Annotated in this window: 50 protein-coding genes, 4 tRNA genes and 2 pseudogenes; 35 read left to right on the forward strand and 21 right to left on the reverse strand. The window is 62.7% G+C overall.

Translation table 11 applies throughout. From position 1 onward, the window contains the following. Positions 1–151 precede the first annotated feature (151 nt). Both ACOGXC_RS01165 and ACOGXC_RS01170 read left to right on the forward strand, forming a co-directional pair. The gene (locus ACOGXC_RS01165; protein WP_419918907.1) at positions 152–1108 is read left to right on the forward strand and encodes an ABC transporter permease; all 957 of its coding nucleotides are present in this window, start codon (positions 152–154) and stop codon (positions 1106–1108) included. Between the two features lie 146 nt (positions 1109–1254). Then, a complete protein-coding gene (locus tag ACOGXC_RS01170) occupies positions 1255–2433 on the forward strand; it encodes an MFS transporter (protein WP_419918908.1) in 1179 nt (392 codons plus the stop codon). Positions 2434–2497: 64 nt separating this feature from the next. On the opposite strand, the gene ACOGXC_RS01175 is transcribed toward ACOGXC_RS01170, so the two are convergent. Both ACOGXC_RS01175 and ACOGXC_RS01180 read right to left on the reverse strand, forming a co-directional pair. Further along, positions 2498–4624 (reverse strand): molybdopterin-containing oxidoreductase family protein, encoded by a 2127-nt coding sequence (locus ACOGXC_RS01175; RefSeq protein ID WP_419918909.1) that lies wholly within the window; start codon positions 4622–4624, stop codon positions 2498–2500. Then, complete coding sequence (locus ACOGXC_RS01180; RefSeq protein ID WP_419918910.1) at positions 4605–5435, reverse strand: SDR family NAD(P)-dependent oxidoreductase; 831 nt, start codon at positions 5433–5435, stop codon at positions 4605–4607. Before ACOGXC_RS01180 ends, ACOGXC_RS01175 begins: the two co-directional genes overlap by 20 nt. Positions 5436–5612: 177 nt before the next feature. Here ACOGXC_RS01180 and ACOGXC_RS01185 point away from each other — a divergent pair, with 177 nt between their 5' ends. Next, entirely contained in the window at positions 5613–6890 is a 1278-nt protein-coding gene (locus ACOGXC_RS01185) for an ATP-binding protein (protein ID WP_419918911.1), read from the forward strand. Between the two features lie 22 nt (positions 6891–6912). Here the strand turns inward: ACOGXC_RS01185 and ACOGXC_RS01190 are convergent, their stop codons facing one another. Further along, on the reverse strand, positions 6913–8163 hold the full coding sequence (locus ACOGXC_RS01190; RefSeq protein ID WP_419918912.1) for a DUF222 domain-containing protein: 1251 nt from the start codon (positions 8161–8163) through the stop codon (positions 6913–6915). 360 nt (positions 8164–8523) lie between these two features. Here ACOGXC_RS01190 and ACOGXC_RS01195 point away from each other — a divergent pair, with 360 nt between their 5' ends. The 6 genes and pseudogenes from ACOGXC_RS01195 to ACOGXC_RS01220 all read left to right on the forward strand — a co-directional run bounded on the left by ACOGXC_RS01195 (position 8524) and on the right by ACOGXC_RS01220 (position 13146). Beyond that, positions 8524–9087 carry a hypothetical protein gene (locus ACOGXC_RS01195; RefSeq protein WP_419918913.1) on the forward strand — a complete coding sequence of 188 codons (564 nt, stop codon included), beginning with the start codon at positions 8524–8526 and terminating at the stop codon, positions 9085–9087. Positions 9088–9176: 89 nt separating this feature from the next. Beyond that, a pseudogene (locus ACOGXC_RS01200) lies at positions 9177–9392 on the forward strand (transposase); the annotation flags it as partial. 18 nt (positions 9393–9410) lie between these two features. Next, positions 9411–10160 (forward strand): IS1595 family transposase, encoded by a 750-nt coding sequence (locus ACOGXC_RS01205; RefSeq protein WP_419919999.1) that lies wholly within the window; start codon positions 9411–9413, stop codon positions 10158–10160. A gap of 430 nt (positions 10161–10590) precedes the next feature. Further along, the gene (locus ACOGXC_RS01210) at positions 10591–12093 is read left to right on the forward strand and encodes a fibronectin type III domain-containing protein (protein WP_419918914.1); all 1503 of its coding nucleotides are present in this window, start codon (positions 10591–10593) and stop codon (positions 12091–12093) included. A 69-nt stretch (positions 12094–12162) separates the two neighbouring features. After that, a pseudogene (locus ACOGXC_RS01215) lies at positions 12163–12378 on the forward strand (transposase); the annotation flags it as partial. A gap of 18 nt (positions 12379–12396) precedes the next feature. Continuing rightward, entirely contained in the window at positions 12397–13146 is a 750-nt protein-coding gene (locus tag ACOGXC_RS01220; protein ID WP_419919999.1) for an IS1595 family transposase, read from the forward strand. 403 nt (positions 13147–13549) lie between these two features. Here the strand turns inward: ACOGXC_RS01220 and ACOGXC_RS01225 are convergent, their stop codons facing one another. Together ACOGXC_RS01225 and ACOGXC_RS01230 are read right to left on the reverse strand one after the other, a co-directional pair. After that, positions 13550–14179: a hypothetical protein gene (locus tag ACOGXC_RS01225; RefSeq protein ID WP_419918915.1), complete on the reverse strand. Its 630-nt coding sequence runs from the start codon at positions 14177–14179 to the stop codon at positions 13550–13552. Next, the gene (locus ACOGXC_RS01230) at positions 14167–15267 is read right to left on the reverse strand and encodes a phospholipase A2 (protein WP_419918916.1); all 1101 of its coding nucleotides are present in this window, start codon (positions 15265–15267) and stop codon (positions 14167–14169) included. The genes ACOGXC_RS01225 and ACOGXC_RS01230 overlap by 13 nt, the downstream gene beginning before the upstream one ends. A 155-nt stretch (positions 15268–15422) precedes the next feature. On the opposite strand from ACOGXC_RS01230, the gene ACOGXC_RS01235 reads away from it, so the two are divergent. From ACOGXC_RS01235 to ACOGXC_RS01260, 6 genes are all read left to right on the forward strand, one after another. Continuing rightward, a complete protein-coding gene (locus ACOGXC_RS01235) occupies positions 15423–15614 on the forward strand; it encodes a hypothetical protein (protein WP_419918917.1) in 192 nt (63 codons plus the stop codon). Between the two features lie 31 nt (positions 15615–15645). After that, positions 15646–18711 (forward strand): Eco57I restriction-modification methylase domain-containing protein, encoded by a 3066-nt coding sequence (locus ACOGXC_RS01240; protein WP_419918918.1) that lies wholly within the window; start codon positions 15646–15648, stop codon positions 18709–18711. A 149-nt stretch (positions 18712–18860) separates the two neighbouring features. Further along, positions 18861–20180 carry a hypothetical protein gene (locus tag ACOGXC_RS01245; RefSeq protein WP_419918919.1) on the forward strand — a complete coding sequence of 440 codons (1320 nt, stop codon included), beginning with the start codon at positions 18861–18863 and terminating at the stop codon, positions 20178–20180. Then, complete coding sequence (locus ACOGXC_RS01250) at positions 20177–20890, forward strand: hypothetical protein (RefSeq protein ID WP_419918920.1); 714 nt, start codon at positions 20177–20179, stop codon at positions 20888–20890. Before ACOGXC_RS01245 ends, ACOGXC_RS01250 begins: the two co-directional genes overlap by 4 nt. Positions 20891–20931: 41 nt before the next feature. Beyond that, positions 20932–24342 (forward strand): helicase-related protein, encoded by a 3411-nt coding sequence (locus ACOGXC_RS01255; RefSeq protein ID WP_419918921.1) that lies wholly within the window; start codon positions 20932–20934, stop codon positions 24340–24342. A gap of 99 nt (positions 24343–24441) precedes the next feature. Continuing rightward, positions 24442–24993 (forward strand): Panacea domain-containing protein, encoded by a 552-nt coding sequence (locus ACOGXC_RS01260; RefSeq protein WP_419918922.1) that lies wholly within the window; start codon positions 24442–24444, stop codon positions 24991–24993. A gap of 56 nt (positions 24994–25049) precedes the next feature. Here ACOGXC_RS01260 and ACOGXC_RS01265 read toward each other — a convergent pair whose 3' ends face one another. The 4 genes from ACOGXC_RS01265 to ACOGXC_RS01280 form a co-directional block, all read right to left on the reverse strand. Then, complete coding sequence (locus ACOGXC_RS01265; protein ID WP_419918923.1) at positions 25050–26045, reverse strand: nucleotidyltransferase domain-containing protein; 996 nt, start codon at positions 26043–26045, stop codon at positions 25050–25052. 179 nt (positions 26046–26224) lie between these two features. Next, positions 26225–26300: transfer RNA gene (locus ACOGXC_RS01270), tRNA-Phe, on the reverse strand. Between the two features lie 13 nt (positions 26301–26313). Next, positions 26314–26388: transfer RNA gene (locus ACOGXC_RS01275), tRNA-Asp, on the reverse strand. A gap of 81 nt (positions 26389–26469) precedes the next feature. Next, a tRNA-Glu gene (locus ACOGXC_RS01280) sits at positions 26470–26542 on the reverse strand. Positions 26543–26616: 74 nt separating this feature from the next. Here ACOGXC_RS01280 and ACOGXC_RS01285 point away from each other — a divergent pair. Together ACOGXC_RS01285 and ACOGXC_RS01290 are read left to right on the forward strand one after the other, a co-directional pair. Next, complete coding sequence (locus ACOGXC_RS01285; protein WP_419918924.1) at positions 26617–27132, forward strand: NfeD family protein; 516 nt, start codon at positions 26617–26619, stop codon at positions 27130–27132. 10 nt (positions 27133–27142) lie between these two features. Next, complete coding sequence (locus tag ACOGXC_RS01290; RefSeq protein WP_419918925.1) at positions 27143–28081, forward strand: SPFH domain-containing protein; 939 nt, start codon at positions 27143–27145, stop codon at positions 28079–28081. 78 nt (positions 28082–28159) lie between these two features. On the opposite strand, the gene ACOGXC_RS01295 is transcribed toward ACOGXC_RS01290, so the two are convergent. The 3 genes from ACOGXC_RS01295 to ACOGXC_RS01305 all read right to left on the reverse strand — a co-directional run bounded on the left by ACOGXC_RS01295 (position 28160) and on the right by ACOGXC_RS01305 (position 30033). Continuing rightward, a complete protein-coding gene (locus ACOGXC_RS01295) occupies positions 28160–28651 on the reverse strand; it encodes a DUF2017 family protein (RefSeq protein ID WP_419918926.1) in 492 nt (163 codons plus the stop codon). A 75-nt stretch (positions 28652–28726) separates the two neighbouring features. Next, on the reverse strand, positions 28727–29035 hold the full coding sequence (gene clpS / locus ACOGXC_RS01300) for an ATP-dependent Clp protease adapter ClpS (protein WP_419918927.1): 309 nt from the start codon (positions 29033–29035) through the stop codon (positions 28727–28729). Beyond that, complete coding sequence (locus tag ACOGXC_RS01305) at positions 29032–30033, reverse strand: COX15/CtaA family protein (protein WP_419918928.1); 1002 nt, start codon at positions 30031–30033, stop codon at positions 29032–29034. The genes clpS and ACOGXC_RS01305 overlap by 4 nt, the downstream gene beginning before the upstream one ends. Positions 30034–30155: 122 nt before the next feature. Here ACOGXC_RS01305 and ACOGXC_RS01310 point away from each other — a divergent pair, with 122 nt between their 5' ends. The 10 genes from ACOGXC_RS01310 (at position 30156) to serS (ending at position 41317) form a co-directional block, all read left to right on the forward strand. After that, positions 30156–31208: a heme o synthase gene (locus tag ACOGXC_RS01310; RefSeq protein WP_419918929.1), complete on the forward strand. Its 1053-nt coding sequence runs from the start codon at positions 30156–30158 to the stop codon at positions 31206–31208. 205 nt (positions 31209–31413) lie between these two features. Further along, positions 31414–33111: a cbb3-type cytochrome c oxidase subunit I gene (locus ACOGXC_RS01315; protein WP_419918930.1), complete on the forward strand. Its 1698-nt coding sequence runs from the start codon at positions 31414–31416 to the stop codon at positions 33109–33111. After that, positions 33111–33707 carry a cytochrome c oxidase subunit 3 gene (locus ACOGXC_RS01320; protein ID WP_419918931.1) on the forward strand — a complete coding sequence of 199 codons (597 nt, stop codon included), beginning with the start codon at positions 33111–33113 and terminating at the stop codon, positions 33705–33707. Before ACOGXC_RS01315 ends, ACOGXC_RS01320 begins: the two co-directional genes overlap by 1 nt. A 7-nt stretch (positions 33708–33714) precedes the next feature. Then, the gene (locus ACOGXC_RS01325; protein ID WP_419918932.1) at positions 33715–34560 is read left to right on the forward strand and encodes a hypothetical protein; all 846 of its coding nucleotides are present in this window, start codon (positions 33715–33717) and stop codon (positions 34558–34560) included. Between the two features lie 75 nt (positions 34561–34635). Further along, positions 34636–35901, forward strand: coding sequence for a cytochrome c oxidase subunit II (coxB, locus tag ACOGXC_RS01330; RefSeq protein WP_419918933.1), 1266 nt, complete (start codon positions 34636–34638; stop codon positions 35899–35901). A gap of 58 nt (positions 35902–35959) precedes the next feature. Continuing rightward, the gene (gene ctaD, locus ACOGXC_RS01335; protein ID WP_419918934.1) at positions 35960–37975 is read left to right on the forward strand and encodes a cytochrome c oxidase subunit I; all 2016 of its coding nucleotides are present in this window, start codon (positions 35960–35962) and stop codon (positions 37973–37975) included. Positions 37976–37979: 4 nt separating this feature from the next. Then, positions 37980–38648 carry a cytochrome c oxidase subunit 3 gene (locus ACOGXC_RS01340; RefSeq protein WP_419918935.1) on the forward strand — a complete coding sequence of 223 codons (669 nt, stop codon included), beginning with the start codon at positions 37980–37982 and terminating at the stop codon, positions 38646–38648. An 8-nt stretch (positions 38649–38656) separates the two neighbouring features. Next, a complete protein-coding gene (locus ACOGXC_RS01345) occupies positions 38657–39088 on the forward strand; it encodes a cytochrome C oxidase subunit IV family protein (protein WP_419918936.1) in 432 nt (143 codons plus the stop codon). A gap of 16 nt (positions 39089–39104) precedes the next feature. Further along, entirely contained in the window at positions 39105–40001 is an 897-nt protein-coding gene (locus ACOGXC_RS01350; protein ID WP_419918937.1) for a cytochrome c oxidase assembly protein, read from the forward strand. After that, entirely contained in the window at positions 39998–41317 is a 1320-nt protein-coding gene (gene serS, locus ACOGXC_RS01355; RefSeq protein ID WP_419918938.1) for a serine--tRNA ligase, read from the forward strand. The genes ACOGXC_RS01350 and serS overlap by 4 nt, the downstream gene beginning before the upstream one ends. On the opposite strand, the gene ACOGXC_RS01360 is transcribed toward serS, so the two are convergent. From ACOGXC_RS01360 to orn, 5 genes are all read right to left on the reverse strand, one after another. Then, positions 41282–42502, reverse strand: a complete 1221-nt coding sequence (locus tag ACOGXC_RS01360) for a cytochrome c biogenesis CcdA family protein (RefSeq protein WP_419918939.1) — start codon at positions 42500–42502, stop codon at positions 41282–41284. The two genes, serS and ACOGXC_RS01360, sit on opposite strands and share 36 nt — an antisense overlap. A gap of 18 nt (positions 42503–42520) precedes the next feature. After that, positions 42521–43000 carry a TlpA family protein disulfide reductase gene (locus tag ACOGXC_RS01365; RefSeq protein ID WP_419918940.1) on the reverse strand — a complete coding sequence of 160 codons (480 nt, stop codon included), beginning with the start codon at positions 42998–43000 and terminating at the stop codon, positions 42521–42523. Positions 43001–43020: 20 nt separating this feature from the next. Then, the gene (locus ACOGXC_RS01370; protein ID WP_419918941.1) at positions 43021–43359 is read right to left on the reverse strand and encodes a WhiB family transcriptional regulator; all 339 of its coding nucleotides are present in this window, start codon (positions 43357–43359) and stop codon (positions 43021–43023) included. Positions 43360–43728: 369 nt separating this feature from the next. Beyond that, complete coding sequence (locus ACOGXC_RS01375; RefSeq protein ID WP_419918942.1) at positions 43729–44883, reverse strand: MBL fold metallo-hydrolase; 1155 nt, start codon at positions 44881–44883, stop codon at positions 43729–43731. Beyond that, positions 44880–45464, reverse strand: a complete 585-nt coding sequence (gene orn, locus ACOGXC_RS01380) for an oligoribonuclease (protein ID WP_419918943.1) — start codon at positions 45462–45464, stop codon at positions 44880–44882. The genes ACOGXC_RS01375 and orn overlap by 4 nt, the downstream gene beginning before the upstream one ends. A 68-nt stretch (positions 45465–45532) precedes the next feature. On the opposite strand from orn, the gene dut reads away from it, so the two are divergent. Next, positions 45533–45970, forward strand: coding sequence for a dUTP diphosphatase (gene dut / locus ACOGXC_RS01385; RefSeq protein ID WP_419918944.1), 438 nt, complete (start codon positions 45533–45535; stop codon positions 45968–45970). On the opposite strand, the gene ACOGXC_RS01390 is transcribed toward dut, so the two are convergent. After that, on the reverse strand, positions 45932–46411 hold the full coding sequence (locus ACOGXC_RS01390; protein WP_419918945.1) for a hypothetical protein: 480 nt from the start codon (positions 46409–46411) through the stop codon (positions 45932–45934). The genes dut and ACOGXC_RS01390 overlap by 39 nt on opposite strands. A 261-nt stretch (positions 46412–46672) precedes the next feature. Here ACOGXC_RS01390 and ACOGXC_RS01395 point away from each other — a divergent pair, with 261 nt between their 5' ends. The 4 genes from ACOGXC_RS01395 (at position 46673) to amt (ending at position 54139) form a co-directional block, all read left to right on the forward strand. After that, positions 46673–50761 carry a fibronectin type III domain-containing protein gene (locus tag ACOGXC_RS01395; RefSeq protein WP_419918946.1) on the forward strand — a complete coding sequence of 1363 codons (4089 nt, stop codon included), beginning with the start codon at positions 46673–46675 and terminating at the stop codon, positions 50759–50761. Between the two features lie 27 nt (positions 50762–50788). Next, the gene (locus ACOGXC_RS01400; protein ID WP_419918947.1) at positions 50789–51877 is read left to right on the forward strand and encodes a fibronectin type III domain-containing protein; all 1089 of its coding nucleotides are present in this window, start codon (positions 50789–50791) and stop codon (positions 51875–51877) included. Positions 51878–51931: 54 nt separating this feature from the next. After that, positions 51932–52711, forward strand: a complete 780-nt coding sequence (locus ACOGXC_RS01405) for an aspartate dehydrogenase domain-containing protein (protein ID WP_419918948.1) — start codon at positions 51932–51934, stop codon at positions 52709–52711. Positions 52712–52855: 144 nt separating this feature from the next. After that, entirely contained in the window at positions 52856–54139 is a 1284-nt protein-coding gene (amt, locus tag ACOGXC_RS01410; RefSeq protein WP_419918949.1) for an ammonium transporter, read from the forward strand. A gap of 82 nt (positions 54140–54221) precedes the next feature. On the opposite strand, the gene ACOGXC_RS01415 is transcribed toward amt, so the two are convergent. Both ACOGXC_RS01415 and ACOGXC_RS01420 read right to left on the reverse strand, forming a co-directional pair. Beyond that, positions 54222–54974: a hypothetical protein gene (locus ACOGXC_RS01415; RefSeq protein ID WP_419918950.1), complete on the reverse strand. Its 753-nt coding sequence runs from the start codon at positions 54972–54974 to the stop codon at positions 54222–54224. Positions 54975–55083: 109 nt separating this feature from the next. Further along, positions 55084–55156, reverse strand: a tRNA-Lys gene (locus ACOGXC_RS01420). A gap of 42 nt (positions 55157–55198) precedes the next feature. Here ACOGXC_RS01420 and ACOGXC_RS01425 point away from each other — a divergent pair. Next, positions 55199–55405 carry a hypothetical protein gene (locus ACOGXC_RS01425; protein ID WP_419918951.1) on the forward strand — a complete coding sequence of 69 codons (207 nt, stop codon included), beginning with the start codon at positions 55199–55201 and terminating at the stop codon, positions 55403–55405. Here the strand turns inward: ACOGXC_RS01425 and ACOGXC_RS01430 are convergent. Further along, positions 55378–55974, reverse strand: coding sequence for a histidine phosphatase family protein (locus tag ACOGXC_RS01430; protein WP_419918952.1), 597 nt, complete (start codon positions 55972–55974; stop codon positions 55378–55380). The genes ACOGXC_RS01425 and ACOGXC_RS01430 overlap by 28 nt on opposite strands. Positions 55975–56145: 171 nt before the next feature. Here ACOGXC_RS01430 and ACOGXC_RS01435 point away from each other — a divergent pair, with 171 nt between their 5' ends. Together ACOGXC_RS01435 and ACOGXC_RS01440 are read left to right on the forward strand one after the other, a co-directional pair. After that, positions 56146–56382 carry a MoaD/ThiS family protein gene (locus ACOGXC_RS01435; RefSeq protein ID WP_419918953.1) on the forward strand — a complete coding sequence of 79 codons (237 nt, stop codon included), beginning with the start codon at positions 56146–56148 and terminating at the stop codon, positions 56380–56382. A gap of 9 nt (positions 56383–56391) precedes the next feature. After that, positions 56392–57606, forward strand: coding sequence for a glycosyltransferase (locus ACOGXC_RS01440; RefSeq protein ID WP_419918954.1), 1215 nt, complete (start codon positions 56392–56394; stop codon positions 57604–57606). Positions 57607–57671 lie beyond the last annotated feature (65 nt).

Genomic DNA, 57671 nt, shown 5'->3' on the forward strand with positions numbered 1-57671 from the left:
GGGGGCTGCTCATGTCTGAGGCGGTTCTGATCGGGTTGTTCGTGGCCACGGTGCAGTTCGGCTGGGCCAGGGGGGTTGCTCATGTCTGAGGCGGTTCTGATCGGGTTGTTCGTGGCCACGGTGCAGTTCGGCTGGGCCAGGGGGGTTGCTCATGTCTGAGGCGGTTCTGATCGGGTTGTTCGTGGCCACGGTGCAGTTCGGCACGCTGGTGTTTCTGGCTGCGCTGGGTGAGCTGATCGCCGAGCGGGCCGGGGTGCTGAACCTCGGGGTCGAGGGGATGATGGCGATGGGGGCGGTTAGCGGGTTCATGGTCGGGCTGGAGACCGGCAGCCCCTGGGTGGCGTTCTTTGCCGCCGCCGGGGTCGGTGCTCTGGTGGGGGGACTCCACGCGCTGGTGAGCGTGGTGCTGGGGGCCGATCAGGTGGTGTCGGGCTTGGCTCTGACCATTGGCGGTCTGGGTTTGTCGGCCTACGTGGGTCGCAACGTGGTGGGCGAGCCACCCAAGACCCAGTTCACCGACCTGGGAATCCCCGGGTTGGCCGATATCCGCTGGATTGGCGACATCTTCTTCGACCAGCCGCCGGTGGTGTACCTGGCGATGGTGCTGGGGCCGGCCGTCTGGTTCGTGCTGACCCGCACCCGGCTGGGGTTGGCCCTGCGGTCGGTGGGCGAATCGGCTCCCACCACCGATGCTGCGGGCCACTCGGTGATGGCCCTGCGGGTGGGGGCGGTCATGGTCGGGGGTGGGTTCGCCGGGGCGGCCGGGGCCTTCCTGTCGCTGTACATGGCCCCGGGCTGGAGCGAGAGAATGGTGGCCGGACGGGGTTGGATCGCGGTGGCCCTGGTGATCTTCGGGGCTTGGAGGCCGGGAAGGTTGGCCGCTGGTGCGCTGCTGTTCGGTTTCACGCTGGCGCTTCAGCCTCGGTTGCAGACCTTCGACATAAGCATCCTGGGGGTTGAGGTCAGCCGGATCTCACCGGCGTTGCTGGGTATTCTGCCGTTCGTGCTCACCGTGGTGGTGCTGGTCATCATAAGCTGGCGCGCCCGCCACCGCCCCTCCCCGGCCCCGTCTGCTCTGGGCATCGCCTACCGCCGAGAAGAGCGCTGAGTCGGCCGGCCCCGGCAGGCAGTGGCGCTCTGGTGGTTCGATCCCCCGGAATGGCCCGATCCCCCGGAATGGCCCGATCCCCCGGAATGGCCCGATCCCCCGGAATTGTCGGGTTCCCCGGCTCCGGCGGGCAGTAGGGTGCCACGATGGCAGTGAGCAACCCGTTCGTTTCAGCGCGCCCGTTTCTGCCCTATTTCGTGGTCAGCGGTTCGCTGTCGATGGGTTACGGGTCGGTTTTCACCCTGCTGGCCGAGTTCCGGGAGAGGTTCGGGTTCAGCGAGACCGAACTGGGGTTTATCGCCGGGGTCGGCTTCTTTGCCGGGGTCATCGCCCAAGTGGGCCTGGCTCGCTTCGCCGATAGGGGGCATGCCCGGTTGCTGGTTCACTCCGGGGTTATCGTGGCCATCGTCTCGATGGTCGGCATGGCAGTGGCCGATCAGGCCTGGCAGTTCATGGCGGCCCGCTTCTTCCTCGGGGCCGGCAGCGGGGCGGTGGGTCCGGCCATTCGCCGCATTCTCATCACCCGGGATCCGCCCAACATGGGCAGCAACCTGGGGGCGATGGGAGCCTTCGACGTCAGCGGTTTCGTGCTCGGACCATTGGTGGCCGGGGTGCTTGCCGAGCTAATCGGGTTGCGGGCCCCGTTCCTGTTCCTGGCGGCGCTCTATGTCGCGGTTTACGTGTGGGCGCTGAGACTGGACCTGTCGGCCGATGACATGACCCGGGCCCCGATTTCCGTGCTGCGGATGCTGGCCATCAAACCGTTACTGGCCGGGGTGCTGGCCGGGTTGGCCTTCTACACCACGATCGGGGTGTTCGAGGCCTCGTGGGCGATCCTGCTCGACGACTTGGGGGCGGGCACCCTGCTCATCGCGATCTCGATCAGCCTGTTCGCCATTCCCATGATCCCCCTGGCTCCCCTGGGCGGCAGCTACGCCCACCGTCGGGGTCCGATCCGTGTCATGGCGGTCACGATCATGGGTGCGGTGGCCTGCATGCTGGTGTACGGCTATGTGGAGTTGGTCTGGGTGCTCGTCGCGGTGTCGGCGGTTCACGCCATGTTCGACGCGTTCACCATGCCCGCCGGGCAGCTAACCGTGGCCCTATCGGTACCCGCCGAGCAGGCTGCGGCGGCCCAGGGGCTTTACGGGGCGGTGGGCCTGGTTGTCGCCGGGGTGGCCGCGGTCTTCGCCGGGATAATCTACGACGTTTGGGGTCCTGAGGTTCTGTTCACCAGTTCGTCGGTGGTCATGGTGGTGGCCCTGTCCGGAGCCGTGGCCCTGGGTCGAGAGCTTCCGGGCCAACCCAGCCGTAGCCGTCGCTAGCCCGGGCTGAGGGTGACCGGTAGGCGATTTTACCCTGCGGGCCGATACCGCCTTGGTCTCGTCGCTAGCCCGGGCTGAGGGTGACTGGTAGGCCCGACTGGAGCACCATGCCGGTGAGGGGGTCCACATCGGATCCGGCGGTTGTGAGGGTGCAGACATTGGGGTCGGCCCATCCGTGGGGTATGGACACCGCTCCGGGGGCGATCTCGTCGCTGGTTCTGGCCTTGCCCACCAGCTCGCCGTGGGCGCTGCGCACCCGCACCGGTTGACCGTCGGCGATCCCGTGGTCGGGGTGGATGAGCACCTCGGGCCCCACCCCACCCAGGTCGCGGAGCTGCCCGTTCATGGTTCGCATCTGGCGGCGGGGTACCAGTACCAGGGGTTCGGGGTCGTCGAGGTCGGTCAATTGCGCTACCAGGGGCTCGGGGGCCAGTCGCCAGCGGCGGTTGGGCAAAACCCGGTTCAGTACCCAACCGTGAACCGGGGCGGTGATGTCCACTATCCCCCGGCGGGCCCCCAGCACGGTGGCGGTGTCGCGGCGGCCCCGCCCGGCGATCAGCGCCAGCAGGTCCTCGTCGGTGGTGGTTTCGGGGTCGATCCCCCGGGGCAGCACCCCCACCCCCATGCGCTGGCCCAACTCGGCGAATGCTCGCCACATCAGCTTGCGGTCGGCTCCGGGGGGAACCACCGCCGGGGTGTACTGGGTGGCGACCTGCGGCTGGTAGGCATCCAGCATCCACGGAATGTCGGCCCGCTCCAGTTGGCCGGCGACCGGCAGCAGGTGGGTGGCTGCCCCGGTGGTGTCGGTCTCCACCACATCGGCAATGGCCAGCACATCCAGGCCGGCCAGCGCGGCCCGGGTACGGTCCCGGTCGGGAAAGGCGATCAGCGGGTTGCCGCCCACCACCAGCAGCGCCCGAACGTTGCCGGCCTCGATCTCGCTCACCAGCGCGGCGCATGGGTATTCGCCGAACCGGCGGGGCAGTTCGGGGCGGCTGGCCGGGCCGGGTTCGGGGTGGCCATCGGAGGTCTGCCAGTTTCGGGTGTCGAGCTGCATCAGGTAGCCGGGGTTGAACCACATTCCGCCGGGGCGGTCGTAGGAACCGGTGACGATGGCCAGGGCCCACAGCAACCATTCGGTCACGTTGGCGTGGCGACCCATGGAAACACCGGTACCCGAAAGCACCGCCAGCCGTCCCGCGGTGCGCACCGCATCCAGCAGCTCGATCAGGTCGTCACCGTCCACCCCGGTACCTGCGACGGCTCGCTCCAGGGTGAACGGGGCCACCGCTTCGGCCAGCTCGTCGGTGCCGGTGGCGTGGCTGTCCAGGTAGTCCCGGTCGGCCCCGCTTTGCAGGATCTCTCGCACCAGCCAGCCCAAAATCAGATGGTCGGTACCGGGCCGGGGGGCCAGGTGGCGGTCGGCGATCCGGGCCGTTTCGGTGCGGCGGGGGTCGATCACCCACACCGGACCCCGCTCTTGTTGGGCCCGCAGCCGCCGCACCGGGTCGGCCAACCCGTTGCCATGGCCGTGGGACACCACCGGGTTGGTGCCCACCAGCACGAGCAGCCGGGCGGCTTGCTGGTCCCAAATCGGGGTCAGCCCCGACCAGCCGCCCATGAGTTCGGCCACCAGCGGGCGCATGGGCGTGTCGATGGTGGTGGCGGTGTACTTCTGGCGGGATCCAATGGCGGTGAGGAATCGTTCGGCGGCCCGGCGACCGTTGGTGTCGTAGGCCGAACCGCTGGCCAGGTACATGGCCACCGCGTCGGGCCCGCTCTCGTCGATGATCGCCACCAGGCGGCCGGCCAGGTCGTCCAGGCACCGGTCCCAGCTTGTGTCCCGCCCGTCGAGCCGGGGGTGGTCGAGCCGCTGGGGATGGTGGTGCCACTCGGCCAGGGCCCGGCCCTTCGGGCAGGTGTAGCCCCGGGACAGGGGGTGGGCTTGATCGCCCCGCACCCTGAGCACCCGGTTGCCGTCAACGGTGACGGTGATGCCACACATGGCGGTGCAGATGCGGCAAAAGGAGTGAGTCTCCTCGGGTTGGCCCTCAGGGGGTTTATCTTCAGGCCAGGCCGCGGGCACGGAGTGGCTCTCCTCGGGTTGGTTCTCAGGGGGTTTATCTTCAGGCCAGGCCGCGGGCACGGTGCGGGTCTTTTCGGGTTCGCCCTCAGGCCAGGCCGCGGGCACGGTCGAGACTCCAGGGGGATGAGGGGTCGGGGCCACGGTTGTGGGCGATCTCGGCCATGATGCCCTCCCGCCGGGCCAGGGCCACCATGCTCTCCAGGCGGCCGGTGTAGGTGGTGGGCTGGCTGAGCATCCAAACGATGCCCTCGGCGGCCACCGCGGTGCTGACCCAGGTGGAGTGATCGGCATCGGGGGAGTTCATCATGAAGCCCTCGCTGGCCACCGCGGTGTCAATGCGAAAGCAGTTCACCGCTATCTTGTCGCCGGCCAAGATCGCCGCGCTGGACACCGTCAGGTGCTCCAACGCAATCTTGGACATGCCGTAGGCCATCATCGGGGAGTAGAAGGCCAGCGCAGCAGCCGACGATACGTTGACGATCCTCCCGTTGCGGTCGGCCAGGTGGGGGCGGCAAAGCCGGGTGGCCAGCAGCGGGGCGGTGGTGTTGATGGCGAAGGTCAGCTCGTAGCGTTTGAGTTCCAGGTCGAGGTCGCCGGCGAAGGTAACCGCAGCGTTGTTGACCAGGGCATCAATGCCCCCGAAGTGGGCCATCACGGTGTTGACCATGGCTTCGATCCGGTCGGGTTTGGACAGGTCGCAGGGCACGGCCAAACCCTCGCCCCCGGCGGCGTTGACGGCCCGGGCGGTCTCGTCCACCGTGCCGGGGAGCTTCAACCGGGTGGCATCGGTGGCCCGGGCCACGCAGGCCACCGCGGCTCCCTGCTCGCCCAACCGGATCGCCGTCGCCCGACCCACCCCCCGGCTGGCCCCGGTAACTATCACCACCCGGTTCTTGAACGGTTGTGCTTCTCGCATCCGACCTTCTCTATTTGTCGTGACCACTCTCTATATATATTGCTCTCTATATATATTGCTCTCTATATATGGCATTCAAACTGCCATTTTACTGGCGTGTGAACTGCCAGTAAAATGGCATGTGCTGCTAAGCTGCTTCCAAGGCAGTAGGGGCAGCGATTGGAGATACTACCCAAAGTGTCGGATGAGATTACTCCTGAGGGGTACTTGCCGAGGATTGTGGACGGCGAGATGCGCATGGCTTTGAGGACGATGCCTGCTGTGGTGGTGGAAGGTCCTCGGGCGTGTGGCAAGACCTGGACCGGGAGGCGGTTTGCCGGCAGCGCCGTGTTCTTGGATGAGAGGGCGAGTGCTGCTTTGGCCTCGGGTATGGATCCAGCGTTGATTCTGGACGGGGATGCGCCGCGGCTGCTGGACGAGTGGCAGCTTGCGCCGGGAGTGTGGAATCCCATGCGGCGAGCATGCGATGCCCGGGATCGGAAGGGCCAGTTCATCTTGACCGGTTCTGCCGACCCACCCGACGATGTGACCCGGCATTCCGGGGCTGGGCGGATAATACGGGTTCGTATGCGCCCGATGAGCCTCTACGAGAGTGGGGAGTCCGGTGGTTCCGTCTCGCTTGGGGGGCTGCTGGATGGCCAGGAGTGTGCTGGGGATCACACCGAACTCACGTTGGGTGATGTGTTGGCGCTGGCGGTTCGGGGTGGATGGCCCCAGATGCTGGATGTTGACCTGGCTGTGGCTGCCACCGCGGCTAGTGCCTACCTGGGCGAGATCAGCAGGACGGATGTGTCGAGGGTGGATGGTGTCGACCGTGACCCGGTGCGGGTGGGCCGGTTGCTGGTTTCGTTGGCCCGTAACGTCGCCACCGAGGTAAAACGCACGACGCTGGCAGCCGATACCGCCGCACCGGGTGAACCACCGCTGGAGCGCCGCACCGTAGCTGGATACATGGACGCGCTGTCCCGACTTTTCGTGATCGAGCAGGTGCCGGCCTGGCGGCCTCATTTGGCCTCTCGCGCCCAGGCCCGCAAGGCCCCGAAGCTCAGCTTGGTTGATCCGTCGCTCACCGCGTCGGCTCTGGGCGCCGGGGTGGACTCGCTGCTTGGGGACCTGAGCCTCGCGGGCCGCCTGTTCGAGTCGATGGTGATACGCGATTTGCTGGTTTATGCCCAGGCCAACCAGTTGTCGCTATCTCACTACCGTGACAGCGACAACCTGGAAGTTGACCTGATCGTCGAGCATCGCGACGGAAGGTGGGCGGCGATAGAGGTGAAGCTCGGCGGAAGCAAAGCCATCGACAAGGGTGCTGAGGCTCTGCTCCGGTTGCGGGCCAAGCTCGACCGCGACAAAACCGGTGAGCCGGCCCGGTTGCTCATCGTGACCGCAGGGGGCTATGCCTACGAACGTCCCGACGGGGTGTGCGTAGCCTCGATTACCTCCCTCGGCCCGTAACTTATCGGCTATTCGCATCGGGCTATTCGCGTTGTGATGTGCTGAGGAGGACGTTGCTGTAGGTGGGTTTTGGGGTCCATGGGGTGGGGGGTGGTTGGGGTTGGTGTTTGTGGGTTTGGGTGTGGCAGGTGGGGCAGAGTAGGACGAGGTTGTTGATGCTGGTTCTGCCGCCGTGTTCCCAGGGCTTGATGTGGTGCACATCACAAGCAGTAGCTCTCAGCCCGCAATTGACGCAGTGTTTGTCACGGGCATAGAGAGCAAGTTTTTGAGCTCGGGTGGCGGAGCGTTGCTTACGACCCAAATACAGGGGCACACCCTCGGCGGTGAAGATGGCCGGTATTAGGGCTGCGTCGCAAGCGATGCGGCGCAGTTCGTCTAGGTCGATGGGGGTGTCGTCTATGAGCCCAGCGTTTTTGAGCTGGCCGGTGAGCAGGTCGTAGTCAACCTTCACCAAAAGCGTGGTGGGCTGCACCGCCACGTCACCACCATGATCACCGCAGGTGCCACTGGCGGTTTTGGGGTTCTTGTGGGGGGTCTGGGTGATCAAAGCAGCGAGCGCGTCGGCGGCTCTCTGCTGGTGGGTGCGGTCGCTGCCAGTTTTGGAGTCGTCGCGGAACATGCGATCACACATGCCATCGAGCGCGGTTTTGACCCGCTCACCGGTCACCCGGTCCAACTCGGCGTGCAGCACCACCATGCCGTCATCACCATTGAACACCGCAGCCTTGCGACGGCGGCGCTGCTGATCGTGTTGCGACTCCCCATCGGAGCCGCGCCGATCATCCTCCTGGCGGGCCAAAGTTTTCCTGAACCGGTCCAGGTCTTCGGTTTTGGCTTTGTCAATCAAGTCTTCTTCCTGGGCTGGGTTCAAAGGCACCCGGCCGTGGGACTCCCCCAGCAAGCGGGCATGATCTATCGAGAACCCGCCGGCTTTGACCGCGTCCACGGTGGCGGGTAGTTCTCGCAGCGATCCGGCGGTGCGGGCTTGGCGGTTGGCCAGGTAGCGGCCCATTCCGAACTGGAGGCAAAGAGCCCGCACCTCGCCCTCGCCCAAAAGATCACCGTAACGGTTCAACACCTCGGTCATGTACCCGTCCAGTGTGCAACGGGCTGCGTTGATCTCGAACAGCAAATCGAACAAACCCTTGGAATCCATGCCATCTAAATCAACCATCTCCAACCGCAAAACATCCCCACCATCAGCATCGTTGCTGCCGGCAGTGTTAGCATCAGAATTGCTTTCATGTTCGGAAACACTGGGGTCGAACTTCATACCCTCAATACTATCAGGCAGGGTGACAATACCCACCCAAAATTCAAAATATTCCTGAAAAATATTTTGAAAGACAGATGTATTATTGTTGGGTCAGCAAGCTCCATCAGGGGATAGGTGATGCTTCGGGCTGCCCTCTCGATCCACTTCACAAATTAGCGAAAAGCCAATTTTTGTGGTATAGCTAGAAAGAGGAGGATTCACGGATTCATGTTGAGGAGAGGATTTGGAGTTCCCACCGTCTGGTGGAAGAGGTTTGTGTGTGTCTGTGTGGCCGCATTGTCCTTCGCGGGGCTCACAACGATCGCGCCTTCCTCGGTAGTAGCACAGGATTCGACAGGCTTCAGCGATGAGAGCACGATGCAGGTGCGGATTGTTGCCCGCAAGCTGGCCGGTGGCAGGATCGAGTTCGCTCTCCAACCCGCCCAACCCGGGGGTACATGGGGCAACCGTCTACTACCCCAAACCCGCTATTTCCCTCCCGATGCCCGAATTGACCGTTGGCTGGTCAGCTCCCCGCTGTCCGTAGAAACCGCAACGGTGCGGATCGTTGCTCGCAAGCTGGGCAGCGGCAGGATTGAGTTCGCTCTTCAGCCGGCTGATGCCGATGGTTCGTGGGGTGATCGTCTACTGCCTCGAACCCGCTATTTTCCTCCCGATGCCCGAATTGATCGCTGGCTGGTCAGCTCCCCACTCGAAGTCCAGTCCGCACCGCTGGTAATTCCCATATATCCCTATATAACTCCTATATATTCCGGTCACATCCCTGGACCTGAGTTTTGTGCGGAGTTTTCTTTGGGTGGGGCCCGGTTGTTTGCTGGGGACAGTGACGGTGATGGTGTAGCCGATGTATGCGCGCTGCCTTACACCCGCCGCGAAGCCATAGCCCGCCACAATGCGGTAGTTACTTTAGCGAACCTTTAGGGGCTTATATATGTGACTAGCCAAACTACTGTTGACCTGGGGAATTGGGCCACAGAGAAAGTGTCGCTTGTGTTGGTATAATAGTAAATATGGAGAATAATAAATCCTCGGGTAAAGGGCCGGGACGGTCGGGCAGGAAAGGCATTTCCTTGCCTCAATTTTTTCGACTCTTTCCCGACGATCAAAGTGCAGAAGCTTTTATAGAAGCGGCGCGGTGGCCGAACGGTGTGGCCTGTCCACGATGCCAAAGTGAACGGATCAGTCGTATAAGAACCCGCCAGCCGATGCCCTTTCGGTGTAAGGACTGCCGTAAGCATTTCTCAGTGAAGACCGGCACGGTGATGGCCGACTCAAAGCTCTCCTGCCAGACATGGTTGTTAGCCGTGTATTTGTTCAACACCGGGTTGAAAGGTGTGTCTAGTATGAAGTTGCATCGTGATCTTGGGGTGACGCAGAAAACGGCGTGGCATTTGGCGCACCGGATTCGTGAGGGGATGAAGGTTGACGATTTCCTGTTTGTCGGCCCGGTGGAGGCCGATGAGACCTATGTGGGCGGGCTGGAGCGCAACAAGCACCAGCACAAACGGATGAAAGCAGCAGGCGGCCCATCGGGGAAGGCTATCGTCGCCGGTGTGAGGGAGCGGACAACGGGTCGGGTTGCTGCCGGTGTGGTGGCTGACACCAAAGCTGCTACCTTGACCGCCGTGGTCACCGACCACACTGAGAGGGAGTCTGTGGTGTTCACCGACGAGGCCCCCGGCTACCTGCCGTTGAACAGGGCCGGGTACAAGCACCACGCCGTTACGCATTCGACAGGTCGCTGGGTTGATGGGATGGCCCACACGAATGGGCTGGAATCCTTTTGGGCGTTGCTCAAGCGCGGCTATCAGGGCACCTACCACCACATATCGCCTGAACATCTCCACCGCTACATCGCTGAGTTCCAGCACAGGCACAACGAGCGTCCCAAGAACACGATTCAGCAAATGGCGGATGCGTTCTCCATGATGGAGGACAAACTACTAACCTATGACCGTCTAACCGCCGAGGGGGTCCAAGCGAATGCAGCCTGACTATCCCACAGAGGAAGAACTAGCGGATACGCTCCGAGCCGTGCTCATCATGCCACCCGACGCTGTGGACACAACCGATTTGGAGGATAGCGTCTAATGCGGAAATTATATACAAAGCTAACCACATCTGTTTTGACCAGGGCTTTTCTCTCTAACCAGTCAAAAAAATCCCAGGCCAGATGTAGTTTGGCTAGTCACATATATAAGCCCCAACCTTTACCCCTATCTGTACCGCCAGCTAGTCAAGGCCGCGTGCGCCACCCAGCCCAATGGTGAGGCTTGTGGGGGTGACAACCTCACGCTGCCAGGTTTCCCACCACTCAACGACGGAGGCCCCTATTACTCCGGGACCATAACCGGCCCCTTTTGGTGCGCTAACCGTTCTCTGGGTGGGCCCACCACCTACCCACTGGATAGTGACGGTGACGGGGTGGCCGATATCTGTTCACTGCCCTACACTCGTCGCGAGGCCATAGCCCGCCAACAAGCTGGCGACACCCTTGCCGCTACATATAGTGACGAGTACAGCACCATCCTCACCCAAGAATGCCGTCGTCTCGGCGAAATAAATTACGGTGATGACCCCTCAGACTTTGCCGCCGACATATGCAACAATGATAACCAAATTACAGAGCCTCCAGAGGCCCCTAAGGGATTGGTTGCAGAGGTTGGTGATGGGCAGGTCACCTTGAGGTGGGATGCTGGTGGTGAGGTGAGTTATCTTATCACTGGTTGGGAATATCGAGTTAAAGTAGCAAACCAAAAATATAGTGAGTGGACTGCAATTGCAGGCGGTGCTGGTGTTTCTAATTACACAGTGGCAGGTCTGCAAAACGGAGTGTCGCACAAGTTCGAGGTGCGAGCAGTCAACCAGGCCGGAGTTGGGCCTGCTGCGGAAACTGAGCCGTTGACACCTTGTGGAGGACAAGCACCATGTGTGGCAAAATATACCGTGCCGGTCTATTTTTGTGCTCCTGCTGGCCGGTACTCGCAATCTAATATGGAGAGCATAGTTGCTGAGCTGGATACTCATGTCCACAGGTTCTACGACCGGGAGTCGTCTGGATTGGTTGATGTCAGACTGACCTTGAATGGTATTGTATCTCCCGACATAAACTGGAATACATTGTTTGATAGTCTTTTTTACAATGAACGATCTGGGCTCTCGAAATGTGAACTTGAAACCATAAATGCTGCTGGTGGTGACACTCAGGTACTTGTTCTTATAAGTATGCAAAATCGTACTTTAGGTGGATGGGCACGCTATAATATCGGGCCAGCGGTGGTGACACTGGATGCTTGGGGCGGTCCTGGACATGGTGGTTTCCATCAAACTGTTGCCCACGAACTGGGGCATTCCCTGTTTGGCTTAGGCCATACTGATGACGAAGAGATAAGGGTAGTTGACTGCTCGGAGGTTGAATGGTCGTTGATGAACTCGTACAGTGACTGCGTAGATAATATCAGTGGACACGATAAGCTAGACTACTATCGGATAACCTGTTTGCAACGTCAGCAGCTCGGTTGGCCATGTACTGCCCCTACTCCTGCTGTTGCTGGCGATATACCTCGATCGTATGGACAATGGAGATCCTATGAATCCACTAACTTTATACAGGAAGGTGTTAGAGCTAAAACTATTCGGCAGGACATTCCCGGCAACCCCGATGATGCAGTTTTGTATGTTGCTTGTGATTACAGTGATACCAAAGCTGAATGGAGGTTATTTCTCTCTATCCGCTGGGGTGGGACAGCTTTTTATGCTCCAGGATACAGCGATGACTTCACCATGAGTATTCGCTTCTCTGATAGGTCGTTGCTTGAAGTAGCAGCTACTGAGTCAGATAATAACTATTTTTCTGCAATCCCATCCTGGAATCCCGATGCTCGCCAAGTCGCCCGGGAAATAATAGGGGCTTATATATGTGACTAGCCAAACTACTGTTGACCTGGGGAATTGGGCCACAGAGAAAGTGTCGCTTGTGTTGGTATAATAGTAAATATGGAGAATAATAAATCCTCGGGTAAAGGGCCGGGACGGTCGGGCAGGAAAGGCATTTCCTTGCCTCAATTTTTTCGACTCTTTCCCGACGATCAAAGTGCAGAAGCTTTTATAGAAGCGGCGCGGTGGCCGAACGGTGTGGCCTGTCCACGATGCCAAAGTGAACGGATCAGTCGTATAAGAACCCGCCAGCCGATGCCCTTTCGGTGTAAGGACTGCCGTAAGCATTTCTCAGTGAAGACCGGCACGGTGATGGCCGACTCAAAGCTCTCCTGCCAGACATGGTTGTTAGCCGTGTATTTGTTCAACACCGGGTTGAAAGGTGTGTCTAGTATGAAGTTGCATCGTGATCTTGGGGTGACGCAGAAAACGGCGTGGCATTTGGCGCACCGGATTCGTGAGGGGATGAAGGTTGACGATTTCCTGTTTGTCGGCCCGGTGGAGGCCGATGAGACCTATGTGGGCGGGCTGGAGCGCAACAAGCACCAGCACAAACGGATGAAAGCAGCAGGCGGCCCATCGGGGAAGGCTATCGTCGCCGGTGTGAGGGAGCGGACAACGGGTCGGGTTGCTGCCGGTGTGGTGGCTGACACCAAAGCTGCTACCTTGACCGCCGTGGTCACCGACCACACTGAGAGGGAGTCTGTGGTGTTCACCGACGAGGCCCCCGGCTACCTGCCGTTGAACAGGGCCGGGTACAAGCACCACGCCGTTACGCATTCGACAGGTCGCTGGGTTGATGGGATGGCCCACACGAATGGGCTGGAATCCTTTTGGGCGTTGCTCAAGCGCGGCTATCAGGGCACCTACCACCACATATCGCCTGAACATCTCCACCGCTACATCGCTGAGTTCCAGCACAGGCACAACGAGCGTCCCAAGAACACGATTCAGCAAATGGCGGATGCGTTCTCCATGATGGAGGACAAACTACTAACCTATGACCGTCTAACCGCCGAGGGGGTCCAAGCGAATGCAGCCTGACTATCCCACAGAGGAAGAACTAGCGGATACGCTCCGAGCCGTGCTCATCATGCCACCCGACGCTGTGGACACAACCGATTTGGAGGATAGCGTCTAATGCGGAAATTATATACAAAGCTAACCACATCTGTTTTGACCAGGGCTTTTCTCTCTAACCAGTCAAAAAAATCCCAGGCCAGATGTAGTTTGGCTAGTCACATATATAAGCCCCAAATAATAAGCAAGGATGGGCAGGATGTGACCTGGTTTGCCCGTGATTCGCAGGGAAGATTGTTCCAGGCAACATTCAATACTACAGGGGCGGCAGTTGCAGTTCAGTCAGTGCTGAACTTTTGTGACTCTCAAGAATAGATCAGATAACACTGTTTCTATTTCCCACAATTGTTCTGCACTTTGCTTATCGTCAAAGGATAATCAAAAACAATACGATGCCAGCAACACGGGAGACTATCCAAAGCGCTGCTACCAGTAATAGCAAGCGCACTTTGTCTGATCGGTTGGGCGAGATACCCCACCTAAAATACATGAGGCAACCAAGGAAGATTTCCTGGGCAATCAAGATCAAACTAAGCAATATAGATATGATGAAAAGTAACGGTAGGCTTGTTTGAGTATAGAATTTGCGAATAGATTTATTCAGTTTCTCCTTTTCTTGTTTGGTGAACTTTAGCCATACTAGATAACATATAGTGGATATTGGAATGCATCCAAATATAAGGTATAGGTAGCCAAGGCTTGCAGTTGAACTTTCTGAATGGGCTATACCTATGCTTAATATAAGAACTGCCAGTAGGTGATATAGCCCAAATATGATCAATAATCTCCTACTCATCTGGATGAGCGATGATATTACCATGGCTGGGGATGCCATTATTACAAGGAATATCATCCTTTGAGGTATGAAACCACCCCAAACACCTGCCCGATGCATTTCAAACTCGCCGGCAACTATGCCAACTACTGTGAAGGCATACAGGACCCAGAGCCTATTTAGTAGTGATACTGGTTTCTTCAGAGACATCAGAAAAGCCATGTGCCTAAACTTCTAGCACCAATGTATAATTTTGATGCCTCAGAGTAACACTTTGGTTTATGAATAGTTGATCTTTTACTACAGTCATATTTCATATCATTATACATTATGTTATCACAGGTTAGCCGATTCATATTTGCATAGTTGAGCCTCTTCGAATGTCCTAGGTCATAGCAGTAATCGTGTCCCTTACAAGCTTGACGAAAATCATATATAACTCCAATTCCCCATATGTTTAAACGGTCAGGTATGGGAAGTGGTTCACCACACCCTCCATCGGCTTTACCAACTCTCCAAAGACTGAAATGCTTGATCCATTTTGGATAATATCCTCGAGCCACTATATCTCTGTATTCAGGGCACCTTTGTCCATTGAGATACTGCTTTGCAGTTCCTAGTTTGGTCACCTGAGATTGTGAGTTGCATCGGAAAGTGTGGTATTCCGGGTCTGCGACAACTGGCCATGCAGTAACATTGCTGGTATCCACTGTAATCCTTATATCTGTTTTGGTAATGGTTTGAGTAATTGGTACCTGTTGCCCATTTGCATCAAGCGCCCAAGGTTCTGCAATCGATCCGATTACTAGATCTTCCTTGTTGACAAAAATTGCACCTCCATTCTCTAGAGTAAGCACTGATATATTCTGATCAAGTTTCAATTTAACAGTGTGCGAAGTTGGTGCATGAACGCTTTCCAGCACTATCATCATCCTGTAACCGCGACCTCCCTCCAGACCTTGTACTAGCCAGCGCGAATTGTCATCAACCCCTAGGCCAACTAGCCCAATGGCACCAACCTCTTCTTGCTTACCTTCCAATACAAATGTGACACCACAACCAGAGTCCAACTTCCCACCAACTATAGCAGGAGCGGTGTTGTCGGATTGGTTCAACAATTCAGTATGCTGCTTCAAGATATTCAGTGCTGGATCGGTGTATGTTACCTGTTCCGAGGTTTGTCCTACAACACCGTCTGGATTTGTGGGCACACTACCCACCAGCTCTGACGGTGTAGTTTCGCTCGTACCACCATCGAACGCTGTTCCCACGCTGCCGCATCTGGATGGCACTGCCGAGTCGGGTTCCACCGGAGCCGCAGAAGCGATCGAACCGGCTGACGGAGCCATCAGGCAAAGGACGACAACCCCGATCGGTGCAACCCTGGCCTGTTTCAACATCCTTAGTACTTTCACGGTACCTCCCTTAGCTCTCGATTTGACCACCATGCCATGGTGGCTGAAGTGTGGCTGACGCTCACCTCAACCTCATTGTAACGGGCAGGTATCGCGAACGAGTCGAAAATCCTTTTCAAAAAGTGACAACTTTTTTGTCACTTTTTGAAAAGACAGGGGTGGTATATGAGGCTGCATGGGGGGTGGGATTGTCGCTGCTTCCCTGCTGGGCCATCCTGTCACTGGTGGGGTTTGGCGGCTAGTGTCGCTGCTGGCTGCTAAGGTGCCGACCTTGTGGATCGCTTCCTGATCGACCGGAATCCCGTCAACTGGGCAGCACCGGAGGGGTTTCCGCCGGCGCTGACCCCGGCGGGTGCGTTCTTCCAGGATGTGTCCAACGGGTTGGAGGTGGTGCTGGTTCGGGCCTCCAGCAAGCCCACCGCCGCCGATATGCGCAGGGGCTGGTTCAAACGCCGGGAAAGGCGGCCCAGCCCGGTGCTGCTGGTGGCGTTCTATCCCGGCGGCGATGGTGAACTGGTGACGTTGTGCGGTCCGGTGGGCGAGCAGCCGGTGGTGCATTACGGCATCGAGGTAACCCAGGCCGAGCGTTTGGCCGATGTTGCGCTGAGCGAACCCAGCCATCATGCCGCCACCCGGTTCTTGCTGGCGGCCCTGCCCGAGCTCGACTCCCCGTTCCCCGGGCTGCGCAACCTGGGTCTGTTGGCCACCCAGGAGTTGAAGGCGGGGGTGCCTCAGCGACCGGACTGGGACGAGGCCCGAAGGAAGGCTCAGCCGTTGCTGGCCCGGCGGGCTCGCCGGCTGGTCGAGGGACTGGGGTTCCAGATCGAGCCCCTGGTCAGCAACGCCTCGAAATTGATCGTGAACGGTCGTGACCGTGCGGTTGCGGTGTTCTGCGAGGATGACGAGCCCTTCGAGGCCCCGTCCCGCCGGTTCGACACATCACCGGTGTCACGAGCCCTGGCTCTGGCCGACCGGGAGAACATCGATTGGGTCATACTCACCCGAGCCTCCGAGATACGCCTCTACAGCTCGAAAACCAGCAAGAGTGTGGGGGGGAAGGGCCGAGCCGAAACCTTTGTCGAGGTGAACCTGACGCTTTTGCCCCGCGACCTGGCCGGATACCTGCAACTGCTGTTCTCCGCCGAGGCCCTGGCCGATGGGGGCACCCTGGACGAGATATTGAACAAGTCGAGGGACTTTGCCGCCGACCTGGCGGTTAGGTTGCAAGAGCGGGTGTATCGCAAGACGGTTCCCGCGCTGGCCAACGCAGTGGCTGCCCGGCTTTCGCCAGGACACCCTGGGGGTGAGCAGGTTTTGGGTGAGGGTGATCTGAGCAATGCTGGTAGGCAGGTGTTGAGCGAGGACGACCTGAATCATGCTTACGAGCAAGTGATGGTGATCCTGTTCCGGTTGCTATTCGTGGCCTATGCCGAGGACAAGGATCTTCTGCCGTACCGCACCAACGATGAATACGCCAAGAACTCCCTGTCGCAGCAGGCTCGCCATCTGGCCGAGCAATCACGCCATGGCCCCATCGGCTACGACCGGCACGAAACCGGCTTGTGGGATCGCGTGAGCAGGCTCTGGCAGGCGGTCAACGAGGGCAACGCCGTTTGGGGGGTGCCCGCCTACAACGGCGGCCTCTTCAGCGCCGACCCCGCGGCCAGCCGGTCGGGGGCGGCCATAAGCAGGCTCACCCTGACCGATGCCGAGTTCGGCCCCGCTCTGGAGGCGGTGCTGGTGGACGAGGGGCCCGAGGGTGTGGGGCCGGTGGATTTTCGCTCGCTGTCGGTGCGGGAGTTCGGCACCATCTACGAGGGTTTGCTGGAGTCGAGGCTGTCGGTGGCCCAGGACGACCTGACCATCAAAACCATCAAGGGCGATGAGCAGTACGTGCCCGCCGCGGGCGACGACGAGGTGGAGGTGGAAGTTGGCTCGGTGTACTTCCACAACTCCTCCGGCGCTCGCAAGGCCACCGGTTCGTACTTCACCAAGCCGTTTGCGGTCGAGCACCTGCTGGATCACGCTCTGGAACCGGCGCTGGATGACCACATTGCCCGGCTGGAGGAGCTGCGACTTCAAAATGATGATGCCGGCGTGGCCGAGGCTTTCTTCGACTTTCGCTGCGCCGACATCGCCATGGGCTCGGCCCACTTCCTGGTGGCGGCGGTGGATCGCATCGAGGCCCGGTTGTCGGCCTGGCTCACCCTCAACCGAGCTCCTGCCATCACCGAGGAGTTGAAGCGGTTGCGCCGAGCTGCGGTCGATGCTCTGGGCGACTTGGCCGACGGGGTGGAGATCGAAACCAGCTCGCTGCTGCGCCGCCAGGTGGCCCGCCACTGCGTGTACGGCATAGACAAGATACCGGTGGCGGTGGAGTTGGCCCGGTTGTCGATCTGGATTCACACCTTCGTTCCCGGTCTGCCCCTGTCTTTCCTCGATCACAACCTGGTACGCGGGGATTGCCTCACCGGAGTGGCCTCGATTGACGATGCCGCCGCCGCGCTGATGCCGAAACAGAAAAAAGCCGGTGAAGCCGGTTACACACCATCGCTGTTCGCCCGGCAATTGGAGCAATTGCTGGAAGGATGCGGCGAGCACCTGGCCAAGCTGGGACGGCTCAACGATGCCAACAAGGCCGAGATCGATGCCGCCCGGCAAGCCAACGAGGCCGCCCGCCAAGCAGCCGCACCGGCCTCCGCGGTGTTCAACGTGGTAACCGCGGTGCGGGCCGGGGCCATCCAAATCCCCAAAGAGTTCGACTTCACCCCCGAGAAGGTGGCCGCGCTGGATGCTACCTCCAAGGTTCAGGCTGAGGTACAAAGGTTCATCCCAGTGCACTATCCAGCCGTCTGGCCCGAAGTATTTGCCCGGGGCGAACGCAGCGGCTTCGACTGCCTCCTGGGCAACCCCCCGTGGGAGAAGGTTGTGGTGGATCGCAAGGTGTGGTGGGGGATGCATTTGCCCGGTGTACGTTCTTTGCCGACGGCTCGCATGCGGATGGAAATTGATACCCTGGAAGCGCGGCGTCCCGATCTGGCCGAGGTGTTTGAGGAAGAGAAGGAGCGAGCCGAAGCGTTTAAGAAACTGCTGCGGGCCACGTTTCCCAAGTTGGGCTCGGGCCAGACCGACCTGTACAAGGCGTTCTCTTGGGCCAACCTCGGACTTTGCCGCTTGGGGGGCCGCATCGGAAACGTGCTGCCCCGCACGGCGGTAGCCGACGCGGGCATGGCTAACTGGCGCAACGAAGTGCTTGGGGTACCAAAGGGTACCAAAGGGTACCAAAGGGTACCAAAGGGTACCAAAGGGTACCAAAGGGTACCAGCAACAATCTCCTAGTCTACCTCTCACTGGCGACCCTTATCAACCACAAGGGCTGGGTGTTCGACGGGGTTCATCACTCCTACACGGTGGCGCTGGTGTCGGTCACTCGGTGCTCTCAGTTGCCACCTGCCTCAACACCAAGCAGTGGGGATTCGATGGGGTGGATGGCCGATACACCTTCGCCCTTGTCACCGCGCGCAGACGGAACCCCAGAAGCGAGCCCTGGAGGTGGCTTTGAGGGCGACCCTGACGAGGCATGCGTAGCCATATATCCCGGCCCGGCCGGCTCGCTGGCTCATTTTTGCGAGTTGGTAGACGGCAAACCTGAGTTGATTCCGGTTTCTGAGTTTGTTAGATGGTCGAGTACTGCGGCGTTTCCCCTAGTGCCCTCTCGCCCGGCATTTCGGGTATGGCGCAAAATAAAGCAAAACCCGCGTTTTGATGGTGCCGATCTTCCGTCAGAACGCGCTGAAGATCTCTCTCTCTCTCTCTCTCTCGAAAGTTCCGGCGGTGGAGACTTCGACCGATCCAGGGAGACTTCAACACAACCATCGACCGGCACCGGTTCCGCGGAGACGATGGAAAATCCGTCCGGTCGCAGAGTTTCATGCCACCCACGACCGGGATCGATTCGTGAACGACGATGGGGTTTCCGCCCGGTCCGCGAGTTCGATGCCACCCGTGACAGGGGCTGGTTCGTGAACGACGATGGTGGGAAAGCTCAGGCTGAAGCTGATTGCCTGACTCTGGTTACGGTTTGGCCGGTGTACAAAGGTGAGTCGTTTGACTTATGGCAACCCGATACCAGTAAGTTCTACGACAGTGCTGATGTCGAGAGCGTTGTAGCCCATCTTCAGACCAAGCGGCTGGCACAATCAAAAACTCGGCGGTCGGCGTTTGCCCAACAAGACGAGGCAACCATCAACGATTCCACCACCCTGCCCTGCCTCCACCCTCGTATTGCTTTCCGTGACGTAACCAACCCGACCAACACGCGCACAATTGTTGTTGCTTTGGTGCCCGGCAATCGGGTGATCGTGCATTCGGCTCCATACTTGCTGCTGGTTGAGGGCACCGTGGTCGACGAGGCTTACGTTTTGGGGGTGCTGTGTTCGATGATCTGCGATTGGCAAGCTCGGCGCACGGTGGAACTGCACATCACGTTTGAGCAGCTCAACGCGCTGTCCATTCCCGATCCAGGGGCTGGGCATCCGGTTCGGGATCGGGTGGCGAACATTGCCGGGCGGCTGGCTGCCACCGACGAGCGCTTTGACCAATGGGCCGCTCAAGTGGGGGTGCCGGTGGGGTCGGTCACCGACGAGGCAACCAAACAAGACCTCCTCGCCGAACTGGACGCTTGCGTGGCCCACCTTTATGGCCTCGACGAAGCCGACTTGGGTGTGATCTACGACACTTTCAGCCGCACCGTTGACTATTCCGACCGCCACGCCGCAGTAATCGACCACTTTAGGAGGATTTTATGACCGACGGACGGGTGAAATGCCTTGACGGGAGCCTGGTGTATGTGCACCAAGATGCCGAGACCGTGGAGGTTGTAGTTAGGGGGTACAAAGTCACCATGACCCTGGAAGCAGCTTCTCAGCTCAGCCAGCTCTTGGTGCCTGATCGGCAAGCGCCAAAGCAACCCGCACCCTCAAAGACCTCAGAGTCAAGACCCCTCAAAAGGGCAGCACCAACAAGGGTAAGCCGGTCGCGTGGCAGTATCGCTGAACTGCTTGCCGAGGGGCTTTTACCACCGCTCAGCATTTTGATGGCATACCATCAAGGCAAAGATTACGAAGCGTTGGTGACCGACGAGGGAAGATTGATAGTGGACGATAAGGAGTTCGATACCCCATCGGCCGCTGCTATGTATGCGTTGGGTCGTCAATCTTGGAACGGCTGGACGTTTTGGCATTTCGACGGGATACCTATATCCAACCTCCGGTGGAGACTGCGGGCCAAACACTTTACGAATGATCAATCTGATATTTCTGATTCATACCGAAATGAAAAGCAGAGTGTCATAAATCGGTGGATGGAGTGGGCTTTGAAGCGAGGTTTCAATCCTGGAAACAGAGATGAAGACACAGTTGAGAGATTCCTCAACGAATGGGAGTACTCCCCGAGCACGCTGAATAGTTACCGCCGGCATCTCAACGAGTGGTTTGACATTTACGACCCGATAACATGAAACCGGCGCAGGCAAGCCGGCCGAACCCCACCTCAAGCGGGGTGGAAAAACCCGAGCTGGCGGTAAACCGGCATGAGCACACGGTGGCTGGGGCGCTCAATGGGTTCATAAACCACGCCACCACCGGGTTCGTGGGTGGGGCGGGGGTGGACATTGCCACCGCTTACTTCAATGTGGGGGGCTACTCGCTGCTGGCCGATGCGCTGGATGGGGCCACCGGGGTGCGGTTGCTGCTGGGGGCCGAACCCACCCAGCCCGAAAACCGCCGGCGGCACCTGCAAGTCGAACCGGTGCAACCGGAGCGGGCCGAAAGAAATCGGCTGCGTGCGGCCCTGGATGGCCACGAGCAGAACCTGCGCATCGAGCGCGACCACTTGGGTTTTACCGTTGAGGCCGATGCATCGGCTCGCAGGCTGGTGGGGTGGTTGCGGTCGGGGCGGGTGGAGGTGCGGCGGCTGGAGGGGCGGTTCCTGCACGGCAAGGCCTTCTTGGTGGGCGACCGCTCCCACGGGGTGGTGGCCGGGTCGTCCAACTTCACCTACGCCGGGCTGGCCACCAACCTCGAGTTGAACCTGGGCAACTACTCGCCCCATGTGGTGGGCCAGGTGCAGGACTGGTTCGACGAGCTATGGGCCGAGGCGGAGGAGTACGACCTGGCCGCCCTGTTCGAGGTCCGCTTCGAGCCCCACGCCCCGCAGCTCATCTACCTGCGGATGCTGTGGGAACTCTACGCCGGCGAGATCCGAGACGAGGCCGAAGCCGAAGGCCACCCCAATGTTCACCTCACCAAGTTCCAGGACGATGGCGTGTGGCGGGCTCGGCGCATACTGGAAGAGCATCACGGGGTGCTCATTGCCGATGAGGTTGGCCTGGGCAAGACGTTCCTGGCCGGAAGGCTGATAGAGGAGGCAGCCCTGGAGCGTCGCCAGCGGGTGCTGGTGATCGCCCCGGCCACGTTGCGGGACGGGCCGTGGCGGGCGTTCAGGACCGAGCACAACCTGCCCATGGAGCTGCGGTCGTATGAGGATATGGCGGGCGACCGGCGGCTGAACCCCGAACACGCCGATGCCTGCAAGCTGGAGGCCGAGATCAACGACTACGCCCTGGTGGTGATCGACGAGGCTCACAACCTGCGCAACCCCGCCACCCAGCGGGCCGAGGCCTTGCGCCGCCTGCTGGCCGATCCGCACCCCAAGAAGCTGGTGATGCTCACCGCCACTCCGGTGAACAACAGCCTGTGGGACCTTTACCACCTGCTGGGCTACTTCCTTCGCAACGATGCGACTTTTGCCGACGCGGGCATCCGCTCGCTGCGCGATCACTTCGCCCAGGCCATGGCCTACAACCCCGACGACCTCACCCCCGAGCACCTGTTCGATGTGCTGGACGCGGTGGTGGTGCGCCGCACACGATCGTTCGTCAAGCGCTACTACTCCAGCGACACGATCCGGGTGGAGGGCAAGGACACGCTGGTGGAGTTTCCCACTCCCAGGGTGAGGAAGGTCACCTACGATATTGACGAGGTGATGCCCGGCTTCTTCGCTCGCTTCGCCCATGCCCTCGACCCCCAGGCCGGCTCGGAGGAGGTTGAATCCGGATCCGGCGATGTCGAGCCTGGCTCGGAGGATGCTGAATCCGAATCCGATGCCGAATCCGAAGATCCCGGCACTCTCACCCTGGCCCGGTACGCGCCGTCGCAGTACCGGATCGACCAGGAGGCCGAAGCCTACGAGACGCAGCTCGCCGGCCTGCTGCGGTCGGGGTTGCTGAAGCGCTTCGAGTCTTCCCCCCACGCTTTTGCGGAAACCTGCGAGCGGATGGCCAGGAGCCACGACGCGTTCCTGACGCTGCTGGAACAGGGTCGGGTGGTCACCGGCGAGGTGCTGGCCGATTGGATTGCCGCCGATTCCGACGAGTTCGACAGCGAGCAGTCCGACACCCACCGGGGCGGCGTGATGGGCCCGACCGAGGATGCCGGCAACTACGACCGGGAGCGCCTGCGAGCCCATGTGGACCGGGATCGGGTTCTGCTGCGGGAGTTTGCCGCCGAGGCTCGCAAGGTCAGCCGAGCGGACGACCCCAACCTGGCCGTGCTGGTGGAGGAGTTGGCCGACATTGCCGCTGAGGCCGAGAGGCAGGGCATCGGAGAAGGCAACACCCGGGATCGGCGCAAGGTGCTGATCTTCAGCTACTTCACCGACACCGTGGAGTGGATCTTCGAGCACCTCGAGCGGGTGGTGGACACCGATGAGCGCTTGGCCGCCTACCGGGGTCGCGTTGCCTGCATCACGGGGGCCTCCCGCACCGCAAGCCACGAGAGGGAGAAGGTGCTGTTCGGGTTCGCCCCCCGCACCACCCAGGCCCCCGGCGATTTCAACGATGATCTCTACGACATTGTGGTTACCACCGATGTTCTGGCCGAGGGGGTGAACCTCCAGCAGGCCCGTCACATCATCAACTACGACCTGCCCTGGAACCCGATGAGGTTGGTGCAACGCCATGGTCGTATCGACCGCATCGGCTCCAGTCACTCCGAGGTGTTCCTTCGTTGCGTGTTTCCCGACAGCCGCCTCGATGATCTGCTGGGGTTGGAGGAGCGGCTGCACCGCAAGATCGCCCAGGCGGCGGCCAGCGTGGGGGTGGGCGAGGTGCTGCCCGATCAAGCCGCCCGGGCCGACATCAACTTTACCGAGACCCGCGAGGAGATCGAGCGCATCCGCAACGAGGATGCCTCCCTGTTCGAGCGGGGCAGCACCAGCCGGGGTGCGCTGTCGGGTGAGGAGTTCCGCCAGGAATTGCGGGCCGCGTTCGAGGATTCCGGCCTGGCCGAACGGATCGAATCCTTGCCGTGGGGTTCGGGGTCGGGCATGGTCGCCGGCGCTCCGGGCTGCCGGCCGGGCTATGTGTTCTGCGCCCGGGTGGGGGATCATCCCAAGCCGCAGTTCCGCTTCGTGCCCACCGGCACCCATGCCGACCAGGACATATTGAGTGAGACGCTGGCCTGCCTGGATGCTGCTCGGCCCCCTGAAGGTTTCGACACGGCCCGCCGGTTTGACGATGCCACCCTGGCCGGAGCGTTCGCAGCCTGGGACGAGGCCCGGGCCGACATCGTAGCGAGGTGGAACCATCTGGCCGACAAGGCCAACCTGGAACCCACGGTTGCGCCCCGCCTGCATCGGGTGGCCGAGGTGCTGCGACAGCATCCACCACCAGGCATCAACCAGGAGGACATCGACAGGGCCATCGACACCATCCGCGCCCCCTACCCCGAACGCACCATCCGCACGCTCCATGCGGCGATCACCACTATCGACGATCCGAAACAGCAGGCGCAGAACATCCTGAGCGTGATCAAAACCCTCGGACTCCAACCCTACGAAGCCCCCCAACCCCTGCCCGAGATCGCCCCCGAGGACGTGAACCTGGTCGCCTGGATGGCCCTAGCCGGCTAAGCCCCCTCCCCTTACTGCCGACGGGTGGCCCTGGTTCGCCCACCGCCCCCGGAAGGGGCGCGGCTGCAACTGTCGCACCCGCGGCCTACCATGGGTGACATGGGTTTCGCCTACAACGCCAACAAGTTTGTCGAGATGGTGCTACATGTCGCTGACCTGCTGAAAGAGGACAGATATGGAGGGGCTACGAAGCTCAACAAGGTGCTGTTCTTTGTGGAGTTCGAGCACCTGCGCCGTCACCACCAGGTCATCTCCGGGTGCGAGTTCCAGAAGCTTCCTCATGGACCAGCACCTCGCCAGTTGAAACCGGTGCGTGATCAACTGATCGAGTCCGGAGAAGCTAAGTTGGTCCAAGAGGAATTTCTTGACAAGACACTAGACAGACTGATACCCCTGCGATCCGCGAACCTCGCATTGTTCAGCAAAGATGAAATGCAGACCATTTCGGAGGTGGTAGACAGTCTCAAAGGTATAACCACGGCTGGGGTAAGCGAACTCTCTCACCAGGAGCCGGGTTGGCAGCTCGCTGAGGAAGGAGAGACCATCCCTTACTCTGCTGCATTTTTTAACTGCCCACAGGTCCGAACTCCGACCACTGATCGACTATTGGATTCGGTGGCTAAACGGTACGGGCTCGTGGCGGATAAGTGACCCTCGAAGTTGTTATTAGCGATCTTGTTGCCACCAAGATCGCATTCCTGTATGGCTCAGAAGGGTTCGCTGGCCATTGCCAAACCGATCCGGTTAGTGCAGAGGCGGGCTTGAGCCAGGCGTCTGGCCCAGTCGGGTCTCATCGGGATGCCCTGTTCGCTGGTTGCTTGTTCGATTATGCCGGTGGCCAGGTCCACTATCCGCTGAGCACACCGGGCAAGATTGCTGGCAATTTCCTCGGTGGGGTGCTGCCATTCCTCAGCTTCGCTGGGGTAGTTGGACAACATGTGGTAATCCACGATGATGTTCTGGGTGGGCAGGGTGATGGGGCGGAGGAGCTCTGCCGCGGCATCTCGGTACCGGGGTTCAACCAGTTTGACCAGATCGTGGAGCTGGTGCGTCTTGTAGTCCCAGCCTCGGTACAGATCTTCGGAGGGGGTGGTGCTGGTGGCGTGGATGATGGACTTCAATCCGTGTTCCACGGCATCGTGAGCCTGACCACACAGTTTCCAGAGCCGCCCTTCGGTGGCTTCGTGCAAGTCGGCCGGGTCTCCCGATGATCGAAGCTGCTTCTCGCGCCCGGTTCCGGTGTACAGGAGCTCAACCACGTCGAGCGAGTTGATCGCATGGTTCAAAGTGTTGACTGCTTCGGCCATGTCCATGTCGGCCAGCCCGATTGCCTTGTTCCAGTCAACGCTCACCGGCGGACGATCCAGCAAGGTTACAGCGCCATCGGCAAAGACCCTCTCGAAAGTGGTCAGCATCCTGGTTGTGCGGTGGCACCATTCCGGCCGGTCGGTGACGAAAACATTGGCCCGCCGACCCGAGACTCTCTCGGCTTTCTGCCGTAGCTCAGCGGCTGTGGACCTACGGGTGGAGTAATCACCCAAGTCGTCGAAGATCGCCACCAGGTCGATGTCGCTCCCCGGGGTTTGCTGGTCACGGGAGACCGAACCGTGCAGCAGCACACATCCCGCCCCGGCATCGGCCAGCACCGCCGCGGCCCGTTGGGCATCCGCCAAACCGGGTAAGGATTGGGAAGCAGCCGCCATAACCGCACTCTACCGGGGGAAGGCTTACCGGCGGGTTGGATTCAAAGCTGGGGTGGGGCGAGAACCGGCGGGTTGGATTCAAAGCTGGGGCGGGGCGAGAACCGGCGGGTTGGATTCAAAGCCGGGGCGGGGGGAGAACCAGCGGCCCGGAGCGGGGTTGGGCAACGCTCCGGGCCGGGTGGTGGTCGGGACCGGCGTCGATCCGGTGACCTTCCGCTTTTCAGGCGGACGCTCTTCCGACTGAGCTACCCGACCGTGTTCTGTTGTGCGGTCCCGACGGGATTTGAACCCGCGACCTCCGGCTTGACAGGCCGGCGTGCACTCCAAACTGCACCACGGGACCATATTGTGCTGCCCCTGGAGGCAGGTTTGCTGCGCTGCCCTGGAGGGCGGTCGCCCACAGGCAAGGGCCTGCAAAGTGTAGCACCCCCAACGGGATTCGAACCCGTGTTACCGCCTTGAAAGGGCGGCGTCCTAGGCCGCTGGACGATGGGGGCTCTCGACCTGCTGAGACCGACACACGATAGCAGCCATTGTCGGTGGTTATCCCATCGAATAACGGCTAGCATCAGTGGCACAGGTACCGAGTAGCCGCAACAGGGGAGGCAAGGGCTTGGAGCACGAGATCTGGCGCTGGCTTTGGACAGGCACGGCGGTGGTGTTCTCGCTGGCCGAGGTCATAACCGCCGGCTTCTACCTGCTCCCCTTCGGTATCGGAGCAGCGGCCGCCGCGGTGCTGGCCTGGGTGGGTGCCCACATCTTGTTGCAGTGGCTGGCGTTCTTGGTTGGCAGCGTGGCCAGCTTTATCTACCTGCGCCGGTTCGTGAGGCAACAGAACGAAGGGGAGCAGCCCCGAGTGGGTGCCAACCGGCTCATCGATGCCTCCGGCAAGATCATCGAGCAGGTGGATGAGCACGCCGAGACCGGTAGGGTTCGGATAGGGGGCGAGGAGTGGTTGGCCTCCGCTTCCGAGGTGATTGAAATCGACACCAGGGTGAGGGTCACCGAAGTCCGCGGCACCCGCCTGGTGGTTGTCCCCTTCCCCCGAGAGCAAGAATCCGGGAACCCGGAAACCAAAGAAAGCTAGGTATTCAGCCATGGAAGCTGTCATAGCCCTGTTCGTGATCCTCGTGGTCGTGGGGATCGTCATTGCCGCGCTGGGTCTTCGCATCATCCGCCCCTACGAGAAGGGGCTGATCGAGATGCTGGGGCGCTACCAGCGCACGGTGGACTCCGGCCTGCGCTGGATCCTCCCGTTCGTCAAGCGCCTCAACAAGGTGGATATGCGGGAGCGGGTCATCGACGTGCCCCCCCAGGAGGTCATCACCAAGGACAACGTGGTGGTCACGGTGGACGCGGTGATCTTCTTCGAGGCCACCGACCCGGTGAAGCTCAAGTACAACGTGGGCAACTTCCAGCTCGCGGTCACCAAGCTGGCCCAGACCAACTTGAGGAATGTGATCGGTGATCTCGACCTGGACGCTGCGCTCACCTCCCGGGAGCTCATCAACGGCAAGCTGCGTGAGATTCTCGATGATGCCACCGACAAGTGGGGCACCCGGGTGGTTCGGGTGGAGATCCAGCGCATCGATCCCCCGCCCGACGTGACCGAAGCCATGCACCGCCAGATGAAGGCCGAGCGGGATCGCCGGGCCGTCGTGACCGAGGCCGAGGGTGACAAGCGGTCGGCCATCCTGCGTTCCGAGGGTCTCAAGGAGAGCCAGATCCTGGAGGCCGAGGGCGAGGCCGAAGCTCTCAAGCGGGTAGCCGATGGTGAGCGCTACCAGCGGGAGACCGTGGCCCTGGGCGAGGCCAATGCCATCGAAAGGGTTTTCGGGGCCATCCACACCGGCGATCCCACCCCCGATCTGATCGCCATCCGTTACCTGGAAGCCCTGAGGTACGTGGCCGATGGCAACGCCACCAAGATCTTTTTGCCCCTCGACACCAGCGGCCTGACCAACGCCATGGCCTCGCTCTCCGAGATCGCCCGAGCCGGCCAGGGCGATCCCGCTTCCCGACCGGCCGAGGAGTAGTCGGGAGCCTCATCCCCCGGCGGTATCGGCCTCTCGCCGCTTCCCGACCGGCGGAGGAGTAGTCGGCGGTCAGGGGGGTTACAGGTCGGAGGCCGATGCCTCCACCAGGTTTTCCAGCAGCCAGCCCAGGTAGTAGTAGGCCGATAGGGCCACCGATTCCGGGGTTTTATCCTCGGGGTCGGGCAACTCTGATGCGTCGTCAAGTTCGTCGGCCTCGCCGACCTCCAGGCGGGTGCCCAGCACCAGCCGGATATCGTTGACCGTTCCTATCCACGCCGCCAACTGCTCCCGGTTGATAACGGTGGCCTCGGCCAGCTCTCCCACGGTGTCCAGCCGGGCCAGTCGCTTCGACACCAGCTCATCGCGCACCAGCGCCCGGTAGTCGGCCTCGGCCTCGGGATCGTCGGGCCGAGCGGTGGGAAATAGCCGGATCAGCGTTTCATGGTCGGGGTTGCCGGCCAGCATGGCCCGCAGTTGGGGGACAACGGTGGTAACCATCGCTCTCTCGTTCTTGGACAGGTTCAGGCGGTAGGTACCGTCCCCGTTGGCCTTCACCGGCCGTCGTGCCATCAGTCGTCCCGCTGTTTTACTGGCCGTGGTGGTGCCATCAGTCGTCCCGCTGTTTTACTGGCCGTGGTGGTGCCATCAGTCGTCCCGTTCCATGGTGGCCCACAGGCCGTGTTCGTGCAGGCGGAAAACGTCCATCTCCGCTCTCTCCCGGGGGCCGTCGGAAACAACCGCCCGACCCTTGTGGTGAACATCCAGCATGAGCTGGGTGGCTTTCTCCTTGCTGTAGCCGAACAGCTTCTGGAACACGAAGGTTACGTAAGACATCAGGTTTATGGGATCGTTCCACACGATCACCTTCCACGGCCGGTCGGGACGCACATCAATATCGCTGGTGGGCCTGAGTACCTCCGAAGGGGCAGTCTCAACCGGTGCCGCGGGTGTCATGCCGGTACTACCCGGGTTGCGTAGCCGCCATCGGTGGCAGCATCGGTGGAAGCATCGGTGGTCGCTCTCATGGTGAGCCAGAAGAACACAGTGGCAATCCACAGTAGAGCAGCGCCGGCAATGTGTGCTCCCACCAGCAAAACCGGTACGCCGGTGAAGTACTGCACGTATCCGATCAACCCCTGGGCCAGGGCCACCCCCAGCACTGCCCGCCCCCAGAACTGGGTCCGTTCGGGGGCTTGCCGTTTGTGCAGCCACCACACCAGTGCGGCCAGAACCACCAGCAGCACCACCACCGAGGTGCCATGAACCCGGGCCACGTCCCGCACCGCCACGTCGATCCGCTCGGCATCCTCGTCACCGCCGTGGGGGCCGGCCCCGGTGACGATGGTTCCGGTCACGATCACCACCGAGGTAACGGCCACGACACCATTGCTCAGCCACCGGCGGTTGCCCAGCCACCGGCGGTTGCTCAGCCACCGGCGGTTGCCCAACCACTGGCGGTTGCTCAGCCACTGGCGGCGGGATCGGGGCGGGTTCGGTGGTGGATTCTCGGCGCAGGCTCGCCAGTACAGCACCGCGGCGTTCCACAGCAGCACCATCGACAGCAGGAAGTGGCCGATCACCAGAACGGGGGGCAACTCGTACAGCACGACCAGGCCGCCCAGCACGATCTGGGCCAGAACCCCGGCCACCAAGCCCCACGACAGCCACACCAGATCCGACCGCCGCGGCACCCGCCAGTGGGAGCCCAGCACGGTGGCGATGACGATGGCCGACACCAGCCCGGTGATGAGCCGGTTGATGAACTCGATCATGGCGTGGACTTCCAGGGGAGCCACGAGCTGGTCGTTGTCGCACGCCGGCCAGTCGGGGCAGCCCAGCCCCGATCCGGTGAGCCGGACTGCGCCCCCGCTCACAATGATTAACGTCAAGAGGGCGAGCGCCCCGATGGCGATCCTGCGGTAGGCAGCGGGATGAACTCGGGGCCGGATCACGTCTCGAATTGTAAAGGTCACCGGTGACAGGCGGTCATCTACCTCGAATTGTAAAGGTCACCGATGGCAGGCGGTCATCTACCTTGGCCTGGTGTCCGTGGAAACCGTACTCTGGGTGGGTCATGGGTCCTGCCCGCCTGCCCACAGGTAGCCGTACACGAACCGCCGCGCCGAACTCCGGTAGCCATACACGAACCGCCGCGCCGAACTCCGGTACAGGGATCGGCCCGGCCCGCTCCTTCCCCCGCTCCCGCCAACGGGTGAGCCCGCCCCGCCCCTCCCCCCGCCAACGGGCCCGCCAGTGGGTAAGCACGGCCCGGGCCTACGTGGCGCTCACCAAGCCCCGCATCATCGAGTTGCTGCTGGTGACCACCGTGCCAACCATGGTGGTGGCCGAACAGGGCATCCCCCCGGTGTGGCTCATGGTCGCCACCATTGCCGGGGGAACGCTGGCCGCGGGTGGGGCCAACGCCATCAACATGTACTTCGACCGCGACATCGACCGGCTGATGGAGCGGACCAAGAACCGACCCCTGGTGACCGGAGCGGTTGCTCCCCGCCGAGCCCTGGTTTTCGCCCTGGTCCTGGAGGGGGCGGCCTTTGCCTGGCTTTGGGGGTTCGTGAACCTGCTCAGCGCGGTGCTGGCCGTCTCGGCCACTGCTTTCTACGTGTTCGTGTACACGCTGTGGCTCAAGCGCACCTCCTCCCGCAACATCATCATTGGGGGAGCGGCGGGAGCCGTGCCGGTTCTGGTGGGTTGGGCCGCGGTCACCAACAGCCTGGATTGGGCACCGCTGGTGCTGTTCGGCCTCATCTTCTACTGGACCCCGCCCCATTTCTGGGCTCTGGCCATCCGCTACCGGGACGATTACCGGGCCGCCGGCGTGCCCATGCTGCCGGCAGTGGCCAGCACCCGCACCACCGCGGTGCGAATCCTCGGCTACACCGTGATCTTGGGGGCGCTGTCGGTGCTGTTCAGCGCGGTGGCCGAGATGGGGTGGGTGTACCTGGCCACCGCAGTGGTTCTGGGTGCCGTTTTCCTGCTTCTGGCCGTGCAGGTGCTGCGCACCCAGAAGGCCGCGGCGGCGATGCGCCTGTTCTCCTACTCCATCACCTACATAACCCTGCTGTTCGGGGCCATGGTGGTGGATCAGGTGGTTCGCACCGGTGTTTGATGCGAGATATGGCCGGGGCGATGTGCGATGGTTGGGTTTGATGCCCAGGTTCGATGCGATGGTTGGGTTTGATGCGAGATATGGCCGGGGCGATGTGCGATGGTTGGGTTTGATGCCCAGGTTCGATGCGATGGTTGGGTTTGATGCGAGATACGGCCGGGGCGATGTATAAGGTTCCGTCCCGAACCTGCCTTCGTGGAGCACGATGACCCTCACCGAGACGAGGCCTGAAACCGAAGCGCCTGAAACCGAAGCGCCTGAAACCGAAGCGGTTGCGGCAGGCGGCGATTCTGGGCTGTTGCCCCAGCCGCCGCCCGCCGGCTGGACCCCGCCCACCGGTTTGGCCGGCATCCTCAGCACCGGAGACCACCGGGTCATCGGTCGGCTCTACGTGGTGTTCTCCCTGCTGCTTTGCGGTTTGGCCCTCACCCTCGGCATCCTGCTCGGCATCGAGCAGGCCGACATCGACGGGGGGTTCGGGGTCTTCGGCGATGCCAACGAGCTGTTCCAGGTTTTCGGCCTCTACCGCACCACGCTGATCCTGTGCGGGCTGGTGCCGCTGTTCTTGGGCCTGGCCACCGTGATCGTGCCCCGCCAGCTCGGTGCCTCCTCGGTGGCCTTCCCCCGGGCCGCGGCCGCCGCCTTCTGGACCTGGCTGGTGGGGGCCGTAACCCACATCGTGGCCACCTTCGCTTACGGCGGCCTGGGCTCGCTCGGGGCCGGTGCGGCCCGCGTCCAGTCGGTGGAACTCACCGTGCTGTCGCTGGGGGTTATCGGTATCGGCCTGCTGGCCGGAGCCGGGGTGGTGTTCACCACCGTGGTCACCCAGCGCCCCGCCGGGATGGATCTCCTGCAAGTGCCCGCCTTCTCGTGGTCGATGCTGGTGGCCACCGGGGTGTGGCTGTTCTCCCTGCCGGTACTGCTGGCCAACCTGGTCATCTCCTGGGTGGATATGCGGGGTACCGGGGCCGAGGGTTTCGGAACCGGAGACGCTCCCTTCCAGCAGGTGGCCTGGGCGTTCGATGCTCCCCAGGTGTACGCCTGGACCATTCCGGCGCTGGGCATCGTGGCTGAGGTGTTCACCGCCGCCCACCGCAGCCGTCCCAGGATGTTCGAACCCATGGCGGTCATAGTGGGGGTCTTCGGCTTCCTGTCCTTCGGGGCCTGGGCCCAGAGCTTCTTCGACAGTCCCGATCCCCGGGCCACCGATGCCCATGTCGTCACCGACGAGGTGCTGTTCACCGCTTTCGGCCTGGGCATCGCCCTGGTGGTGCTGGCCTATGGCGGGTGGCTGGCCTACAACGCCGTTGCCTCCGGGCAGCGCCCCCGGATTTCCCCGCAGTTCGCCCTGGTGACATCGGCGGTGGTGTTGCTGACAGCGGCGGTGGTGGCCGGCGTGCTGCGGGTGGCCGAGCCCGCGTTGGGCGTACTGCGGGAGGCCGACGGGGACATCTGGCGGGGGTTCTTCGATGCCATGGACGACCTGGGGGGCTCCAGCCTGGTTACCGGCATGATGAACTTCGCGGTGCTGGCCGGTCTTCTGGCCGCAGTGGGAGGGCTATACCACTGGGGGCCCCGGATGCTGGACCGGCCCCTGAACGCTCCCCTGGGGTTCCTGTCGGTGGTGCCCCTGGCCGGTGGGGCCATCCTGGTGGGGCTCACCGATGTGCTCAGTGGCTTTTTCGATCAGCCGGCCGAGCCCTACGGGGTGGGCAACCCACCCTACGGCCCCCGATCCTTCGACCGTATCGATGCTCTGGGCTTCGTGGAGTTCCTGAACGTGATCGGGCTCATCGGTTATATCGCCGTTCTGGGCGGTTTGGTGCTGGTGGTGCTGAACCTGGTTCGCAGCCTGGCCGGACCCGAAGTGGGGGTCGCTGCCGACCGGGGGGTGGAGGTCTGATGGCCGACATCGCGGTCGGGACCCCACTCGCTGCTCCGCTGCCCCGCCAGCGCACCCTGCTGGTGGGTACGGTGTTCGCCACCGCGGCCTCGCTCATGTACTTCGCCACCCTGCTGGGGGTGTACCTGAGGGAGCGGGCCGACGCTATGGCCTCCGGTGCCGACTGGATCCCGTCCAGTGCCGACATCCAACTGGCCCCCCCCACGGTGGCGGCGTGGACCATGCTCATGTCGGTGGTCACCATGCAGTGGGCGGTCTATTCCATTGCTCGGGACGACCGTCCCCACGCCATCCTGGCCACCGGGCTGACAACCCTGTTCGGTTTGGCGGTGGTCATCCAGACATCATTCCAGTACACCCAGATGGGTTTGGTGGCCGACGAGTCGGTCGCCGCCGTACTGATCTACACCATTTCGGGGTCGCATCTGGGCATGATCGCCATCGGCCTTTTGTTCATGTTCCTCATGGCCTTCCGGGCGCTGGGGGGCCAGTACAGCAGCCGCCAGACCGATGGTTTCGTGGCTGCCTCCATCTACTGGTACGCCGTAGTATTCGTCCATGTCGTCATCTGGACGGCGATCTTCGTGTTGAAGTAGGCCCGCCGTGCTGACCCCCGGATTTCGACTGTTCTTCGGTTTCTTCTTCGCGGCGGTGGCCGCCGCTGCCGTCTACGGTGTGGCCAGCGGCAGCGCGGGGGAGACCGAGTACTTCGCGGTGCTCAACGTCGAGACCTGGGTTGGGGTGCTCAGCCTGGGCTACAAGGGCGGCATCGGCGACCACGTCGGGTATGCGGTGTTGATGGGCTTCGCGGTGCTGTCCGCACTGGTGGCCCTGTTCCTGGTCGTGTTCCGTGACACCGATGCCGAGTCGGTGGGCGAGTTGATGGACGGCGGGCAGATCCCCCAAACCCAGAACGACCTGGAGGCCAACTACTGGCCGGCGGTGTCCGCTCTCGGGGTGGGGGCCATGATCGTGGGTTTGGTTACCCATCCCACAATCTTCGTCATAGGGCTGGTGATCGTCGGGGCGGCCATCTTCGAGTGGATGCTGGCCGCGTGGGCCGATAGAGCCACCGCCGATCCTGCCATCAACCGCAACCTGCGCAACCGCATCATGCGTCCCATCGAGTATCCCGTCACCGCCGCGCTCGGGGTGGCCGTTCTGGTGCTGGCCCTTTCCCGGGTGCTGCTGACCGTCTCCAAGTTCAGCGCGGTCATTGTGGCCGGTGCGGTGGCCACCGTGATCTTTTTCATCGCAGTGGCGTTTGCGATGGCCCCCCGGATCAGCCGGTCGGTAATCGTCGGCACGGTGGCCCTCATCTGCGTGGGAGTCCTGGTGGCCGGGGTTATCACCGCGGCCATGGGGTCACGCGATTTCCACCCTTTCCACCACGAGTCCCCCGCATCCGAGCACGGGGAGTCCCCGCTCGACCATGGGGAGGCAAAGTGATGGTCCCCACACCATCCAGGGCATCCAGGGGCGGTGTCCGGTGAGCAGCAGGCTCAAGTCGATGGGCGGTGTCCGGTGAGCAGCCGGCTCAAGAAGCTGGTCTGGCTGTCTAGCCTGTTGCTGGTGGCCGGTACTGCGGCCCTGATCGTGATCAGCATCGTGGTTACCGATGACCACCCGCTGTCCACCCTCTCGCCCTCCGGCCGCCAGGGTCGGGACATCGCCCAGCTCATCAATCCCATATTCGTGGTGGCCGGCGTGGTGTTCTTCCTTATCCAGGGGGCGGTGCTGGCGCTGTGGTGGCGTTACCGGGTGTCGGGCTCCGACACCGGTGACGGCGAGCACGGCTACTACGAGGACGAGGAGTTCCCCGAGCAGGTCCACGGCAACAACCGCGTGGAGGTGGCCTGGACCATCGTGCCGACCGTTCTGCTCGCGGTCATCTCGGTGTTCACCCTGGTGGCCCTGTTCGCCCTCGACGATGTGGAGGCCTCGGGAGAGGACATGGTGGTAACGGTGATCGGCCAGCAGTGGTGGTGGGAGTACCAGTACCACTTGGACGGTGACACCACCACCCCGCCCGATTTCGTGACCGCCAACGAGCTGGTCATCCCCGTCGGGGTGGACGTGCCCCTCGACATCAAGTCCCGGGACGTGATCCACTCCTTTTGGATTCCCAAGCTCAACGGCAAGAAGGACGCGGTTCCCGGCCGTTCCCACGACTGGGTTATCCAAGCCGATAAACCGGGCCGCTTCCGGGGCCAGTGCACCGAGTTCTGCGGCCTGTCCCACGGCTACATGAAGATGGTGGCCGTGGCCCTGGTTCCCGATGAGTTCGAGGAGTGGAAGGCCAACCAGATGACCCCGGCCGAGGATCCCCGCCAGAGCACGGTGCCGGGGGTGGCCGCGGGCTGGGAGGTGTTCGGCCAGCAGTGCGCCAACTGCCACGTGATCACCGGGGTCACCTCGCCGGCCAACCGGGGCGGCGAGAGCACCACGCCCGATGGCTGGGACATCTACGGCGAGTTCAACGGTGGTGATGCCGGCACCTACACCGACGAGTTGATCGCCGGGGCCGCTCCCAACCTGACCCACCTGATGACCCGGGGGACGTTCGCCGGGTCGATGTTCGACCTCTACCTGGATGCCGGCGACCACGTTCCCTACCTGGATCTGCCCACCGGAGCCACGCTCAACCGGGGCGAACTGGAGGCCTGGATATACAACGCCCCCGAGCGCAAGCCCGCCGATGCCGAAAACCTCCGGGGCATGCCCGCCCGCACCAGCCTCAGCCCCCAAGACATAGACAATGTCGTTGCCTTCCTGTCCACCCTCGACTGATTGTGATCGTGCCGATGGCTGCCACCCGCAAATCGCATAACGTTGATCGGAAGAACCGGTGACGGTCACCGACCGGAGGGTCACTCCCGGCGGGGAGACCCTCGCGCTGCCGGCGGGTCCCGCGGTTGCCCACCGTCCCCTCGGGGTGTTCTCCCGGCCCCGGGGCAGCGAGGGGTGGCAGAGCTGGCTGTTCACCGTGGACCACAAGCGCATCGGCATCATGTACGGTGCTGCCGCCCTGTTCTTCTTCCTGGTGGGCGGGGCCGAGGCCCTATTCATCCGCTTGCAGTTGGCCACCCCCAACGGCTCGGTCATCGGGGCCGGCACCTACAACGGCGTGTTCACCATGCACGGCGTGACGATGGTGTTCCTGGTGATAATGCCCATGGCTGCGGCCTTCGCCAACTACCTGCTCCCCCTCCAGGTGGGGGCCCGGGACGTGGCCTTCCCCCGCCTCAACGCCTTCAGCTTCTGGTGCTTTCTGGCCGGTGGGGTGCTGCTCACCTCCTCGATCTTCATCGGCGGCTGGTTCCAGAACGCCCCCGATGGTGGCTGGTTCAACTATGCCCCCAACAGCGGACTTCCCTTCTCACCCTCCAAGGGCATCGATTTCTACGCCGTCGGCCTTCAGATAACCGGCATCGCCTCGCTGGTCAGTTCCATCAACCTGATCGTCACCGTGTTGAACATGCGCACGCGGGGCATGAGCTTCTTCCGGATGCCGGTGCTCACCTGGATGCTGCTCATCACCCAGTTCCTGTTGCTGTTCGCCCTGCCGGTGATCACCGTGGCCCTGTTCCTTTTGATGTTCGACCGGTTGTGGGGCGCGAACTTCTTCAACGTGGCCGCGGGGGCCGACCCGCTGCTGTGGCAGCACCTGTTCTGGATATTCGGCCATCCCGAGGTGTACATCCTGATCCTGCCCGCCTTCGGGATCGTGTCGGAGATCATCCCCACCTTCTCCCGCAAACCCATCTTCGGCTACCACTTCATGGTTGCTTCCGGCATCGCCATCGGCTTCATGGGCTGGGGGGTGTGGGCCCACCACATGTTCACCTCGGGGGTCGGCCCGCTGTCGGTGGCTGCGTTCTCGGTGTCCACCATGTTCATAGCCGTACCCACCGGGGTAAAGATCCTCAACTGGCTGGCCACCATGTACCGGGGCCGGATCCGGTTCACCACCCCGATGCTTTACGCCGTCGGCGTGGTATCCATGTTCACCATCGGCGGGTTGTCGGGGGTCACCCACTCCATCGCACCGTCCGACACCCAGCAGACCGACACCTACTACATCGTGGCCCACTTCCACTACGTGATCTTCGGCGGGGCTCTGCTCGGGCTGTTCGGGGGCTTCTACTTCTGGTGGCCCAAGGCGTTCGGCTACAAGCTCAGCGAGGCTTGGGGCAAGGCCAGCTTCTGGGTGATGCTCATAGGCTTCAACTTCACGTTCGGTCCCATGCACATCCTCGGACTCCAGGGTATGTCCCGGCGTATCGCCACCTACCGGGCCGATGAGGGTTTCACCCTGTGGAACGCGGTGGCCACGGTGGGGGCGTTCGTGATCGCCATCGGTGTGGCCATGTTCTTGTGGAACGTGTACGCCAGCACCCGGAACTGGCGGCGAGCCGGCCGGCCCGATGTGGGTCCCGACCCGTGGGACGCCCGGGGCCTGGAATGGATGACCGCCTCGCCGGTGCCCGAGCACAACTTCGACCGGGAGATCACCGTGGAGAGCCAGGACGAGTTCTGGCACCGCAAGTACGGTGTGGATGAGAACCACCGGGTGGTCAGGGTCGCATCCGCGGCCGACATCGCCCACGACGGCAGCAACACCAATGTGCACCTGCCCTCCCCGTCGTACTGGCCGATCGTGCTGAGCGGGGGCATCCTGCTGGTGGGTTACGGCATCATCTACAACCTGTGGCTGGCCGCCGCCGGGCTCGTGCTGCTGGTGGGGGCCATTTACGGCTGGATCCTGGAGCCCGCCGACGATCCCGATGCCGGCGACCACCATGACCACGACGAGGGTGGTGGCAACCACCTCGAACCCGAGGAGGCAGTGACCGTTGGTTGAAACCATGACTGCGGATCCAACGATCACCGGGGTTGACGATCCCGCCGAGGGGCACCGCGACGAGACCGTCGGCCCCCTCACCGAGGAGCACCCCCACGAGGGGCACCACACCAGCACCGGTCTCTCCAACGAGAAGCTGGCCATGTGGGTGTTTCTGGGGTCGGAGTGCCTGCTGTTCGGCGGGTTGCTCTCCACCTACATGTTCAACAAGGGGCGTATCGGCCCCGACGACATCGGCCCCGACGACGTGTTCGACATCCCGTTCACTTCGGTCAGCTCGTTCGTGCTCCTGATGAGTTCGCTGACCATGGTGTTCGCGGTGTCGGCCATCGCCCGGGGGGATATCCGGGGCAATCGCATCTGGTTGGCCACCACCGCCGCGTTGGGAGCCATCTTCGTGGCCGGGCAGGTGTACGAGTTCACCGACTTCTACGAGCATGGCCTCGGCTTCACCACCAACCTGTTCGGATCCTCCTTCTATACGCTGACCGGTTTCCACGGAGCTCACGTAACCATCGGCATCATCATGCTCATGTCGCTTTTGGTGATGTCGTTTCGGGGCAACCTCTCCCAGGATCGGGCCGAGAAGGTGGAGATCATCGGCCTGTACTGGCACTTCGTCGATGTCGTCTGGATCGTGCTCTTCACGGTCGTGTACCTCTTCCCCCAATAGGACCCGCCATGGCCACCGTTATTCCTGAGTCCTCCGGCGACCACGCCACCGTTATTCCTGAGTCCTCCGGCGACCACGCCACCGTTGTTCCTGAGTCCTCCGGCGACCACGCCACCGTTGTTCCCGAATCCTCCGGCGACCATGCATCGGGTGGCGGTCACGCCCATCCCAGCGACTGGCTCTATGTCAAGGTGGCCATCGCCCTGGCGCTTCTCACCGCCTTCGAGGTGTTCACCTACTTCGAGACCGTGCACGGGTGGGGTGACACCGCCATCATCGTGATGCTCGTGGCCATGATGCTGCTCAAGTTCTTCCTGGTGGTGGCCTTCTTCATGCACCTGAAGTTCGATGCCCCCATCTTCTGGAAGCTGTTCGTTTTCGGCCTGATACTGGCCATGGCGGTATACATGGTGATGCTCACCGCGTTCCGCTTCTGGTAGACGGGCGGCAACCCCCGTGGTCCTCGCGGCCAACAGCGATATCTGGCGGTACCAACCCCATGTCGAGGTCTGGATCATCCTGCTGGCCGGGGTGGCCATGGCCGGGTACGCCCATCGGGTCATCGCCCCCAAGGCGGCTCCCCCGGGCCAGGCCCCGTTCACCCGCCGCCATTTCTGGGCCTTCGCCGGGGCGCTGGTGCTGCTGTGGGTGGCCGGGGACTGGCCGATGCACGACATCTCCGAGGAGTACCTTTACTCGGTTCACATGGTCCAGCACCTGATCCTCACCCTGGTGGTGCCCCCGCTGCTGTGGTTGGCGATGCCCGAGTGGCTGGCCCGGCTGATGCTCAGCGGTGACGGCAGCGTCGGAGTGTGGGTGCGGCGGCTGGCCCGGCCGGTGGCGGCCGGGGTCCTGTTCAACTTCATGGTGGCGGTGAGCCACATACCCTGGGTGGTGAACACCTCGGTGGAAAGCGGCGCTTTGCACTACTTCGTGCACCTGCTGCTGCTGGCCTCGGCGCTGGTGATGTGGTTGCCGGTGTGCGGCCCCATCCCCGAACTGCGGATGGGTTCCCCCGGTCGGATGATCTACCTGTTCCTGATGTCGGTGGTACCCACCGTTCCCGGAGCGTTCCTGACCTTCGCCCAGGGCGCGGTCTACAGCGCCTACGACCACCAGGTTAGGCTGTGGGGCATCGGAGTGCAGGCCGACCAGCAGGCCGCCGGTCTCATCATGAAGCTGGTGGGCGGCATGTACCTGTGGACGTGGATCGGGGTTCTGTTCTTCCGCTGGGCCGGTGCCCAGCAAAGGGCCGATATCCGGATGCGCCGGGTGACCCCCGGTCGAGTTGCTGCCTCCCCGGTCGGTTCCCGTGTCTCCAACGGTTCTCGTGTCTCCAACGGCTCCCGATGATTGATCTTCGCCTGGTGCGCAGCGACTTCGGTGCGGTGCGGGATGCGCTGGCCCGCCGGGGGATCGACCTTTCCGAGCTCCACCAGGTGGCTGCCCTCGATGAGCGTCACCGCGATCTCACCACCCGGCGGGATGCTGCTCGCCACCGGGTCAGGGAGCTCTCCCAGCAGGTCGGCCGGCTGAAGCGGGAGGGCCACAGCCGCGAGGCCGATACCGTGGCGGCCGAGAGCCGCGATTGGGGTGAGCAGCAGAAGGATCTGGCGGCCGAGAGCCGCGAGCATGGTGAGCAGCAGAAGGATCTGGCGGCCGAGGCCGACACCGTGGCGGCCGAGATTCACGGCTTGCTGCTGCGCATTCCCAACCTGCCTGCTCAAGATGCGCCCGATGGGGCCGGCGAAACCCACAACCCGATCCTGCGGGTGGAGAACTTCGAGCCCGACTCCTACGGCGAGCACCAGCGGTTGCCCCACTGGGAGTTCGCGGTCGAGGCCGGCTGGTTGGACATGGAGCGGGCGGCCAAGCTGTCGGGTTCGATGTTCGCCATGCTCCGGGGTCCGGGGGCAGCCCTGGCCCGGGCCATGGTCCAGTTCGGGCTCGACCGCAACGCCGACCTCTACGAGGAGGTCCGCCCCCCCACCCTGGTTCACAGCCAGGTCATGGTGAGCACCGGCCAGCTTCCCAAGTTCGCCGACGATGCCTACTTCCTGGAACGGGATGATCTCTGGGTAATCCCCACCGCCGAAGTGCCGCTCACCTCGCTGGCCTCCGGCGAGGTTTTGGATGAGGCCGAGCTGCCCAAGAGGATGATGGCCCACACCTCCTGCTACCGCCGGGAAGCCGGGGCCGCCGGTCGCGACACCCGGGGGTTGTTGCGGGTTCACGAGTTCGACAAGGTGGAGATCCTGGCCTACGCCACCCCCGAGCAGGCTCCAGCGGTACACGCCGAGATTCTGGAGCGGGCCGAGGCCGCGGTGGCCGAGCTCGGTCTCGCTTACCGGATCGTGGACATCTGCACCGGTGATCTGGGCCAGGCCCACCACCGGTCGTGGGACGTGGAGGTTTACGCCCCCGGTGCCGACCAGTGGTTGGAGGTGTCGTCGGTCTCCTGGTACTCCGACTACCAGGCCCGCCGGGCCAACCTGCGCTACCGCCCCGAGGGGGGCAAGGGCACCCGCATCCTGCACACCCTAAACGGCTCGGCCCTGGCCGTCCCCCGGGTATGGGCCGCCCTGGTGGAAACCCATCGCCAACCCGATGGCTCGGTGGCTGTGCCCGAAGTGCTACGTCCCTACCTGGGACGCAGCACCCTCGGATGATGGGGTGGTTGTTGATTCCCGGTCGCGCCGGGGTCGTAAGCGCACCCAGAGCACCAGGGCCACGATCACCGCGGCCAGCACTTCCCAGAACACCGGCCAGCGCCAGGGATCGGTGAACCAATGGCCCACCCGCTCGGGGATGCCGGCGACGGTTCGCAGGATCGGCAGCACCAGCAGGTTGCCCCGGTACTGAATCGCCTCGGAAAGGGCGTATCCCGCGGCCACCACCACCTGAGCGGCGAGGTGCCAGGGTTGGGGAATGCTATGGCGCAGGAATCGGAGCAGGGCGACCAGCAGCAAGATGGCGATGGCCAAACCGAAGCGGGTGCCGCCCACATCCACTATCCAGCTCTCCAGGCGGGTGGATACCAGGGTGGAGGCCTGCGCCAGCGGGTTGTTGGCGTCGATGTCGTCCTGGAGCAGAACCTGCACCTCCCACCAGCCGTAGAACCCCAGAACCACTCCGGCCACCACCAGGAAACCTCCGGAGATGCGGTTGATATGGGGTAGCAGCCGGCGCATATGGGTGGTGATTCCTGATCGCCCCAGCGCCACTGTGATTGTCAAGAGCGTGATAACCAGCCCCATGCCCAGGGCGTAGGCCAAGAATCGCAGGGTGCCCTCCCACCAGCCGTCGGCGCTGAACGAGCCGCTGACGCTGCCGAAGAACACCGGGCTGGCGCATCCCAGCGACACCACGGCGTAGGACACCCCGAACAGGAACATGGAGGTCAACCCGCGGCTGTCGCCTCCCCTGGAGAGGCGGGGGATGGACAACTTGGGTTCGAAACCGGACAGCATGGCGATGCCCAGAACCACCATGAGGCCGCTGACCACCAGCGTGATCCACGGCCCCCGGTCGGCGATGGTGGAGGTGGCGATGAGCGACGAGGTGAGCGCGCCGATGACACCGAAGAAGGCCACGAACCCGGCGGTGAGGGTGAGCCCCACCAGCAATCCTCGCAGGATGTTGCGCCCCGAATCGGTGCTGTGGTCGGCAGTGTGGGTAACCGCAGTAGACCCCGCATTGCCTCGCAGGATGTTGCGCCCCGAATCGGTGCTGCGGGTGGGGTTGCCGATACCCAGGAAGTAGGCCAGGTAGGCCGGCAGCATGGCGAACCCGCAGGGGTTTACCGCGGCAACCAGTCCGGCTCCGAAGGGAACCGCCAGCTCGACCTCGAACATGATCGGAAGGTTACGGCATTAGATGGGTGTCATCAGGTGGGTGTTGATGTGGCGGGTGATCTGATCGGTGGTCAGGCCGCCGGTGTGCTGGTAGGCGATCTCGCCGGCGGTGGTGATGAACAAGGTGGTGGGCATGCCCAGAATCTCGAAGGCGTTACCTATGGCGGCTCCGGGGTCCAAGCCGGTGGCGTAGGTAACCCCGGTGTCAGCCACGATCTCTTGGGCCCGGGTCCGGGTGTCGTTGGCGGCCAGGCCGACGAATGCAACATCGGGGCGCTGCTGGTGAACCGCCTCCAGGGCGGGCATTTCCGCCTTGCAGGGAGCACACCAGGATGCGAAGAAGTTGAGCACGACCGGGCGGTCCAGAAAGGCTCCTACCGTGGCCGTGCCTCCGTCGAGCAATTCGAACTCCATATCGGCGGGGGAGCCATCGTCGCCGGCCCCCGAAGCGCAGGAGCCGGCGACCATGACGATGAGCATGGCCGTGGCTGGTGCCACCAAGCGGTACCACCCGGCCATCAGGCGGAGCGGAGCCGGTCGCGCAGGTGTTCGGGCACCGGCACCTGGAGGAACTCGTCCTCGGGCCGGAGCACCTTGGCCGGCCGGCCCCGCCGCCGCTTGCTGGTCAGCACCTTGCCGTTGCGGAACAGTTGACCACCCCACACTCCCCACGGCTCGCGCCGGGTGATGGCACCCTCCAAGCACTGGGCCATCACCGGGCACCGGGCGCAGATGGCCTTGGCCTGCGAGATGTGCTGGAGTTCGTCGGAGAAGAAAATCTCCCCCAGTGAGGCGTCGTCGGTGCGGCATGCGGCATCGAGCCTCCAGGGTGCGTTCTCGAAAAGCAGCGCCTCCATGGACTTCTCCTTTCGGGGCGGTGGGATTGTTCGTCCCCATCGGTTGGGATGGGGGCGGTCGTAAATTGAAAAAGCCGCCGGATTGTTCCGGCGGCCTGGAGGAAATTTGATCCTTGTAGGTGCTCTACGTGGATCCTCCCCGAGACCTGATGCCGGTAGTCTTGTGACCGAACGTTCCCGGTGTGGGGTTGATGGCCCAGAAATACTGGCTGACACGGGCTATTTCAGGCATTGCTACGCGCGCGTCGCGGCTGGAGCAGCCGGTAGCGAGGAAGCTCTTGCTGAACATGCCCAATACTCAACAGCCTATGAGCCGCGATGTCAACTCATTTCCCGATCTGGTTGTGCCGGTCGGCCTGGTTTGCCCGATCAACTCATTTCCCGATCGGCCTGGTTTGCCCGGTTTGCGCGATCGGTCTGATCTGGTTGTGCCGGTTCGAGCTCGAAGGTCACCAGGCCATCGGGGGTGATGTCCCTGTGGGCCTCGCCGATCACGTTCAGATGCACGAGATGGGCGAAGGTCTCGCTGGCGGCCATGTCACCCCAGGCCCGTTCGCTGAACAGCACTCGCATGTAGTCCTCGACCGTGGCGCGGCCCAGCCGGGAGCCGGCCTGGCGCAGCACATCCAGACGTTCGTGATGGTGCATGCAGATGTCGTCGGCCCTGGCCCCGATATCGGTGAACGGGTGCCCGTGGGCCGGCAGGGCCACGGTGGTGCTCCCCAGGGTATTCATCCGCTGCAAGGAGTCGAAGAACTCGGCCAGCGAGTCCTGGGTGTCGCTGCGCTTGTCGCTGCGGGTGTCGCTGCGCCCGGCAATATGGGGGGTGATGGTGGGCAGCACGTGGTCGCCGGAGAACACCACCCCGTGAGCGGGGTCGTAGAGGCACAGGTGATCGCCGGTGTGGCCCGGAGTATGGAGCGCCACCCACTCCCGCCGGGCCAGGCGGATCATCTGACTGTCAACCACCGTCACGGTGGGGGTGGGGGTCCGGAACCAGCGGGCGTTGAAGTTGCCCATCCTGCGGAATCGCTGGATCTGTTCCCGGCGGGGCGGCGTTCGTCGGGTGCCCCAGGGGGTGGGTCGGCGGAAGGTCTCCTCGATTCGCTCCAGGATCTCCTCCTCCGACGCGCCGTCCTCGGCATCATGGGTTTCCGCGGCCTCCTCGCTATCCCACAGCGGGGCGAAGCTCTCGTGGGTCAAGATATCGGCCCCGGACTCCTCCCTCAGCCGCTCGGCCCCCCCGAAATGGTCGAAGTGGGAGTGGGTGATGATGGCGGTGTGGACATCGCCGATCTTGTAACCGGCCCGGTTCAGCCGGTCGACCAGGGCGTTCCAGGAGTCGGGGCCCGGTAGGCCGGGATCTACCACCGCCACCCCCCGCTCATCCTCCATGATGTAGCAGTTGACATGGCCCAGACCCGGCAGGTCCACCGGCAGCATTGTGCGCAAAACCCCGGGTGCTACCTCGGCGATGTCGGTGGTGGCCTCCTCCTGCTCCTGCTTGCGGGGTTTGCCGGTCATTGGCTGGTTCCTGCCTGTTCCTGCTTTTGAGGTTCGCCCGTTCCCGTTTGGGGGCGTAAAAAGTTGTCGCGGTAGTGGCGCAGCTCGGTCAGGCTCTCGCGGATGTCATCCAGGGCCCGATGGCCCTTGGCTTTTTTGGGGGCTCCCCGGTAAGCCGGCGGGTTCCACCGGCGGGCCAGCTCTTTGACGGTGGAGACATCTATTGAGCGATAGTGCAGGAAGTTCTCCACATCGGGAAGCTGGGCGGCCAGGAAGCGGCGGTCCACGCCGATGGAGTTGCCGCACAGCGGGACGGAGCGGGGTTTAGCTATGTGCATCTTGAAAAAGGCCAGGGTCATCTCACCGGCGGCTTCCAGGCTGAGTGTTGACGTTGTGATCTCCTCCAGTAGACCGCTTTTGGTGTGCATTTCCGCCACCACTGGCTCCATGGATGCCAGAACTTCCGGGGGGGCCGACACCACCAGGTCGGGTCCTTCCGCCACCAGCTCCAGGTTGTCGTCGGTGATCAGGCTGGCGATCTCCACGATCACGTCGCGGGTCGGGTCCAACCCTGTCATCTCCAGGTCGATCCATGCCAGCATCCCGGGTTGACCCTAGAGCCTGGCCGGAGCCGAACCTGAGTCGGCGGGATTTAGCTAACCTCACCGCCGTGTTGGAGATACCCATTGTTCGCAGCAATCCCGATCTGCCTCTTCCCCGCTACGCCAACGAGGGCGATGCCGGTGCCGACCTGGTGGCTTGTGAGGATGTGGAGTTGGCCCCGGGTGGGGGCCGGGGCCTCGTGCCCACCGGAACGTTCATTGCCATTCCCGAGGGCTACGCCGGGTTCGTGCAGCCCCGAAGCGGTCTGGCCCTGCGTCACGGCGTTACCTGCTTGAACACTCCGGGGCTGATCGATTCCGGCTACCGGGGGGAGCTGAGGGTTCTGCTGGTCAACACCGATCCGACCGAGCCGTTCACCGTCCGCCGCGGCGAGCGGATCGCCCAGCTCGTGCTGCAAAAAGTGGAGCAGGCCAGCTTTGTCGAGGTGGAGGAACTGCCCCCGTCGTCACGAGGTTCGGGCGGGTTCGGTTCCACCGGCCGTTGAGGTTGTGGTTTTTGCGGGTGCAGGCGTTGAGGTTGTGGTTTTTGCGGTTGCGACTGTTGAGGTTGGTTGCGGGATGCAACCTGTGGTTTTCTGAAGCCAGAGGCGATGCCGGTCCGGGTCCAACTTCCATGAGTCCACCCGTAATCCGACCGTGGCCTCGAACCAGTCGATCCTGCCGGGGCGGATCGGGAAGTTGGGTTCAGGGTTGATCCGGGCCTGGATGGTCATGATCCCGGCCTTGCCCCGATAGCTGAGGGTAATCGAGTCGCCGCTCCGCTCCGGATCCAGCAGCAGCACCATCGTTGCCTCCATGACCAGGCTCAGGTCGGATACCTCACCGGTAGCGAATCCCAGCAGTCGAGCAATGTGGGTGGCCGGGGTGCGAGCCATGGTGCTGTACTCGGGGGCCGCAGGCAACCGGACTCGCACGTCACCGTTCACGGTTTTGAGTTTGCCACCTTTGTTGGGGGTTGTGGCGGGTTTTTTGTGGGGGGTACTTGCGCGGGGGGGGGGGGGGGTGTGTGAGAGTGTAGTGGAGTAGTTATTCGTTTTGGCTGGGGCTTTGGGGTTCTGGTCGTTTCAGGAAAGGGTGGCTTCGTGATGGTTGACCGGTTTGGTTTCGGTTGGGTGGGGTTGCGCCGGTTTGGTGGGCCTCTGGTTGTTTTGGTGTTGTTGGGGTCGGTGTTGGTTTCGGTGGGGGGTGTGGTTGCGCAGGGGGGTGTGCCGGCGTATCCGTTGTCGCCGAAGGTGGAGGTGTTGGGTGGTGGTCAGGTTCGGTTGTCGTGGGAATCACCGGGGTCGGGTGAGGTGCGTTATGAGTACATGTTTTCGCAATCGACTGATGCTGGGACCACGTGGGTTCCGCCGGTGGACAGGGTGGTGGATACTTCTACGGGGTTAGCGCCTGTTTCGGGGGATCGTAGTGGGGTTGTGTGGCGGCCGGTGCCCGGGGGTGGGGGTGCTCGGTCGGTGGTGGTGTCGGGTTTGACGGTTGGTAGCAGGTACCGGTTCTGGGTGCGGGCGGTGAACGCTGCGGGAGCGGGCAAAATTCGGGGTATTGGTCGGTCGGATGGGTATTTGATGTCTGGTGTTGCGCCGGTGCCGGCGGCTTTGCGGGCGGTTCCTGGGGATTCCCAGGTGGAGTTGAAGTGGACCAAGGCTCGGGGTGAGGTGGTGGGGTCGGGGTTTGCTACTATTTTGCGGTACGAGTACGCGATCAAACAAGGTGATGGGGGTTGGTCGGCGTGGTCGCCGATACCGGATTTGATTTCGAACAATGCGGTTGTGGCGGCTGAGGATCGCGAGTCGTTCACGGTCACGGGTTTGACCAACGATGTTGGGTATTCGTTCCGGGTGCGGGCGGTCAACAAGCATGGCAACGGTGCCACCGGTATGGTGGGGCCGGTGGTGGTAGCAGGCGTGCCGGGGGCTCCTCGTGGGTTTGTGGTGATGCCGGGGGATAAGTCGGCGTTGTTGTCGTGGCAGCCGCCGGGGGTGGTTGGCTCGCCGATAACGGGTTGGGAAGTCCGGTGGACGAGTTCGGGTTACAGCGATCTGGGTAGCGCGGCGTGGCAGAGGGTTCCTGGTGGGGCCGGGGCCAGGTCTTATTATGTGAGTGGTTTGGATAATACCAAGAGTCATTTGTTTGAGGTGCGGGCTGTCAACGCGTTGGGTGGGGGTTTGGGGGCGCGTTCCGGGTTCGTGTATTTGGGTGCGCTGCTGGAGGTGCCTGGTGGGTTTAAGACGAGGAAGGTGATGGAGTCGTCGGTGACATTGGGGTGGGACCAGCCGGCTAATTTAGTTAGTGGTGGTGGTAGTGAGGGGTTTCGGCGTTATGAGTATTCGGTGTGGGCTGGTGATGGTGATTGGGGTGGTTGGGTGGCGATACCGGGTGACTACGCGACTAGTTCGTTCACGGTTCCGGGTTTGATGGCGGGCACCGGGTACCGGTTCAGGTTGCGGGCGGTGAATAGTGTGGGTGCGGGTGCGGTGGCTGAGACGGGTGTTGTTTATCCGGGTACGGTGCCGCCGGCGCCGGCGGTGGTTGCGGAGGTGGTGTCGGATTACACTATAGGGTTGCATCAGGTGGTTTTGTCGTGGACGGGTTCCGATGGTGGTTCCCCGGTGACGAAGTGGCAGTTGAAACATGCGACAACGGTGGACGGGTTGACCAGCGCGTCGTGGCATGATTTGTGTGATAACACAGCGGGGGCGGATCCGACCTGTGGGGGGTTGTTGACGGTGACGCTGCCCAGGAATCGGACTTTTGATTACAAGAATGCAACTAGCTGTTTGGTTGTGTTGTGTGTGGGGAGTTTGAAGGTGGGGGATCATTATTTCGTGTTGCGGGCGCAGAATGCCAGGGGTGTGGGTTTGGAGTCTGGGGTTGTGAGGGTGAATATCGCCAAGGGTGTTCCCTCTATGGCGACGACGGCGGTTTTGAGGGGTTATACTGATGATCCCCGCACCAATGGTCGCCCTCACATGGGGGTAAGCTCTCCTGTGAGTTATCTTCATGGTGGTAAGCGTTTGCGGTTTGAGTATTCGTGGAAGGTCGGTGATGGGCCGTGGAGTGGATGGGCTACTCAACAGGGTAGCTTGAGTAGAGCTACCGAGACTTTCGATGAGGTCACTTTCCGGGTTGGGGAGACTTACACGTTCAGGACCCGGACGGTGTCTGATTTGGGGGCGGGTTATGCGGTCGAGTCGGAACCGTTTGTGTTCGGGGCTCCGCCTTTGCCCGGTGCTGATGGTTGGACGGGTTTTGCTTTGACGCGTCCGGAAGTGTTGGCGGTGCCGGGTAATGGTCAGGTGAAGTTGAACATCGTCCGACCCAAAGCGACGCTTGTAAGACGTGCTGATGGGTTTGTGGTTGGTTATGAGAATGCTTTCACCGATACCGATGGTACTTATGATGACACGGTTTGGGAGTATTCGTATCGTCCCGCCGGGGGTGAGTGGTCGCCGTGGGCGGTGTCCAATACGGGTCAAAGGTTCGCTGATCGGGCTGGGAACAGCGCCGATGTGGCTGGCGATGGGATCACGGTGTCGGGTTTGCGCAATGGGGTGGCTTATGAGTTCCGGGTTAGGGCGCTGAACCGGCACGGTACCGGTTGGTTGGTGGGTCCGGTGTTGTATTCCAACGGTGCCGGTTTGTACAACAAAGCCGGCGATGTTTACCCCGACAGGGTAGCCATACCAGGTGTGGCACCCCCCGCCCCCGCAGGGTTGACGGCTGTTGGTGGTGATGGTCAGGTAACGCTGTCGTGGATGTCGGTGGGTTCGGGGGGTCCGCCGATCATCCGCTGGGAGTACATAAAACAGGAACGAACCGCGGGTAGTACAACGTTCGGTGATTGGGATGGAAATTGGACTCCGGTTCCGGGTTCGGGGCCGTCTACGACTTCGGCGGTGATAAAGGGTTTGACCAACGGCTCGACGTACCGGTTCCGCCTGCGGGCGGTGAACGCTTTGATGGCCTTCGACAGCGAGGGTGTTTTGGAGACTGTGACTACCTCTGTCAACAAGGGTGCGCAGGCGCAGTCGTTGCCGGTTACCCCTGGCAATACGCCCACTGCGCCTCGCCAGGTGCGGGTGGTGCCCGGTGATGGTGAGGTGAGGGTCTCTTTGTTGGCCCCGCAGAGTGGTTCTACGGTTTTGGGTTACGAGGTTCGGACGCGTCGCAGCGGTAGCAGCAGTTTTGATGCGTGGCAATCGCTGGGAGCTCGCATCACCCCACCGGCCCGCCATTTGGCCGAATCAGTTGGTGTGCCGGTGCGGGGTTTGGTCAATGGGTTGGCCTATGACTTTGAGGTGCGGGCGGTGAACCAGTTCGGTGCCGGCCCCGCCGCAGGCGTGGTCGGCCCGGTAACACCAGTGGGCGCACCGACAGGCGGTTCGCTGCGAGCGGTTGCTGGTGATGGGCAGGTTTCGTTGTCGTGGGCTGCGGTGAACACGGGGGGTTCTGTGGTTACGGGTTGGCAGTACCGCATGAAAACCGATGGTGGGGGTTACGGTTCATGGACCGATGTCACCGGTGGAGCAGCAGCGCGCAGCCTGGTGGTGGATGGTTTGGGCAATGGGCGGGCCTATGCGTTTCAGGTGCGAGCCATAACCACCGATGTTCAGGTGATTGGGGCGGCGTTCGAGTCCACCCCGGTCACCCCCTCAGCGGTGCCCCCCGCCCCCACAGTGAAAGCCACCGCTGCCAACACGATGCTTACTTTGAACTGGACCGCTGTTGATGGTGGGGCGGTGGGGGAGTCGTCGTGGGCTGCTGCGGTTACCGGGTGGCAGTACCGGATGAAAACCGGCACCGCTGGTTACGGGGCTTGGGTTGATGTGCCTGCCGCTACCACCACCCGCGACATCGATGGTCTCACCAACGGTGTTGCCTACACCTTTGAGGTCCGAGCGCTGAACAGGATTGGTGCTGGTACTGCCGTTACCGCCACGGCGACACCGGCGACGGTGCCTGATGCGCCGGCCGTTACCACCACGGCTGGTGACAAGACAGTGACAGTGAACTGGACACCGGGTGGTGATGGGGGTTCTGTGGTGACGGGTTGGCAGTTGCGCACCGGCGATGCCGAGTGGGCCAACTACCCTGCGGGCACCACTTCGGTGCCGGTTCAGAATCTGACCAATGGCACTACCTACACCTTTCAGGTCAGAGCCCAAAACGATATGGGCAACGGTGCTGTTGGGGTTGCTACTGCAACCCCTGCTACCACTCCCGCTGCACCCACGGTTACTACCATGCCTGGAGACGGCACCGTGACTTTGTCGTGAACACCGGGCACCGATGGGGGTTCGGTGGTGACGGGTTGGCATTTGCGGGTTGATGATGGTGAGTGGGTGGATTTGACCGGGATGGGTTTGGGCGCTGATGCCACCTCGGTGCCGGTACCCAACCTGGTCAATGGCACCAGCTACACCTTCCACATACGAGCCCAAAACGCAATGGGTGCCGGTGCTGTGGCCTCGGTGTCGGCGACACCTGCTGCGGTACCGGCTGCTCCCAGCGTCACAGCGACGGCCACCGATGGGACCGTCACCGTCACTTGGATGGCGGGTGCCGATGGTGGTTCTGTGGTGACGGGTTGGCAGTGGCGCACACGGGTCGGGAGCGCCGGTTTCGGTGAGTGGGCCGATGTCGGTGCGGCCACGATGAGCACGGTCATAACCGGTACTAATACTGGTACCGGTCCGGTGACCTATACCTTTGAGGTGCGGGCCGTCAACGCAGTCGGTGCCGGTCCCGCGGGCACATCGTCCACCGTCACCTCCGGCGACGATGCTCCTGGTGGTGATACCCCCAGCGATGAGGTTTATTACTCCGGTCCGGTCACCGGTCCGAGTTTTTGTGCGGAGTTCTCTTTGGGTGGGGCCCGCTTGTTCGCTTTGGACAGCGATGGTGACGGGGTGGCCGACACCTGCTCTTTGCCGTATACCCGGCGTGAGGCGATAGCCCGGAACAACGCGGTGATTACCCTGGCCAACCGGTATCCCGATTTGTACCGCCGACTCGTCAACGCCGAATGCGCCAACCAACCCGGTAGCGGGGCTTGTGGGGGTGATGAGTTGGCTGTGCCGGGGTTCCCGCCGCCCAATGACGGGGGCGCCTACTACTCGGGGACCATCACCGGCCCCTCCTACTGCGCCAACCGCTCTTTGGGTGGGCCCACCACCTACCCGTTGGACAGCGATGGTGACGGTGTGGCCGATGTCTGCTCGTTGCCCTACACGCGGCGTGAGGCCATAGCCCGCCAAAAAGCCGGCGACACCCTGGCTGCCACCTACCGCGACGAGTACAGGGCCGCCCTTGCTGAGGAGTGCCGCCGCCTGGGTCGCGGCAACTATGGCGACAGCGTTGCCGATCTGAACAACGACATCTGCAACAACTAGCCAACCAACCTCCACCGGCCCCTGCCGGGTAACCCGCCGGGGTAACCTGGTTTGGTGCTTCGTGTTGGCCTGATCGGCTGTGGTGCCATCGGATCGGTGGTGGCTCGGGAACTCTCGGCCGGAGCAGTTGGTGGGGTGGGGTTGACCGCGGTTTTGGATCCGGTCACTCAGCACCCGCTCAAGGTGGGTGATCTGGGTTCGCTGCTCTCCCTGTCGGATGTGGTGGTGGAGGCCGCCGGCCACGCCGCGCTCCGGGAGAACGGGGTGGCGGTGAGGGAGTCGGGTACCGATCTGCTGGTGGTGAGCATCGGTGCGTTGGCCGATGAGGATCTTGAGGCCGAGTTGCGAGGAGCCGGGGGCGGTCACCTGTTCTTGAGTACCGGTGCCATCGGGGGCTTGGACATCCTGCGGGCGGCCATGCTCCTGGGGCCATTGGAGGAAGTGTTCATCACCAGCACCAAGCCTGCGGTGGCGCTGAGCCGGCCGTGGATGGATGCAGCCATGCGGGATGCTCTGGCCAGTGGGTCCGAGCCGGTCGAGGTGTTCAGCGGCACGGCCCGTGAGGCTTGTGGCCGCTTTCCCGAATCGGCCAACGTGACCGCCACCCTGGCGCTGGCCACCGTCGGTTTCGACCGGGTGCGGGTGCGCATAGTGGGCGACCCGGCAGTCACCGGAGTGCGTCATACCGTGGGCGCGGCGGGTGGGGCCGGCAGGTACGAGCTGTCGTTCGAGAACGCCGCTTCCCCCGGCAACCCTCGAACCAGCGCGGTCACCGCGTACTCGGTGCTTCGAGCCCTCGGCGACATTCGCCGCCCCGAGGTTTCATTTCTCTGAGCCACCGCCGGCGCGCTTTGTACCAAGTTCGCTACCAGGCTCGCCCCGGTATCAAAATCCAGTGGTTGCCGGTTTGATAAGGTGAGCCTGATCACAGTCGTTTTATTGACTGCTCCCCCATGGGGTAGCGGCTGAGGAGGGGCCTTGCCTGGAATCGACCTTGAAACCCAATTTGTTTTCAACACCTTCGCGTTCTTGATCTGGGGAGCACTGGTCATGTGGATGTGCGCGGGCTTCACGATGCTGGAGTCCGGGGCAGTGCGCACCAAGAACGCCTCCATGATCTGCCTGAAGAACATAGGCGTATATTCCATTGCCGGATTGGCCTACTTCTTCATCGGCTACAACCTCATGTACGTGGATGTCGGCGACCTGATCGGCTCGTTGGAGTTTCTCTACAAGTCCAGCTCCGATGAGATCGCATTGCTGGGTGGCTCGGAGAGTGCAGTGGCCGATGTGGTGGATACGGGATATTCCAAGATGTCGTACTGGTTCTTCCAGATGGTTTTTGTAGCCACCACCGCCTCCATCGTCTCGGGTGCCATCGCGGAGCGGATCAAGTTGTGGTCGTTCTTCTTGTTCACCTTGATCCTGACCGCGTTCATCTACCCGATTGTGGGTTCGTGGACCTGGGGCGGAGGATGGCTTGCTGAGGAGGGCTTCTATGACTTCGCCGGCTCATCCATAGTTCACGGCACCGGTGGTTGGGCCGCCCTGGCCGGCGTGATCGTGGTGGGGCCGCGGCTCGGCAAATTCAAGCGCGACGGCAGCGTGAAGGCCACCCCCCCCTCCAACGTTTTGGTGGTAACCCTGGGGGTGTTCATCCTGTGGTTCGGGTGGTTCGGCTTCAACGGTGGCTCCCAGCTTGCCCTGGGGAGCGCGTCCGACGCGGTGGCCATCAGCAACATACTGGTCAACACCAACCTGGCCGCGGCTGCGGGGGTTATCGCCGCCCTCTCCCTCTCGCGGCGCCTGCTTGGTCGCACCGACCTGTTTGCCGGTCTGAACGGGGCAATCGCCGGGCTGGTGGCGATCACTGCGAGCCCGGAAATGGTCAACCACTGGTGGGCCGTTGTCATCGGCGCGGTTGGTGGGTTGCTGTGCACCATGGGCATCAAGCTCTTGGAGAAGCTCAAGCTGGACGATGTGGTTGGCGCGGTTCCTGCCCACCTCATCTCCGGCATCTGGGGCACCTTGGCGGTTACCATCAATGGCGACATCGGGGCCCGGTTCCACATACAGCTTCTGGGCATCGTTTCCATTGGGGCGTTCGTGTTCGTGGTTTCGTTCTTGGTGTGGAAGGTCTTGGATGTCCTGCTCGGGCTGCGGGTGTCACCCGAAGTCGAGCGCATGGGCCAAGATGTCGGGGAGCTCGGCCTCGAGGCCTACCCCGAGTTCGTGCTCATGCCCGAACCGTTCGACGAGTAGCCCCTGGGTGGAAGACCGAAGCCTGGGTGGAAGGCTGAATCCTGGGTGGAAAACCGAAGCTACCGGCCGGTAGGGCCGAGGCTCAGGTGCAGGGCTCAACCGGAGCCACGGTGGGGAGCCGGCCGGCTCTCATGGAGGTAACCGTGGTGCCGTTGGTTTCGAAGATTACCCGGTACTCGGCATCGGCCTCGTCAACGGGAACGTACTGGATCGAGTTGCCGTTGCCGTCAGGGTAAGGAGTTTTCAGCAGTCGAGCCCCGAACAGCTCATCCAGTTCGGCCTCGGTTTTGCCCACTCCGGCTCCCGATCGGGTGGTGATGGTGGCGTTGGTTATGTCCACTCGCTCGATGGTGTTGTTGTGCACCGTGAACACCACGCCCGAAGGTCCGTTGGCGGGGGCGACCAGGTAACAGGCACCCTCCTGGTCCCCCGTCCATTGGGTGGAGACGGCCTCGGCCGCGCTCTGCGGGGTCATGCCGAAGTAGAGCCCGCCGAGGCCCACGGTGCTGAGCTTTGACGAGCTACCGAAGGCCGGCTGGCTCAGGTCGATGGGCTCAGGCCGCTCCAACGGTTCTGGCGTTGCCTCGGGAATCGGTGTGGGCTCCTCGACCGGGGTGGGGGTGGGTTCCTCAATTGGGGCGGGGGTGGGTTCCTGCTCGTCGGGATCCTCGCCGGCCGGAGTTTGATCCACCGGTTCGGGGGTGGTCGCCGGTTCGGGTGCCTCCTCGGTACTGGTAGCGGTAGGGGTGGGCTCCTCCGCCGAGTCGTTGCCATCGCTGCCGCAGGCCATAAGCACGATAACCAGAAAAGCGAACAAAGCAATCGAACGACGCATAACTTCATCGTAGTAGCTGGAGTGACATGTACGTGAGTAGGCCGCTTGGGACTCGAACAGGATGCCTTAGCGGTAGGCCGCTTGGGACTCGAGTGGAGCGCTTGAGAAGTAGGCCGCCTGGGACTCGAACCCAGCACCTTGAGATTAAAAGTCTCCTGCTCTACCTGATGAGCTAGCGGCCCATCGTTACTGTATCGCCCCAGTGCGGTGATGGAATCGGTAATATGACCGGGGTGGAAACCTGGGAGTCACTTTTGGGTGAGGTGGAGGGCGAAATTGTCGATGTGGAGGCGGTGCTTGCCGACCTGGACGACCTGGATGCCCTGCACAACCGGGTTCGGGCCGCGGAGGACGATGGGAGCATCGACCACCGCCCCGTTCTGAAGAACTGCGCCGCCCGGCTTCACAGCAGGTCCGACACCGGAACCTGAACATCCACGCCGTCGAGGGGGTGCACCCGTTCGCCGGCCACCAGCGAACCGGGGTGAGCCGTCACCCACCGGCCGCTCATGTTCGGAACCCGCCCGTTGGCGCAACCCAGGTGGGCTTCCAGGCAGTGGATAACCCCACCGTGGGTGACCACGATTGCCGACCGGGGGCCGATCACGGTGGCCAGCCGCCCGAGGCCGGCCATGATCCGAGCTGACAGGGCTTCGTCATCCTCCCAGCCCGGCGGTCGCCGACCGGTTTCCAGGTATCCGGGGTAGCGCTCTTCTATCTGGTTCCGGGTCAGCCCGGAGAACTCCCGGACATCTCGTTCGATCAATTCGGGGACCAGGATTGGCGGATCGCAGCCCCACGCCTGGGCGATGATCGCCGCGCTGGCGCGGGCCCGTTGCAGGGTGGATGTTGCCACCATGCCGGTCGGTTCGAGACGGGCGGCCGCCTCGGTTGCCTGCTGCCGGCCGAGGTCCGACAGCGGGGGATCGGCTTGACCCTGCCAGCGCCGCATGGCGTTCCAGGTTGACTGCCCGTGCCGGAGCAAAAGAAGGCGAGCCACGCTATCCACGGTAGTGCCCGCCGCTCCGGGGTGACTCGACCAGGCCGGGGATTGGATTGCTCCGGGGCCACTTGACCAGGCCAGGGGATTCGACCCGGTTGGGTGTTATGCCCAGGCCGGGGGATTCGACCCGGTGGGGTCCCGGTGGGGTATTGCCGTAAACTTGGGCTCATGGCCACGTTGCGGCTGTTTGCTCAGATCAGGGAAGCGGTGGGTACTGGGCGTGACGAGGTTCCGGGGGCCACCGTCAACCAGGTGCTGGCCGCGGCGGTTGATCGCTACGGCCCGGCGTTTGCCGAGCAGCTTCAGATTTGCCGGGTATGGCTGAACGGCCAACCCGTCACCGGCTCCGAGCCAGTGAGCGATGGCGATGAGGTGGCTGTGCTGCCCCCTGTCTCGGGTGGGTAACCTGATCCCATGACCCGGCGGGTGGCGATCTTGTCCCTGCATACCTCCCCCCTGTCCCAACCCGGTGAGGGTGACAGCGGGGGCATGAACGTGTATGTCCGGGAGATGGCGGCGGCGCTGGCCCACTCCGGCAACGAGTGCCGGGTGTATGTGCGCCGCGGGCGCGGCGGCCAGGCCGATGAGGTGCCCATCGAGCCGGGGGTGACCGTGGTTCATGTGGACGCCGGGTCCCCCGATCTGGGCAAGGAGGAGCTTCACGAGGTGGTGGACCGGTTCGCCGATGGCGTGCTGGCCGATTTGCAGCGGCAGGGAGATCCCGATGTGATCCATGCCAATTACTGGCTGTCCGGTGTGGCCGGTCACCGGATCAAGCACGCGCTGGAGGTACCTCTGGCCGTGACGTTCCACACGCTGGCCCGGGTGAAATCGGCTACCGGCGACGCTGAGTCCGAGCGCCGGGCCCGGGCCGAGACCGAGGTGATCGGTTGCGCCGATGTGGTTATAGCCTCCTGCGAGCCGGAGGCTCAGCAACTGCGGAGTTTCTACGACGCCCCGCCCGAGCGGATCGAACTGGCCGCCCCCGGAGTTGAGCATGCCCTGTTCTCGCCCGGTGATCGGGAGGGTGCTCGTAGAGCCCTCGGCCTGGGTAGCGGCCCGGTGCTGCTGTTCGTCGGCCGGATCCAGCCGCTGAAACGACCCCTTGTCGCGGTGGAGACCATGGCCTGCCTGGCCCGTGAGGATGCTCGGCTGCTCATTGTGGGAGGCCCCAGCGGCCCGGAGGGCAACAACGAGTACCAGCGTCTGCGGGGCCGCATCCAGGCCCTGGGTTTGGAGGATCGGGTGACGTTGGTGCCCCCCTGCCCCCACCACTGGCTGTCCACTTACTACCGGGCCGCAGATGTAGTGCTGGTTCCCAGCCGGAGCGAGTCGTTCGGGTTGGTGGCTCTGGAGGCCGCGGCCTGCGGAACCCCGGTGGTGGCTGCCCCCGTCGGCGGCCTGCGCGCGGTGGTTGACGACGGTCGCACCGGTTTTCTCGTGGACGAGGCTGTGCCCGAAAACTTCGCCAACCGGGTGGCCGCGCTGGTGGACAACCCGCTGCTGGCGGCGGAGATGGCCATGAACGCGGCCGAGCGAGCCCGATCCTTCTCCTGGGCCGCCATGGCTCGGTCGTTGGGGGCCGTCTACCGAAGGGTCGAGTCCCGAGTACCCGTCTATTGCCAGTGATTTATTGCCAATGACGCGGCCTGGTGGTGTTGATCTGTGGGGTTGTCGATGACGCGGCCTGGTGG

Source organism: Candidatus Poriferisocius sp., assembly GCF_965202595.1.
GTDB lineage: Bacteria > Actinomycetota > Acidimicrobiia > Acidimicrobiales > Bin134 > Poriferisocius.

What these genes read in the sequence shown, in the direction of transcription:
- ACOGXC_RS01375 (WP_419918942.1), bottom strand. Translation starts at nt 44,883, where the DNA reads ATGACCGGCAAACCCCGCAAGCAGGAGCAGGAGGAGGCCACCACCGAC.
- ACOGXC_RS01425 (WP_419918951.1), top strand. Translation starts at nt 55,199, where the DNA reads ATGACCGGGGTGGAAACCTGGGAGTCACTTTTGGGTGAGGTGGAGGGC.
- orn (WP_419918943.1), bottom strand. Translation starts at nt 45,464, where the DNA reads ATGCTGGCATGGATCGACCTGGAGATGACAGGGTTGGACCCGACCCGC.
- ACOGXC_RS01360 (WP_419918939.1), bottom strand. Translation starts at nt 42,502, where the DNA reads ATGTTCGAGGTCGAGCTGGCGGTTCCCTTCGGAGCCGGACTGGTTGCC.
- clpS (WP_419918927.1), bottom strand. Translation starts at nt 29,035, where the DNA reads ATGACACCCGCGGCACCGGTTGAGACTGCCCCTTCGGAGGTACTCAGG.
- ACOGXC_RS01195 (WP_419918913.1), top strand. Translation starts at nt 8,524, where the DNA reads ATGCAGGTGCGGATTGTTGCCCGCAAGCTGGCCGGTGGCAGGATCGAG.
- ACOGXC_RS01295 (WP_419918926.1), bottom strand. Translation starts at nt 28,651, where the DNA reads ATGGCACGACGGCCGGTGAAGGCCAACGGGGACGGTACCTACCGCCTG.
- ACOGXC_RS01170 (WP_419918908.1), top strand. Translation starts at nt 1,255, where the DNA reads ATGGCAGTGAGCAACCCGTTCGTTTCAGCGCGCCCGTTTCTGCCCTAT.
- ACOGXC_RS01315 (WP_419918930.1), top strand. Translation starts at nt 31,414, where the DNA reads ATGACCCTCACCGAGACGAGGCCTGAAACCGAAGCGCCTGAAACCGAA.
- ACOGXC_RS01320 (WP_419918931.1), top strand. Translation starts at nt 33,111, where the DNA reads ATGGCCGACATCGCGGTCGGGACCCCACTCGCTGCTCCGCTGCCCCGC.
- ACOGXC_RS01345 (WP_419918936.1), top strand. Translation starts at nt 38,657, where the DNA reads ATGGCCACCGTTATTCCTGAGTCCTCCGGCGACCACGCCACCGTTATT.
- ACOGXC_RS01290 (WP_419918925.1), top strand. Translation starts at nt 27,143, where the DNA reads ATGGAAGCTGTCATAGCCCTGTTCGTGATCCTCGTGGTCGTGGGGATC.
- ACOGXC_RS01190 (WP_419918912.1), bottom strand. Translation starts at nt 8,163, where the DNA reads ATGAAGTTCGACCCCAGTGTTTCCGAACATGAAAGCAATTCTGATGCT.
- ACOGXC_RS01245 (WP_419918919.1), top strand. Translation starts at nt 18,861, where the DNA reads ATGGCCGATACACCTTCGCCCTTGTCACCGCGCGCAGACGGAACCCCA.
- ACOGXC_RS01265 (WP_419918923.1), bottom strand. Translation starts at nt 26,045, where the DNA reads ATGGCGGCTGCTTCCCAATCCTTACCCGGTTTGGCGGATGCCCAACGG.
- ACOGXC_RS01340 (WP_419918935.1), top strand. Translation starts at nt 37,980, where the DNA reads ATGACTGCGGATCCAACGATCACCGGGGTTGACGATCCCGCCGAGGGG.
- ACOGXC_RS01415 (WP_419918950.1), bottom strand. Translation starts at nt 54,974, where the DNA reads ATGCGTCGTTCGATTGCTTTGTTCGCTTTTCTGGTTATCGTGCTTATG.
- ACOGXC_RS01250 (WP_419918920.1), top strand. Translation starts at nt 20,177, where the DNA reads ATGACCGACGGACGGGTGAAATGCCTTGACGGGAGCCTGGTGTATGTG.
- ACOGXC_RS01225 (WP_419918915.1), bottom strand. Translation starts at nt 14,179, where the DNA reads ATGGCTTTTCTGATGTCTCTGAAGAAACCAGTATCACTACTAAATAGG.
- ACOGXC_RS01435 (WP_419918953.1), top strand. Translation starts at nt 56,146, where the DNA reads ATGGCCACGTTGCGGCTGTTTGCTCAGATCAGGGAAGCGGTGGGTACT.
- ACOGXC_RS01165 (WP_419918907.1), top strand. Translation starts at nt 152, where the DNA reads ATGTCTGAGGCGGTTCTGATCGGGTTGTTCGTGGCCACGGTGCAGTTC.
- serS (WP_419918938.1), top strand. Translation starts at nt 39,998, where the DNA reads ATGATTGATCTTCGCCTGGTGCGCAGCGACTTCGGTGCGGTGCGGGAT.
- ACOGXC_RS01180 (WP_419918910.1), bottom strand. Translation starts at nt 5,435, where the DNA reads ATGCGAGAAGCACAACCGTTCAAGAACCGGGTGGTGATAGTTACCGGG.
- ACOGXC_RS01260 (WP_419918922.1), top strand. Translation starts at nt 24,442, where the DNA reads ATGGGTTTCGCCTACAACGCCAACAAGTTTGTCGAGATGGTGCTACAT.
- ACOGXC_RS01440 (WP_419918954.1), top strand. Translation starts at nt 56,392, where the DNA reads ATGACCCGGCGGGTGGCGATCTTGTCCCTGCATACCTCCCCCCTGTCC.
- ACOGXC_RS01310 (WP_419918929.1), top strand. Translation starts at nt 30,156, where the DNA reads ATGGGTCCTGCCCGCCTGCCCACAGGTAGCCGTACACGAACCGCCGCG.
- ACOGXC_RS01370 (WP_419918941.1), bottom strand. Translation starts at nt 43,359, where the DNA reads ATGGAGGCGCTGCTTTTCGAGAACGCACCCTGGAGGCTCGATGCCGCA.